The organism is Mycobacterium barrassiae (assembly GCF_025822765.1).
In the GTDB taxonomy this organism is placed as follows: domain Bacteria; phylum Actinomycetota; class Actinomycetes; order Mycobacteriales; family Mycobacteriaceae; genus Mycobacterium; species Mycobacterium barrassiae.
In genome coordinates, this window is record NZ_JACKUK010000026.1 from 57672 (window position 1) to 114983 (window position 57312).

At 64.2% G+C, this 57312-nt stretch carries 54 protein-coding genes and 3 pseudogenes (2 of these 57 running past the window's edge); 31 read left to right on the forward strand and 26 right to left on the reverse strand.

The features are described 5' to 3' along the window. The 3 genes from H7J93_RS16700 to H7J93_RS16710 all read right to left on the reverse strand — a co-directional run. Positions 1-225, reverse strand: the 5' portion of a protein-coding gene (locus H7J93_RS16700; protein WP_267307423.1) for an ABC transporter permease. The gene continues 630 nt to the left of window position 1, outside the view; only the first 225 of its 855 coding nucleotides appear in the window; its start codon is at positions 223-225; its stop codon lies off the left edge, out of view. 9 nt (positions 226-234) lie between these two features. Then, a complete protein-coding gene (locus tag H7J93_RS16705) occupies positions 235-1005 on the reverse strand; it encodes an MlaE family ABC transporter permease (protein WP_267307486.1) in 771 nt (256 codons plus the stop codon). Between the two features lie 408 nt (positions 1006-1413). Next, positions 1414-3093 (reverse strand): AMP-binding protein, encoded by a 1680-nt coding sequence (locus tag H7J93_RS16710; protein WP_267307424.1) that lies wholly within the window; start codon positions 3091-3093, stop codon positions 1414-1416. An 86-nt stretch (positions 3094-3179) separates the two neighbouring features. On the opposite strand from H7J93_RS16710, the gene H7J93_RS16715 reads away from it, so the two are divergent. Beyond that, complete coding sequence (locus tag H7J93_RS16715; protein ID WP_267307425.1) at positions 3180-3911, forward strand: FadR/GntR family transcriptional regulator; 732 nt, start codon at positions 3180-3182, stop codon at positions 3909-3911. 148 nt (positions 3912-4059) lie between these two features. On the opposite strand, the gene H7J93_RS16720 is transcribed toward H7J93_RS16715, so the two are convergent. Next, positions 4060-4278 carry a hypothetical protein gene (locus H7J93_RS16720; protein WP_267307426.1) on the reverse strand — a complete coding sequence of 73 codons (219 nt, stop codon included), beginning with the start codon at positions 4276-4278 and terminating at the stop codon, positions 4060-4062. On the opposite strand from H7J93_RS16720, the gene H7J93_RS16725 reads away from it, so the two are divergent. The 9 genes from H7J93_RS16725 to dmpG are packed head-to-tail and all read left to right on the forward strand — an operon-like array spanning position 4174 to position 12315. Then, positions 4174-5112, forward strand: a complete 939-nt coding sequence (locus H7J93_RS16725) for an amidohydrolase family protein (RefSeq protein ID WP_267307487.1) — start codon at positions 4174-4176, stop codon at positions 5110-5112. The genes H7J93_RS16720 and H7J93_RS16725 overlap by 105 nt on opposite strands. Next, a complete protein-coding gene (locus H7J93_RS16730; protein ID WP_267307427.1) occupies positions 5091-6167 on the forward strand; it encodes a DODA-type extradiol aromatic ring-opening family dioxygenase in 1077 nt (358 codons plus the stop codon). Before H7J93_RS16725 ends, H7J93_RS16730 begins: the two co-directional genes overlap by 22 nt. After that, positions 6164-6991, forward strand: coding sequence for an alpha/beta fold hydrolase (locus tag H7J93_RS16735; RefSeq protein WP_267307428.1), 828 nt, complete (start codon positions 6164-6166; stop codon positions 6989-6991). Before H7J93_RS16730 ends, H7J93_RS16735 begins: the two co-directional genes overlap by 4 nt. After that, a complete protein-coding gene (locus H7J93_RS16740; protein ID WP_267307429.1) occupies positions 6988-8292 on the forward strand; it encodes an aromatic ring-hydroxylating oxygenase subunit alpha in 1305 nt (434 codons plus the stop codon). Before H7J93_RS16735 ends, H7J93_RS16740 begins: the two co-directional genes overlap by 4 nt. Then, positions 8289-8783, forward strand: a complete 495-nt coding sequence (locus H7J93_RS16745) for an aromatic-ring-hydroxylating dioxygenase subunit beta (RefSeq protein WP_267307430.1) — start codon at positions 8289-8291, stop codon at positions 8781-8783. Before H7J93_RS16740 ends, H7J93_RS16745 begins: the two co-directional genes overlap by 4 nt. After that, complete coding sequence (locus H7J93_RS16750; protein ID WP_267307431.1) at positions 8780-9544, forward strand: SDR family NAD(P)-dependent oxidoreductase; 765 nt, start codon at positions 8780-8782, stop codon at positions 9542-9544. The genes H7J93_RS16745 and H7J93_RS16750 overlap by 4 nt, the downstream gene beginning before the upstream one ends. Before the next feature lie 28 nt (positions 9545-9572). Next, on the forward strand, positions 9573-10370 hold the full coding sequence (locus tag H7J93_RS16755) for a 2-keto-4-pentenoate hydratase (RefSeq protein WP_267307432.1): 798 nt from the start codon (positions 9573-9575) through the stop codon (positions 10368-10370). Next, entirely contained in the window at positions 10367-11308 is a 942-nt protein-coding gene (locus tag H7J93_RS16760) for an acetaldehyde dehydrogenase (acetylating) (RefSeq protein WP_267307433.1), read from the forward strand. Before H7J93_RS16755 ends, H7J93_RS16760 begins: the two co-directional genes overlap by 4 nt. Next, positions 11305-12315, forward strand: a complete 1011-nt coding sequence (gene dmpG, locus H7J93_RS16765; protein ID WP_267307434.1) for a 4-hydroxy-2-oxovalerate aldolase — start codon at positions 11305-11307, stop codon at positions 12313-12315. The genes H7J93_RS16760 and dmpG overlap by 4 nt, the downstream gene beginning before the upstream one ends. On the opposite strand, the gene H7J93_RS16770 is transcribed toward dmpG, so the two are convergent. The 8 genes from H7J93_RS16770 to H7J93_RS16805 form a co-directional block, all read right to left on the reverse strand. Next, complete coding sequence (locus H7J93_RS16770) at positions 12316-12588, reverse strand: cytochrome C oxidase subunit IV family protein (protein WP_267307435.1); 273 nt, start codon at positions 12586-12588, stop codon at positions 12316-12318. Further along, positions 12585-13187 carry a cytochrome c oxidase subunit 3 gene (locus H7J93_RS16775; RefSeq protein WP_267307436.1) on the reverse strand — a complete coding sequence of 201 codons (603 nt, stop codon included), beginning with the start codon at positions 13185-13187 and terminating at the stop codon, positions 12585-12587. Before H7J93_RS16775 ends, H7J93_RS16770 begins: the two co-directional genes overlap by 4 nt. After that, positions 13184-13912: a hypothetical protein gene (locus H7J93_RS16780; protein WP_267307437.1), complete on the reverse strand. Its 729-nt coding sequence runs from the start codon at positions 13910-13912 to the stop codon at positions 13184-13186. The genes H7J93_RS16775 and H7J93_RS16780 overlap by 4 nt, the downstream gene beginning before the upstream one ends. A 126-nt stretch (positions 13913-14038) precedes the next feature. Beyond that, on the reverse strand, positions 14039-14935 hold the full coding sequence (locus H7J93_RS29280) for a response regulator transcription factor (RefSeq protein WP_267307438.1): 897 nt from the start codon (positions 14933-14935) through the stop codon (positions 14039-14041). Continuing rightward, positions 14932-15873, reverse strand: coding sequence for a response regulator transcription factor (locus H7J93_RS29285; protein ID WP_267307439.1), 942 nt, complete (start codon positions 15871-15873; stop codon positions 14932-14934). Before H7J93_RS29285 ends, H7J93_RS29280 begins: the two co-directional genes overlap by 4 nt. 193 nt (positions 15874-16066) lie before the next feature. Next, entirely contained in the window at positions 16067-17314 is a 1248-nt protein-coding gene (locus H7J93_RS16795) for an acyl-CoA dehydrogenase family protein (protein WP_267307440.1), read from the reverse strand. A gap of 5 nt (positions 17315-17319) precedes the next feature. After that, on the reverse strand, positions 17320-18636 hold the full coding sequence (locus tag H7J93_RS16800; protein ID WP_267307441.1) for a cytochrome P450: 1317 nt from the start codon (positions 18634-18636) through the stop codon (positions 17320-17322). A gap of 30 nt (positions 18637-18666) precedes the next feature. Then, complete coding sequence (locus H7J93_RS16805) at positions 18667-21123, reverse strand: glycogen/starch/alpha-glucan phosphorylase (RefSeq protein ID WP_267307442.1); 2457 nt, start codon at positions 21121-21123, stop codon at positions 18667-18669. Between the two features lie 207 nt (positions 21124-21330). Here H7J93_RS16805 and H7J93_RS16810 point away from each other — a divergent pair. The 5 genes and pseudogenes from H7J93_RS16810 to H7J93_RS16830 all read left to right on the forward strand — a co-directional run. Beyond that, positions 21331-22395: pseudogene (locus tag H7J93_RS16810) on the forward strand (AMP-binding protein); the annotation flags it as partial. Between the two features lie 123 nt (positions 22396-22518). Continuing rightward, positions 22519-22821, forward strand: a complete 303-nt coding sequence (locus H7J93_RS16815) for an AMP-binding enzyme (RefSeq protein ID WP_267307488.1) — start codon at positions 22519-22521, stop codon at positions 22819-22821. Between the two features lie 26 nt (positions 22822-22847). Further along, positions 22848-23729, forward strand: a complete 882-nt coding sequence (locus H7J93_RS16820) for an SDR family oxidoreductase (protein ID WP_267307443.1) — start codon at positions 22848-22850, stop codon at positions 23727-23729. A gap of 12 nt (positions 23730-23741) precedes the next feature. Continuing rightward, the gene (locus H7J93_RS16825) at positions 23742-24554 is read left to right on the forward strand and encodes an enoyl-CoA hydratase/isomerase family protein (protein ID WP_267307444.1); all 813 of its coding nucleotides are present in this window, start codon (positions 23742-23744) and stop codon (positions 24552-24554) included. Between the two features lie 19 nt (positions 24555-24573). Continuing rightward, positions 24574-25735, forward strand: a pseudogene (locus H7J93_RS16830) (acyl-CoA dehydrogenase family protein). Between the two features lie 25 nt (positions 25736-25760). Here the strand turns inward: H7J93_RS16830 and H7J93_RS16835 are convergent. Together H7J93_RS16835 and H7J93_RS16840 are read right to left on the reverse strand one after the other, a co-directional pair. After that, positions 25761-26390, reverse strand: coding sequence for a TetR/AcrR family transcriptional regulator (locus H7J93_RS16835; RefSeq protein ID WP_267307445.1), 630 nt, complete (start codon positions 26388-26390; stop codon positions 25761-25763). A gap of 14 nt (positions 26391-26404) precedes the next feature. Further along, complete coding sequence (locus tag H7J93_RS16840; RefSeq protein ID WP_267307446.1) at positions 26405-27559, reverse strand: acyl-CoA dehydrogenase family protein; 1155 nt, start codon at positions 27557-27559, stop codon at positions 26405-26407. Positions 27560-27731: 172 nt separating this feature from the next. Here H7J93_RS16840 and H7J93_RS16845 point away from each other — a divergent pair, with 172 nt between their 5' ends. Together H7J93_RS16845 and H7J93_RS16850 are read left to right on the forward strand one after the other, a co-directional pair. Continuing rightward, positions 27732-28628: an alpha/beta fold hydrolase gene (locus H7J93_RS16845; protein WP_267307447.1), complete on the forward strand. Its 897-nt coding sequence runs from the start codon at positions 27732-27734 to the stop codon at positions 28626-28628. Then, entirely contained in the window at positions 28621-29421 is an 801-nt protein-coding gene (locus tag H7J93_RS16850; RefSeq protein ID WP_267307448.1) for an SDR family NAD(P)-dependent oxidoreductase, read from the forward strand. The genes H7J93_RS16845 and H7J93_RS16850 overlap by 8 nt, the downstream gene beginning before the upstream one ends. 43 nt (positions 29422-29464) lie before the next feature. On the opposite strand, the gene H7J93_RS16855 is transcribed toward H7J93_RS16850, so the two are convergent. Genes H7J93_RS16855 through H7J93_RS16870 form a run of 4 tightly spaced genes read right to left on the reverse strand, consistent with a single transcriptional unit; the run spans position 29465 to position 33595 of the window. Continuing rightward, positions 29465-30445, reverse strand: coding sequence for a zinc-binding alcohol dehydrogenase family protein (locus H7J93_RS16855; RefSeq protein ID WP_267307449.1), 981 nt, complete (start codon positions 30443-30445; stop codon positions 29465-29467). A 17-nt stretch (positions 30446-30462) separates the two neighbouring features. Beyond that, on the reverse strand, positions 30463-31377 hold the full coding sequence (locus tag H7J93_RS16860) for a 1,4-dihydroxy-2-naphthoyl-CoA synthase (protein ID WP_267307489.1): 915 nt from the start codon (positions 31375-31377) through the stop codon (positions 30463-30465). 2 nt (positions 31378-31379) lie between these two features. Beyond that, a complete protein-coding gene (locus H7J93_RS16865; RefSeq protein ID WP_267307450.1) occupies positions 31380-32456 on the reverse strand; it encodes a helix-turn-helix transcriptional regulator in 1077 nt (358 codons plus the stop codon). Next, complete coding sequence (locus H7J93_RS16870) at positions 32453-33595, reverse strand: LuxR C-terminal-related transcriptional regulator (protein ID WP_267307451.1); 1143 nt, start codon at positions 33593-33595, stop codon at positions 32453-32455. Before H7J93_RS16870 ends, H7J93_RS16865 begins: the two co-directional genes overlap by 4 nt. Positions 33596-33811: 216 nt before the next feature. On the opposite strand from H7J93_RS16870, the gene H7J93_RS16875 reads away from it, so the two are divergent. The 5 genes from H7J93_RS16875 to H7J93_RS16895 all read left to right on the forward strand — a co-directional run bounded on the left by H7J93_RS16875 (position 33812) and on the right by H7J93_RS16895 (position 40619). Continuing rightward, positions 33812-34792: a quinone oxidoreductase family protein gene (locus tag H7J93_RS16875; RefSeq protein ID WP_267307452.1), complete on the forward strand. Its 981-nt coding sequence runs from the start codon at positions 33812-33814 to the stop codon at positions 34790-34792. An 11-nt stretch (positions 34793-34803) separates the two neighbouring features. After that, entirely contained in the window at positions 34804-35613 is an 810-nt protein-coding gene (locus tag H7J93_RS16880) for an enoyl-CoA hydratase/isomerase family protein (protein ID WP_267307453.1), read from the forward strand. Between the two features lie 116 nt (positions 35614-35729). Next, entirely contained in the window at positions 35730-37433 is a 1704-nt protein-coding gene (locus H7J93_RS16885; protein ID WP_267307454.1) for an AMP-binding protein, read from the forward strand. Further along, on the forward strand, positions 37433-38626 hold the full coding sequence (locus H7J93_RS16890; protein ID WP_267307455.1) for an acyl-CoA dehydrogenase family protein: 1194 nt from the start codon (positions 37433-37435) through the stop codon (positions 38624-38626). Before H7J93_RS16885 ends, H7J93_RS16890 begins: the two co-directional genes overlap by 1 nt. Before the next feature lie 7 nt (positions 38627-38633). Next, positions 38634-40619: an AMP-binding protein gene (locus tag H7J93_RS16895; protein ID WP_267307456.1), complete on the forward strand. Its 1986-nt coding sequence runs from the start codon at positions 38634-38636 to the stop codon at positions 40617-40619. A 52-nt stretch (positions 40620-40671) separates the two neighbouring features. On the opposite strand, the gene H7J93_RS16900 is transcribed toward H7J93_RS16895, so the two are convergent. From H7J93_RS16900 to H7J93_RS16925, 7 genes and pseudogenes are all read right to left on the reverse strand, one after another. Beyond that, on the reverse strand, positions 40672-41442 hold the full coding sequence (locus tag H7J93_RS16900; RefSeq protein ID WP_267307457.1) for a FadR/GntR family transcriptional regulator: 771 nt from the start codon (positions 41440-41442) through the stop codon (positions 40672-40674). Positions 41443-41547: 105 nt separating this feature from the next. After that, complete coding sequence (locus H7J93_RS16905) at positions 41548-41847, reverse strand: hypothetical protein (RefSeq protein ID WP_267307458.1); 300 nt, start codon at positions 41845-41847, stop codon at positions 41548-41550. Positions 41848-41929: 82 nt separating this feature from the next. Continuing rightward, a complete protein-coding gene (locus H7J93_RS16910) occupies positions 41930-42388 on the reverse strand; it encodes a MaoC family dehydratase (RefSeq protein ID WP_267307459.1) in 459 nt (152 codons plus the stop codon). A 41-nt stretch (positions 42389-42429) separates the two neighbouring features. Continuing rightward, positions 42430-42636 (reverse strand): annotated as a pseudogene (locus H7J93_RS29445) (NAD(P)(+) transhydrogenase (Re/Si-specific) subunit beta); the annotation flags it as partial. A gap of 16 nt (positions 42637-42652) precedes the next feature. After that, a complete protein-coding gene (locus H7J93_RS16915) occupies positions 42653-43447 on the reverse strand; it encodes an enoyl-CoA hydratase-related protein (protein WP_267307460.1) in 795 nt (264 codons plus the stop codon). A gap of 109 nt (positions 43448-43556) precedes the next feature. Beyond that, positions 43557-45422: a 1-acyl-sn-glycerol-3-phosphate acyltransferase gene (locus H7J93_RS16920; protein WP_267307461.1), complete on the reverse strand. Its 1866-nt coding sequence runs from the start codon at positions 45420-45422 to the stop codon at positions 43557-43559. After that, entirely contained in the window at positions 45419-46933 is a 1515-nt protein-coding gene (locus H7J93_RS16925) for an HAD-IB family hydrolase (RefSeq protein ID WP_267307462.1), read from the reverse strand. Before H7J93_RS16925 ends, H7J93_RS16920 begins: the two co-directional genes overlap by 4 nt. Before the next feature lie 363 nt (positions 46934-47296). Between H7J93_RS16925 and H7J93_RS16930 the strand changes: the two genes are divergently transcribed. The 9 genes from H7J93_RS16930 (at position 47297) to H7J93_RS16970 (ending at position 57196) form a co-directional block, all read left to right on the forward strand. Next, positions 47297-48397 carry an NAD(P)-dependent alcohol dehydrogenase gene (locus H7J93_RS16930; RefSeq protein ID WP_267307463.1) on the forward strand — a complete coding sequence of 367 codons (1101 nt, stop codon included), beginning with the start codon at positions 47297-47299 and terminating at the stop codon, positions 48395-48397. A 53-nt stretch (positions 48398-48450) separates the two neighbouring features. Next, positions 48451-49383, forward strand: a complete 933-nt coding sequence (locus H7J93_RS16935) for an alpha/beta fold hydrolase (RefSeq protein WP_267307464.1) — start codon at positions 48451-48453, stop codon at positions 49381-49383. Further along, a complete protein-coding gene (locus H7J93_RS16940; RefSeq protein WP_267307465.1) occupies positions 49376-50791 on the forward strand; it encodes a wax ester/triacylglycerol synthase domain-containing protein in 1416 nt (471 codons plus the stop codon). The genes H7J93_RS16935 and H7J93_RS16940 overlap by 8 nt, the downstream gene beginning before the upstream one ends. A 52-nt stretch (positions 50792-50843) precedes the next feature. After that, positions 50844-51170 carry a hypothetical protein gene (locus H7J93_RS16945; protein WP_267307466.1) on the forward strand — a complete coding sequence of 109 codons (327 nt, stop codon included), beginning with the start codon at positions 50844-50846 and terminating at the stop codon, positions 51168-51170. Between the two features lie 323 nt (positions 51171-51493). Further along, entirely contained in the window at positions 51494-52825 is a 1332-nt protein-coding gene (locus H7J93_RS16950) for a cytochrome P450 (protein WP_267307467.1), read from the forward strand. A 15-nt stretch (positions 52826-52840) separates the two neighbouring features. Beyond that, positions 52841-54319 (forward strand): aldehyde dehydrogenase, encoded by a 1479-nt coding sequence (locus H7J93_RS16955; RefSeq protein ID WP_267307468.1) that lies wholly within the window; start codon positions 52841-52843, stop codon positions 54317-54319. A 47-nt stretch (positions 54320-54366) separates the two neighbouring features. Beyond that, positions 54367-55362 carry a PDR/VanB family oxidoreductase gene (locus H7J93_RS16960; RefSeq protein WP_267307469.1) on the forward strand — a complete coding sequence of 332 codons (996 nt, stop codon included), beginning with the start codon at positions 54367-54369 and terminating at the stop codon, positions 55360-55362. Beyond that, positions 55359-56450, forward strand: coding sequence for a Rieske 2Fe-2S domain-containing protein (locus H7J93_RS16965; RefSeq protein WP_267307470.1), 1092 nt, complete (start codon positions 55359-55361; stop codon positions 56448-56450). The genes H7J93_RS16960 and H7J93_RS16965 overlap by 4 nt, the downstream gene beginning before the upstream one ends. Before the next feature lie 2 nt (positions 56451-56452). After that, positions 56453-57196 (forward strand): hypothetical protein, encoded by a 744-nt coding sequence (locus H7J93_RS16970; RefSeq protein ID WP_267307471.1) that lies wholly within the window; start codon positions 56453-56455, stop codon positions 57194-57196. 41 nt (positions 57197-57237) lie between these two features. Here the strand turns inward: H7J93_RS16970 and mmsB are convergent, their stop codons facing one another. Beyond that, positions 57238-57312 carry the 3' end of a 3-hydroxyisobutyrate dehydrogenase gene (gene mmsB, locus H7J93_RS16975; RefSeq protein WP_499892777.1) on the reverse strand. It continues 1008 nt past the right edge of the window, so the window shows 75 of its 1083 coding nt (coding positions 1009-1083); its start codon lies beyond the right edge, outside the window; the stop codon is at positions 57238-57240.

The window sequence follows — 57312 nt, forward strand, 5'->3', positions numbered from 1 at the left end:
GATCGCTACGGTTCCCCCGACCACTGCGAGTGCCCCGGAACCCAATCCCATCTGAGCGATAAGCCGCCACAGTTCTGTCCGGTAGTTGATGACAGCATCCGGAATCGACATGAGTGTCTTGGCATAGAACTGCGCCTGCGATCCGATCCGCCGCCACCCTTCGACCGCGCCTTCGGACGCGCGGCGCAGACGCATGTAGGGCTTGCTCGGAACGGCCTGTGTCATCGGTTCACCTCATTGCACCGTGAACTGGATACCGACGGCGGTCACGATCATGTTGATCGCGAACAACACCATGAAGGTGAACACGACCGTCTCGTTGACCGCGTTGCCGACACCGGCTGGGCCGCCGCCGACCGAGATGCCCTTGTAGCAGGCGATCAGACCTGCCGACATGCCGAAGAGCATCGCCTTTACCAGCGAGACGATGACGTCGGCAGGGCCGGTGAGGAGCGTCAGACCTGCCACGAACGCACCGGGCGAGACATGCTGGACGAACACGGTGAACAAGAACGCGCCGGTCAGGCCCACGAGGATTACCGAGGCAGATAGCGCCAAAGCCACCGTGGTCGCCGCCAGTACCCGGGGAACCACCAACGCCTGGATGGGATTGACGCCCATCACCCGCAGCGCGTCGATTTCGTCGCGAATGGTCCGCGCCCCGAGATCGGCGCACATGGCGGTGGCGCCCGCTCCGGAGACCACGAGCACCGTCACGATGGGCCCGATCTGGTTCACCGTGCCGATCGCGGCGCCGGTGCCGGAAAAATCCGAAGCTCCGAATTCGGTGAGCAGGACGTTGAAGGTGAATACCAGAAGCACCGAGTAGGGCATCGTCAGCATGAGCGCCGGCAAGACAGAAACCCTTGCTACGAACCAGCTCTGGAGTATGTACTCCTTCCAGGCGAACGGCGGTTTGACCATCTGCACGAACGTGTCGAGCGTCATGGCAAAGAAGCCGCCGAGTGCACGAACCGGCTTGCCACCCAGATACGTCGACACCATCAGCAGCACCCCCGCGGCGCGGACATGCACCAGGTGCACGGCCCGTGCGAGCCGCTGCCGGACCAGCCCGCGCGCACAGCCGCGGCGAGGACGCCCCGGGTCGCCCGCAGCGCTACACAGTCACGATCAGCCGGCAACATGGCCGGAACGCTACGAGGCCATCAGCACGGTGACTGCTCCATCAAGAGGGATTATGAGTCCCTCGTCAGAGTCATTCCCCGGCCATCCGGCCAGCCAGACATGGATTTGCTGTGCAGATCCCTAACGAGCGCCGAATGCCCAGCTGTCGCTGACCGCAACGCGTCTGGCGCTGGCGCGGAGCGCTTTTGACGACCGCGTCACCAATCATCCTGTGAAGTCGAGGCGTCCGTTGGGTTGCGCCGGCAGGCGCCCCGCATCAACACCGGCTCACCCATCTCGGTATTCACCCACCAAATCGTTTGTCTGACTTGCATTTTCGCGAGCCCGCAGGTCGACGCGCCGAATCTTGCCGGAGATCGTCCTGGGTAGCTCCATGAATTCGATCCGGCGGATCCGTTGGTAAGGCGCGAGGTTTAGCCGCGCATGGGCGAAGATGGCGTCGGCCGTAGCGCGATCGGGGACCCACCCCGCCGCCAAACTGACATATGCCTTGGGCACCGCCAACCGCGTTGGATCGGGGGCCGGCACCACCGCCGCCTCGGCCACCGCCGGATGCTCGATGAGCACGCTTTCCAATTCGAACGGGGAGATCTTGTAGTCGGACGCTTTGAACACATCGTCGGTGCGCCCGATGTACGTGATGTAACCGTCGGCGTCGCGGCTCGCGACGTCCCCGGTGTGGTAGTAGCCGGCTTCGGTGACCGCGTCGTTGCGGTCTTCGTCGCCGAGATACCCGGTCATGAGGTTCACAGGTCGCGGGTCCATTCGCAGGCAGATCTCCCCCTCATCGGCCGGTTTCCCGGTGACGGAGTCGACGATCTCCACGGCAACGCCCGGCAGCGGCCGGCCCATCGATCCGGGTTTGACCGGTGAGCCCGGGGTGTTGCCGATCAACGCCGTGGTCTCGGTCTGCCCGAACCCGTCCCGGATCGTCAGCCCCCATCGCTTTTGGACATTCGCGATGACTTCCGGGTTGAGCGGCTCCCCCGCGCCGACCGCCTCCCGCAGCGCGGCCGGCGTGGGACCCAGATCGGCTTGAATAAGCATGCGCCACACCGTCGGTGGCGCGCACAACGAAGTGACGTCAGCCTGCCGCAGCATCGTGAGGAATCGCTCTGCATCGAAGCGCGCGTAGTTGTACACCACGATGGTCGACTCGGCGATCCACGGCGCGAAGAACGAACTCCAGGCGTGTTTGGCCCATCCCGGAGAGCTGATGTTGAGGTGGACGTCGCCTGGGCGGAGCCCAAGGAAGTACATCGTCGACAAATGCCCGACCGGATAGGACCGGTGCGTGTGCTCGACGAGTTTGGGCCGACTGGTGGTGCCGGACGTGAAGTAGACCAGCATCGGATCGTCCGCGCCGGTCTGGACGCCGGGCCATGACGACTCGACTACCGTGTCGGCCAGGCGGTAGCGGCGCCACGGAGCTGGGGCGTCGCCAATCGCGAAGCGCCCGAAATCCCCGGGAATCTCGGCGAATTTGTCCACCTGGTCGGCGTTGGTGATGACGTGGCGTACCGCGCCCCGCCCGACTCGGTCGGCTAGGTCCTTGGGCCCCAGCGCCGTCGTGGCCGGCATGATCACGGCGCCCAGTTTCATCACCGCGAGCACCGACTCCCACAACTCGACCTGGTTGCCGAGCATTACCATGACGCGATCGCCGGGCGCGACGCCTTCTTCGGCGAGCGAGGTGGCGAGCCGGCCGGATCGCTCGGACATCTCGGCGAACGAATACGAGCGGTCGGACCCGTCCTCATCGATGATGCGCAGCGCCGTTCGGGGGTTGTTGGCAGCAACGGGGTCGAACCAGTCGAGTGCCCAGTTGAACCGGTCCCCGACGTCGGGCCAGCGGAAGGCGGTGACCGCCGAGTCGTAGTCGTCGCGGTGCTGCACGAGAATGTCGCGGGCAGCGCGGTAGGCCTCTCGGCCGGTTGCACGATCCATGGGTCGGGGCTCCTCACATCGGTTCATCTGGGAAACTGGCGGTGACGGCGCCACTGCGGGGCCGAAGGGGATTTCAAGGAGGCTGCGTGCAACGTCGCGAACCTGCGCTGCGGTCCTCCCGGGCTGAACGAGTCGCGGCTGATCTGGAGCACGAGATCCTCAGCGCCCGCCTGCCGGTCGGTGCTCACCTCGGGCGCCGCTCGGAGATCATGGACCGGTTCGGGATCAGCCCGACGGTGATGAACGAGACGCTGCGCATTCTGCGCGATCGCGACCTGGTGTCGGTGCGGCCTGGGCCAGGGGGTGGAATCACTGTTGCCAGTGCACACCCACAGGTTCGTCTGGGGGCACTGGATCTGTCGTTTCAGCCATCCACCCCCCACCCCCTCGACCTGTTCGAAGCGCGGTTGTACCTCGAGTTCGGGCTGACCAAGGCGGCGTTCGAGCGGGCAACCGACACCGATGTCGCGGCGATGCGATCGGCGATGGTCGCGATGCGGGCGTGCACCGACGCCGCGCAGTTCTTCGACGCCGTGCTGGCGTTTCACGGCGTCGTCGCGGCGGCGGCCCACATTCCCGTCCTTGAGGGAATGCACCAGCTCATCGTGACCAGCATCAAGGCCGTGCTGAACAGGGTGGTGTTCGTCGACGACCACGGACCGCTGCTGAAAGGCAGTCTCGACGTCCACGACGACATCGTGGCCGCCATCGCACTGCACGATCAGGCGTCGTTCGTCGACGCGATCAATCGCCATGATCAAGATCTGATCCGCGCCGACGATCCCGATCGCACACCGATCACCCCGCAGCACCCCTGACCGAACGTCGCTGGTAGCGCATAGACGCTCGCTTCCACCACTGGACCCGTCCTCGTTGCATACCGGCTACTTCTACCACCATCGAGGTGTGATCTACAACATTGTGCATGCATATCTTGAATTGTGAATCTATAATAGCTAAATTGGATCAGACCAGCCGCCCAACGTCAGGCACGGAGTCACGACCATCGACGCTCACCGATCCGCAGGCACGGCGCTCGTCGATGTCCACACCCACGCCATCGACCAGGACCTGCCGGACCTGACGCAGCGCTATCCAGACGACGGGTGGCCCAGCGTCGAACGCATCAGCGAAATAGAAGCCAGCTTGATGTTTGACGGGGTTCCCTACCGCCGCATCGACCACCGGTGTTGGTCAGCGGATGCCCGACTTGCCGACATGGATCGTGAAGGCGTTGCCGTACAGGTGCTTTCGCCGATTCCCGTGACCTTCTGTTATCAGGCGTCTGCGGCTGGCACGGCCGAGCTGGCCTCGGCACAAAACGAGTTCTTCGCCCGGATCGTGCGCGCGCACCCGAACCGCTTCGCCGCATTGGCCGCCGTTGCCATGCAGGACCCCGACCGGGCTGTCGACGAGATGCGCCGGTGTATGGGCCGGCCGGGCTTCCTGGGCGTCGAGATCGGCACACGGGTCGGCGGAATCGAGCTGGCTGACCCGCGCCTGGACCGGTTCTTCGCCGTCGCGCATGAACTCGGCGCGCTGATCCTGGTCCACCCCAGCGACCAGGACCTGCCGCCCCGGGTGACCGGGCTGGGAATCGGCTTCGGAGCTGGGATGCTCATCGAGACGGCAGTGGCTGCGGCCGCGCTGCTCACCAGCGGCGCGCTAGCCAGCCGACCCGGCGTGCGAATCTGCCTGGCGCACGGCGGTGGCGCCCTGCCGGCACTGATCGGTCGACTCGACAAGGGGGCGTTGATCGCCGGCATGTCCACAGACTCCCCTACCCTGCCAAGCCGACTGGCCCGCCGAATGTGGTGCGACTCACTGACATACGACCGCCGGAGCCTAGACGCCGCGGTTGAGGTCTTCGGCAGCGACCACGTGGTTTTCGGATCCGACTACCCCTTCCCCGCGATGCCCCACCCCATCGACGACATCGTGGCCGATCTGCCCGCCGACCTGCGACGCAGGATCTACCGCACCAATCTGGAGGAATCATGGCGCAGTTCCTTGGTCTAGGCCTGACCCACTATCCGCTGCTGGCCGGCACGGACGAACACATGGCCTCCCTGTTGCGTTGGACGCTGGCCGATCCCGACATCCCCGCCGCGGCCAAGGATCCCGCCAACTGGCCCGCGCCGATGCGTGCCGAGTGGGGCAACGACAAGGGTGTCGCCACGGCCGCCCATCATCGGAAGCTCTTGGTGGAGAGCCTCGCCCGGTGCCGTGATGCGCTGGACGAATTCGCACCCGACGTCATGGTGGTGTGGGGCGACGACCAATATGAGAACTTCCGCGAAGAGGTCATTCCGCCGTTCTGCGTGCTGGCCTACGGCGACGTCGAGGTCGACCCGTTCGAGGTGATGACCAACCGGGGCAGTCCCAACGCATGGGGTCTGCCCGACGACACCACCATGACGTTGCACGGGGACGCCGAGGGTGCCCGCGCGCTCGCCGACCGGCTGCTCGCACGCGGCTTCGACGTGGCGTACTCGTATCAGAAGCGGGCCAATTCGCCGTTCCCGCACGCGATCGCCAATACCCAGCTCTTCCTGGACTATCCGCACGCCGGGCGTCAGTTCCCCTATCGGATGATTCCGATCACCGTCAACTGTTATGGCCAGCATGCAATCGCGCGGCGCGGCGGGCTGGCGCGGTTCGCCGAGATCGCCACGGAGAGACTTGATCCAGTCGGTCCGTCCCCCGCGCGATGCTTTGCGTTGGGCCGGGCCGTGGCACAGTCGTTCGCCGACACCGATCTTCGCGTCGCATTGGTCGCCTCGTCGAGTTGGTCGCACGCGTTCCTCACCGACAAAACGTGGCACATCACCCCGGACACCGAGGCGGATCTGCGACTCTACGACTTGTTCGCCGCGGGTGAATATGCCAAGTGGAAAGAGACCACCACCGCAGAGATCGTCGACGCCGGACAGCACGAAATGCTGAATTGGTTTTGCCTGACCGGCGCCGCCGACGAACTCGGCCTCGACCTTGCGTGGTCGGATCTCGTCACCACCGATGTCTTCAACTCCAACAAGTGTTTTGCAGTGTTCAAGGAAGGAAGTCCCCGATGACGACGTCGACTGCGGTGGCGCAGTGCACCATCGATGCGGGAGGCATCGAAACCCGCTACCTCGAGGCGGGATCCGGCGAACCGGTCCTCATGCTGCATGGCTCTGGCCCGGGTGTATCGGGAACAGCCAACTGGCAGTACAACATTCCTGCACTTGCCGAGAAGTTCCACGTTCTGGCTCCCGACATCGTCGGGTTCGGCGGCACCGAGCGTCCCGATGACATCGTCTATTCGCTTCGTGCCTGGACCGACCACGTCTGGGCGTTCCTCGACGCCCATGGCATCGAGAAGACGGCGATCGTCGGCAACTCCCTCGGCGGCCGCATCGCGCTGCAGATGGCCACCGATCAGCCGGAGCGCATCTCCCGGATGGTGCTGATGGGCTCGCCGGGCGTGGGGATGACCCTCACCGACGGACTCAAGGCGCTGCGGGCATACGAGCCGTCACACGACGCGATGCGCGCCCTGCTGCGCGACTACTTCGCGGTCAACCCCGCACTGATCACTGACGAGTTGGTGGCGATCCGGTACGAAGCCAGCGTTGCCGACGGCGCCTTCGAGGCGTACCGCGCGATGTTCTTCGATCCTCGCCACAAGGGCTCGGAACTCGGCATCACCGAGGACGAGGTCAGCGCGATCACCACGCCAGCGCTGCTTGTCCACGGCCGCGAGGACAGGGTGGTGCCGTTGTCGGTGTCGGTCACGATGCTCGGCCTGCTGCCCAACGCCGACCTGCACGTGTTCAGCCGCTGCGGGCACTGGACCCAGATCGAGCGGGCCGACGAGTTCTCCGCGTTGGTCTCCGACTTCCTGGGCCGATCATGAGTACCGGCGTCGAGAATCGTTCCAGCGCAACCGGTGTCGTGATCGCTCCACTTGTGGTCGACGACCAGGTCAACCAGACCTTTCGCGTGCACCGGTCGGCGATGACCTCGCCGGACGTGCATCGCGCCGAAATAGAGCGGATCTTCACCAAATCATGGCTGTACGTCGGCCACGAGTCGGAGATCCCGAACCCGGGCGACTTCGTCCGGCGTCCGCTGGCGGGCCGCCCGATCTTCATGGTCCGCGGCGTGGACACCGGACACGTCAACGTCTTTCACAACTCGTGCACGCATCGCGGCGCGCTGGTGTGCCGGCAGGACACGGGCACCGCCAAGGTGTTCTCCTGCTTCTACCACGCCTGGTCGTTCGACACCGAGGGCAGGCTCAAAGGCGTCCCGGATCGCGACGCGTACGCGGGCGGGTTGAACTTCGACGAGCTGGGCCTGAAGCCGGTGGCGCGCGTCGAGTCCTACCGCGGCTTCGTCTTCGCCAGCTTCGATCCCGAAATCGTCGACCTGCCGACGTATCTCGCCGGCGCCAAAGACTACCTCGACCTAGTGATCGACGGGTGTGGCGGAGACGTCGAGCTGGCAAGGGGCACCAACGAATATAGCTTCACCGCGAACTGGAAACTGCTGGTGGAGAACAGCATCGACGGCTACCACGCCCAGTCCACTCACGACACCTACTTCAAGTACCTGGTGTCGATCGGCACCGATCTGCAGGGCGGCGTCAAAGGCCGGGCCATCGCATTGGGCAACGGGCACGCGGTGATCGAGTACTCCGCCCCGTGGGGTCGTCCGATCGCCAAATGGGAACCGCTGTTCGGGGAGGACGCTCGTGACGAAATCGATCGGCTGCGTGCCGATCTGGTGAGCCGTTACGGCGAGGAGCGGGCCCACACCATGTCCGAGGTGAACCGCAACATGCTGATCTATCCCAACCTAATCATCAACGACATCATGGCGGTCACGGTGCGCACGATCTTCCCGTCGGCACCGGATCGGGTGGATGTGACCGCGTGGCAGCTGGCGCCGCGCGACGAATTGCCGGGCCTGCGGCAGCGCCGGCTCGACAGCTTCCTCACGTTCCTGGGCCCGGGCGGATTCGCCACACCCGACGATGTCGAGGCGCTGGAGTCCTGCCAACAGGGCTACGCCGGTGGTGGCGTCGAGTGGAACGACATCTCCCGCGGAATGGGCCGCGGGCCGCTGGCCAACGACGAGGAACAGATGCGAGAGTTCTGGCGGCGCTGGCAACAACAGATGGGCTCCGCGGCAGACCGGGCAGGTGCACGATGAGCACCGTGCTGGCCGTATCACGGCAACAGGTCGAGGATTTCCTGTACACCGAAGCCGCGCTGCTGGATTCGTGGTCGCTGGACGAATGGCTCGCACTGTTCGATGCCGACGCCAAATACGAGGTGCCCTGCAACGACGCGCCCGACGGCAACCCGGAAACCGACTTGTTGCTCATCGACGACGACTACACACGCCTGCGGGCGCGCGTGACTCGCCTCAACAGTCGGCGCGCCCATCGCGAGTACCCACACTCCCGCACCAACCACCAGATCTTCAATGTCAGGGTGGCCGACCCGGATCTCCAAGGCGAGATCGATGTGACGGCGTCGTTCACGGTGTGGCGGTTCCGCGGCGGTAAGACAAGCTGCTACGTCGGGCGCTACCGGTACCGACTTCGATTGGCCGACAACGGTTTCCGGATCGCGTTCAAGCGCGCCGAGCTCGACATGTCAGATCTGCGCGCCGTTTCCGATGTGGCGATCATCCTGTGAGCGCCACGCTGGCGGGGCGGACGGCTATCGTCACCGGGGCCTCGTCCGGTATCGGGTTGGGCATCGCACGGCGGCTCGCCGCCGACGGGGCCCTCGTCTTCGCCGCGACGCGGTCGAAGGAGGACCTGGAGAAGGTCTTCGATCAGGTCGACGTCGCCGGTGGCTTCGTCGGCGAGCTCCAGCAGGCCGGCGTGGCTGCCGACCTGGTGAGCACCGCCATCGGCGAGTTGGGGGACGTCGACATCCTGGTGAACAACGCCGGGGGCGGCGTGATCCGGCCGACGCTGGAACACACCGAGGAGTCGCTGCACGCGACCATCGACAACAACCTGTGGACAACGATCCGGTGTGTGCTGGCGGTGCTTCCGCACATGGTGGCCCGAAAGCACGGTCGCATCATCAATGTCGGCGCCGATTCGGTGCGCACCGGTTTGATGGACCACGCGATGTACAACGCCGCAAAGGGCGGCGTGCATGCGATGGTCAGTGGCCTGGCGCGCGAGTTCGCCAAGGACGACGTAACGGCCAACACGGTGGCCCCGTGCTACATCGAGACTCCCGAACTGGCCCGGCTGTTCGAAACCGGTGGTGCGCCACCGCGTCTCCTCGAAGTCGTCGAGCGGGCCACGGCCATCGTTCCGCTCGGCCGGCCGGGCACGCCGGACGAGGTCGCCGCGGCCGTCGCCTTCCTCGCCGGCGAGGACAGCCGATTCGTCACTGGACAAACCATTTACGTCAACGGCGGCAGCAGCATGGGCTGATGCCCGTGCGTCACATGCGAAGGAACCCATGACTACTACGACAACGCCTCTGCGAGAGGCAGCGGACCGGTTGATCGCAGCCGCCGCGGCGCCGAGACAATGCGACCCCGTACGCGACATCCTGGACGATCGTGACGTCGAAGCGGCCTACGCGGTGCAGCGCCTGCTCACCGAGGACTCGCTGGCTCGGGGACGCCGAATCGTCGGCCACAAGATCGGCCTGACCTCCTCGGCGGTGCAGTCGCAACTCGGCGTCGACCAACCCGATTCGGGCGTGCTGTTCGCCGACATGCGGGTGGCGACCGGGGCCACGGTTGCTTCCGAAAACCTGCTGCAGCCCAAGGTCGAGGCCGAGATCGCCTTCATTCTCGCCGAGGACCTCGACGGCGCCCTTTCGGAGTCGCGGATCAGGGCTGCGGCCGGCGTCGCGGTGCCGGCCATCGAGATCGTCGATTCGCGGGTGCGCGACTGGTCGATCAGCATCGTCGACACCATCGCCGACAACGGTTCGTCCGCCCTGTTCGTGTTGGGTTCGGAGAAGGTGGCCGCCGCCGACCTCGACTTTGTTTCGCGCACAATGCGGCTCACCCAGGACGGCGTGGTGGTTTCTACCGGGCGGGGTTCGGATTGTCTTGGCAGCCCGCTCAACGCGCTGGGGTGGCTTGCCCGCACCGCTGCGGAGAACGGCTCCCCGCTGCGCGCCGGCCACATCGTGCTCTCTGGTGCGCTGGGTCCCATGGTGCCGGTGCGGCCGGGCAGCACATACGTGGCTGAGATCGACGGAATCGGTTCGGTCGAAGTTTCTTTCGCCGAGGTGACCCGATGACGCGGACCAAGGTTGCGGTCATCGGCTCCGGCAATATCGGCACCGATCTGATGATCAAGGTGCTGCGGCTGTCGCAGCACCTCGAGATGGGTGCGATGGTCGGCATCGATCCGGACTCCGACGGGCTACGACGGGCGCAGCGTCTCGGCGTGTCGACGACCGCTCTCGGCGTGAAGGGCTTGCTCGACATTCCCGAGTTCGACGACATCGCTGTGGTTTTCGATGCGACGTCGGCAAGCGCACACATCGACAATGCGAAGCTGCTCGCGCCGTACGGCAAGACGCTGGTCGACCTCACGCCGGCGGCGATCGGCCCGTTCGTGGTTCCTGCCGTGAATCTGCATGAACATCTCGACAGCCGCAACGTGAACATGGTGACCTGCGGTGGACAGGCCACTATTCCCGTCGTCGCCGCGGTCGCCGCAACTACACCGGTGCTGTACGCGGAGATCGTCGCCTCGATCGCGTCGAAGTCGGCGGGCCCCGGCACGAGGGCCAACATCGACGAGTTCACCGAGACCACCGCCAAGGCGCTGGAGGTCGTCGGCGGCGCGAACCGGGCGAGGGCAATCATCGTCCTCAATCCCGCCGATCCCCCACTGATCATGCGCGACACCGTGCACTGCCTGATCGGCGACGCTGATCTCGATGCCGTCGAGGGAGGCGTCGTCGCAATGGTCGACGCCGTTGCCGCCTACGTACCCGGCTACCGGCTCAAGCGACGGGTGCAGTTCCGCCGGCTCGACACGCACGACCCTGCACACGATTTGGTCGACGCAGGGCACGGCCGTCCCTGCTGGCAGGTGACGGCGTATCTGGAGGTCGAGGGCGCCGCCCACTACCTGCCCGCGTACGCCGGGAACCTCGACATCATGACCTCGGCCGCACTACGGGTGGGTGAGAGTCTCGCCGCGCGAACGGAAGAGCGGGTGCCATGACCGAGCTCTACATCCAGGACGTCACTCTTCGCGACGGTATGCACGCCGTTCGTCACCGGCTGCCGGTCGATCGACTGCGAGGGATCGCCGCCGCCCTGGACGCCGCCGGGGTCGCCGCTATCGAGGTGGCCCACGGCGACGGCCTCGCCGGCTCAAGCCTCACGTACGGACCGGGCAGCTCGACTGACGGGCAGTGGATCGCCGCCGCGGCCGAGGTCGTCAAGAACGCTCGGCTGACCACACTGCTGCTGCCCGGCATCGGCACTGTTCACGACCTGGTGGCCGCCCACGATCTCGGTGTCGTATCGGTGCGGGTAGCCACCCACGCCACTGAGGCCGACATCGCCGAGCAGCACATCGCCAAGGCTCGCGATCTGGGCATGGACGTCTCGGGCTTCTTGATGATGTCGCATATGGCCACCCCGGATCTGCTTGCGCGCCAGGCGAAGCTGATGGCCGACGCCGGAGCGCACTGCGTGTACGTAACCGACTCCGGTGGACGCCTGACCATGCGCGACGTGCGAGACCGGGTGCGCGCCTATCGCGACGTCCTCGACGAGCGCACCCAGATCGGTGTCCATGCGCACGAGAATCTGTCACTGTCGGTGGCCAACTCGGTGGTCGCGGTCGAAGAGGGCGTCTTTCGCGTCGACGCATCGCTGTGCGGGCACGGCGCCGGCGCGGGCAACACCCCGATCGAATCGTTCGTCGCTGTCGCGGAATTGCATGGCTGGCAACATGGTTGCGATCTGTTCGCCCTGCAGGACGCCGCCGAAGATCTGGTACGCCCGCTGCAGGATCGACCGGTGCGCGTCGACCGGGAAACCCTGACACTCGGCTTCGCCGGGGTCTACTCCAGCTTTCTGCGCCACGCTGAACGCGCCGCCGCCGACAACGACCTCGACGTGCGCGACATCCTGATCGAGGTCGGCCGCCGCGGCCTGGTCGGCGGCCAGGAAGACATGATCGGCGACGTCGCACTGGATCTGGCGGTCAGCCGGGGTTAATCACACCTGGATCAAGATTCGGGCGATCAACAGCGTGGCGATCAACACGATCCAGCCTTCGCCGACCTGCCGCATCCATTTCGGTGCGCCGCGAATCTCCATGAATTCGAAGACGACGAAGCGCACTTTCACGAAGGCTACGACGATGATCGCAACGCCGGCGATCCGCATATCGGAGATTCCTACGTCGTGCCCCATTCCCCAGGACAACGCCGTCGCCGCCACCAGCAGCAGCCATACCAGAGTGGCGCGAGACCGAAGTAGCACGTTCATGACCGGCCCACGAGGTACAGCAGCGCGAAAAGGACGATCCACAGCAGATCGACGAGGTGCCAGAAGCTGGCACCGGACTCGAGATTCTCGACCTTGGTGGCGGTGAATCCACCAGAGTGTGAATAGACCATCAACGTCGCCAGTACACCCATGCCGATGACGACATGGATCAGATGTATACCGGTGTAGACGTAGTAGAACATGAAGAAGTCATTGGTGTTCAGCGTGAAGCTGGCCCTGATCCCTTTGCTGTACTCGAAATACTTGACGACGATGAACCCGGCGCCGCAGGCGAATGCCGCCGCGAAGCACCGTGAGGCAATCGGGGGCTGCTGCCTGCGCGCCGCCTGCACAGCGGAGGCAACCAGCCACGAGCTGGACAGCATAAGCAGCGTATTGACCAGTCCCAGCGCCTGATTCAGATGACGCTGCGACTCGGTGAACAGCGTCTCCTCTCCGGCCCGGTACTGCAGAAAGAGGAAGAACAACAGCGAGAAAAGGACCAGATCACCACCGATGAACACCCAGATGCCGACCTCACCCGGGACATGCGGTGCCCGCGGGGTCGAGGCCCGGGTCCGGATGGGCGCAACGGTCATGAGGCACGCCGATCGTGCGGAATGCGGACTTCGTCACCATGCTCCTGCTCGGCCAACTGGCCACGCTTCTCTGCGGCGCAGGCCCGCAGGACGACAGCGCACATGCCGATGATCCAGCCGAAGAAGACGATCCACACGAACCAGAACGAGATGACGCCGTCATAGGCGAACGGTCCGGTCGTGAAGAACTCGACGAGGCCCGCCGGAATGATCAACACCGCGGTCCACAAGTTGAGGTAGCCAACCCAGCGAGGAAAGATCGGCGTCGGATTTCGGTCACGCAACACCGCGACGGCGATCAAAACCATGAACATCGCAAACGGCGGCCAGCTAAGGATGAACACGAACCACACGTAATCGTTGGCGACCTGCAAGATGGCGGGGTCCAGCGTTTCCGGCCGGAAAGCCAGCGCGGCCCAGGTTATCGGCATCAGCATGAAGAACACATAGCCGCCGCCGGCGAGAGCGATCGCGGTGTAGCTCAGGACCGGCATTCCACGTTCCATCTTGCGCATGAAGAACACGATGGACATGGACCAGGTCAGGTAGAACGTGAATCCGACACACTCGATCAGCGTGCCGAGGCGGATGGCGAGCTTGCGGTCGATATAGAGTTGCGCAATCTCGGAGGCACTGTGCGCCGGCGACGGCGGTGGGATGAAGCCCATCAGAATGCCCTGCGCGACCACCAGCGAAATCACCAGCGCCACGCCGGACCAGGCCATCACTCTCGCTGTGGGGGTATGGATTCGCAGATCTTGCATCGTTGCAGTCCTCTCACGTTCTCCGCAGCCCAATCCGGTGTCGCAGGCTGCCCATGCCCACTTTCACAGAGAAGATCGCTCTGTTCTTCATCCCGATGAGCGGTCTTCCTCGCTGAGGAGGATGACAAAAGGCAACCAACGGCCCACGCCGTTGTCACAGTGCCGAGGGGAAATGCGCGCGAAACGGGCTACCGCATCGGAGCGGTTGACGGCGCCACTCACTCGTAGCAACGCACGGACGTGGCTCTTGACCGTCGGCACCGCCACCACGAGACGCTCCGCGATCTCGGCGTTCGACAGACCGGCCATCATCAGATCGAGGACTTCGCGCTGCCGAGCCGTCAACCGCGAACGCACGGCGGCTGAGTTCGGCTGCGGGTTGATGGCAGCCGTCAGGCCGCCGCGTAGATCGAGTCCGGCGTCGACCAGCTCGATCGGGCGCTCAGCAGATTCAGCGAGGGCGCTGCTGAGCCGGGTCAGTACGAACCGTTGGTCCTCTGCTCGCTGCCGCGCGCCCAGCAGTCCCCACACGGAGCCGAGCACGTTCGCGTATGTCTCGACGATTTCGACATCGAGAGCCCGGCCAATGACGTGCAGCAGGCCGAGAACCGTGCCCGCGGACGGAACCGCGGCGACGACCATCTGCCGTCGCTCAGACGAGGCCGTTGGCTGATGAATATCAGCCCGCCCCAGACGAATCACCTGCTGTTCGAGCGCTGGGGCGTCGTGTACCCGCACCGGGTTGGAGGGCACCGTCTCGTCGGGTTCGAGGAGCGAAGCTTCCCCTGCCCTTAGCCATGGCATCCACACCCCGCCGGTTACCCGACCGAGGGCGGCCGCTTCGGCTCGGCATCCCGTGAGGGCCAGTTCGCCGGCGCAGTCGGTGAATTCTCCGACCGAGCGGCACAGCCGCAGCGTCGCGAGCGTGGCGTCCAAGGTGTCCCAGTGCAACCTGTCGACAGGTTGAGCTTCGGATCCGCTCACCTGAGACTCTTGCTGATCTCCAGGTACCGCGCCACCGCGGCCGCGCGCGTCGTGACCCGCAGCTTGCGCAGCACGCTGCGCACGTGTGTTTTCACGGTGTCCTCCGATACCGACAGCCGCTGAGCGATCACCCGGTTGGTGGCCCCGTCGGCGACGTGATCGAGGACTTCCCATTCCCGTGCGGTCAGGAACGCGTAGTTCTTGCGGTCAGCATCGTCGGCGTCGGGAGCGACGGGCGGCATGTGTAGAACGACCGGGAGGTCGACCGCCGCCGAGTCGATCAGTTTGAGCGATTCGGTGGCCCGCTCCAGCTCGCGCATCGCTCGCCGGGACCGCTCGGCGATCCTCTCGCCCCAGATCGCGCACTGATACACGATAGCCAGCTCGCCGCAGAAGGCCTGGATATATCGCCGGTCGTCATCGTCGACCAGGCGCTCCTGCCCAACCCGATCCGCGTGCATGAACCCGATGGCGCGGCCCTCGACGACAATGGGCGCGGCGACATATGCCGGACTCTGCGAGAGTTCGACGATCGGTTTGAACGCCCGCGTGCCGATGAGAGTTTCGTCGACCAACACGGCAGTGCGCCGCCGGACCATGTCCGTCTCCGCGAGCAGGTTCGCCAGCGGGATCTCCGTATTGCTCTCGATGTAGGCACGGAACGTGCTGGATTCGCGATGCAGCTCGTCGCGGGTGTACAGCTGCAGCGGCACCCAGCGGGACCCCCGCACCGCCGACAGCATCGCCCGGGTGAACCCGCATGCCTCGGCCAGCTCCCGCGGTGCGGTCGCCCGAATGATCTCGCTCGAGGGTGCTGAGGCGAGCCGGGCCATTACGGCCCGGAGCCTCGCTCGGCATTGGCCGAACGGATCGGCAACCGGCGCCTGCGCCGTCGCGGCGTGCGTCGTTGCGGTCAGATCCGGCACAGCTTCCTGCACGAGTCAATCGTGCACCTTCAGCCTGGCGGTGCACAGCGGGCCACCCGCGTACGAGAATCTGTCACTGGCGGTCGCCAACTCGGTGCTCTCAGCCGACGAAGGCGCCTTTCGCGTGGACGCGTCGCTGTTTGCGGTCACCGAGCCGGGGCAGGCAACTGTCCGATCGAGACATTCTGCGACGTCGCACTGTCGGTCAGCCGGTGATGTCGCGCCCGAGCGCGACGCGTGCAATGCTCCACAGCTGCACCTCGTTGGCGCCCTCGTAGATCTCGCCGACCTTGCTGTCGCGCCAGATCGATTCCAGGTGGTTGGTCTTGCCGTCGGCGCTCAGTTGACGAACGAAGCCGTACCCGCCGTGCACCTGGATGGCGTCACGGGCGACCTCGACGGCGACGCGGCTACCGGTCACCTTCGCCATCGCGGCCTCGGGTTCACCCGACCCGCGGGCGTCGGACTTGCGCGCCGCCTTCTGGTACAGCGAGCGGGCCGCCTCCAGGGCGATCGCGTGCTCGGCCATCCGGAACTGCCAATGCTGAAATCCGCCGAGCTTGGAGCCGAAGGCGCTCCGGCTGCGCAAGTGCGCGGCGGCGTGGTCAAACGCGCACTGCCCCATGCCGACACCCATCGCGCCGACGCCCATCCGACCATACGAGAGGCTCTTCAGCGCGGCGGCCAGCCCTCGGCCCGGCTCGGCGATGACGTGGTCGTCTGGGACGAACACGTCGGAGAACTCGACGTCGGAGGTCAGCTGCAGCCGGTTGCCCATCTTCTTGTCGGGTTCGCCGACAACGACTGCGTCGTCGTGCATATCGACCAGCAGCATCGCGTGTTCGCCGTCGACGACGCACAGCGTGGTCATAATGTCGGCCGCGCACGAGTTGGTGATCCACCGCTTGCAGCCGTTGAGACGGTAGCCGCCGCTGACCCGCGTCGCCGTGGTCCGCATCGCGTCCGCCGACAGGTCGGTGCTGGCATCGGGCTCGCTGGTGGCGAAGGAACCGACGATCTCACCGCGCACGAGCCGAGGCAGATACTCGCCGCGAATGTGCGCCGGAGCCGCGTCAAGCGTGCGCCCCACGAGCAGCGCCTGCCCGTCGTACAGCGCCGACGCCACCCCCGGGGTGTAGTACGCCAACTCTTCGAGCACCGTCGCGGCCGCCAACATCGGGAACTGAAGCCCGCGGCCGCCGACGTCGGAGGCGAACGGGACGGTGTACAAGCCCGCGGCCGCCATTGCGTCGAGGATGTCCCGTGGGAAGGCGGCCTTGGACTCCTCGGCGGAATTCAGCTCTGCGGCGCGGGGTGCCAATACGGTCATCGCGAAGTCTCGGGCCTCGGCGCGGATCTTGACGGCCTCGTCCGGGAGTAGCAGATCGTCACTGAGCCGATCGGACGTGCGGGAAAGATGGTCAAGGGTGGAATCTGACGGCGTCGTGGACATGAGACTCATACCATATTCGGCTCGAACGGAAGCTCGACGACGCCGCGCATGAAGTTGGTTTTCATCAGTATCGGCTCACCGGCGACGAAGTCGGGCATCTGTTCGTGCAGTTCCCGGAATAGTGACCGCAGCATCGATTTGGCGAGCTGGTTGCCCAGGCAGAAGTGCAGGCCTCCGCCGCCGAACGCGATGTGGAGGTTGGGCTGGCGCGTCACATCGAATGTGTCCGGGTTGACGAACACCTCGGCGTCGCGATTGCCGGAGGCATACATCATGACGACCTTGTCGCCCGGCAGGATTTGTTGCCCGTTGAGCTCGTATTCGGCGACGGCGGTGCGCCGGAAGTTCAGCACCACCGATCCCCAGCGCAGGAACTCTTCGATCGCCGTGTTGATGCGGCTCTCGAAGTCCTCCCACAACCACTGGCGCTGATCCGGGAAATCGGTGAGCGCCTTGACCGCGAAGCTGGCCGTGTGGCGGGTGGTGTCTGTGGCTGCGACGGCGAAAAGCACCATCACGGCGCTGATTTCGGGGTCGGTCAGTTGCTCACCGTCGATCTCGGCCTGAACGAGATTGGTCAACAAGTCGTCGGCCGGTTCCTTCCGCCGGTCCGCGATCAGCTGCGCAGCGATTTGGTGGATCTGCACCGTCGCCTCGAGTTGCACCTGCGCGCCGTCGCGTCCGGCCAGCAAGACGGGATCGGCCCACGCCACGATCTCGTCGGCGGCGTGCGCGACGGTGGGCCGCAGCTCCTCGGGGACACCGAACATGTCGCCGAACATCTCGATCGGCAGGTGCCGGGAGATGTCGGCGACGAAGTCGATGGGCTCGCCTGCGGCGGCCTTGTCGCGCGCGGCGGCCACGATCCGGCGGGCGCGCGAGGCGATGTCGTCGTCGATGCGCTTGATCTGGGGCCGGGTGAACGCCTTGCCTACCAGCCCGCGGACCTTGTCGTGCTGCGGATTGTCCATAGCCAGAAACGACATCGCCATCTGCAGAAACACCGGCGGAAGCACGTCAAACATGACGCCGTAGCCCGACACGAATACATCGGAGTTCTTACTGACCTCGACGATGTCGGCGTGACGCACCACGGCCCAAAAGCCCGGATCGTTCTGTTGCGGGTGCAACGCCGTTTCGATCGGCGGCTGCCAGCTGACCGGCCGCTGCTCTCGCAACTGCTTGAAAGTCAGGTCCCGCTCCTCGACGTCCTTCTCCCAGAACGCGTCTGAGGAGACGTTGAGGTCGTCATGAGACCGGGTTGCGGCGACGTCGTTGGTCGGGGCGACCTCCGTGTCGTCGAACTGTGGTGGTGTGGTCATGGAAATCTCCTTATCGAAGACCGCGAGACGCTACGCGCTGACGGTCACGGGTCTGACGTTCCAGATATCGTCGCAGTATTCGCCGATGGCGCGGTCCGACGAAAACTTGCCGCTGCGTGCGCTATTCAGGATCGACATCCGCGTCCACGCCTCCGCGTCCCGCCAGGCGGCGCTCACCCGGCCCTGGCAGTCCAGGTAGGCGCCATAGTCGGCCAGCACCAGGAACGGGTCGTGGTGGGTCAAAGATTCCACCAGTGGACGGAAGACTTCGGGGTCACCGCGCGAGAATTGCCCGCCCGCAATCAGTTCCAGCACCGCCTTGAGTTCGTCGTTGCGCCCGATGTAGTCAGCAGGCCGGTAACCCTCGCGCTGGATGCGCTCGACTTCGGGCACCGTCAGCCCGAACAGGAAGAAGTTCTCCGCGCCGACCTCGTCGCGTATCTCGACGTTGGCACCGTCGAGTGTGCCGATGGTCAGCGCGCCGTTGATCATGAACTTCATGTTGCCGGTGCCCGAGGCCTCCTTGCCTGCGGTCGAGATCTGCTCGGAGAGATCGGCGGCCGGGTAGATCAGGTGGGCGTTCTGCACGTTGAAGTTGGGCACGAACACCACCTTCAGGTGTTGGTTCACGTCCGGGTCGGCGTTCACCGTTTCGGCGGCCCCGTTGATCAACTTGATGATGCGCTTGGCGATGAAATAGCCGGGTGCCGCTTTCCCGCCGAAGATGAAGGCCCGCGGCGGAATCTCGAGGTTCGGGTTCTGCTTCAGCCGGTGGTACATCGTGATGATGTGCAGGACGTTGAGATGCTGGCGCTTGTACTCGTGGATGCGCTTGACCTGAATATCGAACAGCCAGTCGGGATTCAGCTCGACACCGGTCGTCGAGCGAACGTAATCGGCAAGGCGCGCCTTGTTGGCATGTTTGACCGCACGCCATTGGCCACGGAACGCGGCGTCGTCGGCATACGGCTCGAGGTCGCGCAGCTTCTCCAGGTCCACCAGCCACCCGTCCCCGATGGTGTCGTCGAGCAGCTCGCGAAGCCCCGGGTTGGCCAGCGCCAGGAAACGCCGCGGGGTGACGCCGTTGGTCTTGTTGGAAAACCGCTCTGGCCACAACTCGTAGAAGTCCTTGAGCACACTGGCCGTCAGGAGCTCGGAGTGCAGGGCGGCGACGCCGTTGACGGCATGGCTGCCCACTGTGGCCAGATGCGCCATGCGCACACACTTTTCGCCGTCCTCGCCGATCAGGGACATGCGCCGCACCCGGTCCTCGTCCCCCGGGAAACGCGCCCGCACTTCATCGAGGAACCGGCGATTGATCTCGTAGATGATTTCGAGATGCCGCGGCAGGAATTCGGCGAACATCGCCAACGGCCAGGTCTCCAGGGCCTCGGGCAGCAGGGTGTGGTTGGTGTAGCCGAACGACGCCACCGTGATCGCCCACGCCGCGTCCCAATCGAGATGCTTCTCGTCCAGCAGGATACGCATCAACTCCGCGACGCCGATCGACGGATGCGTGTCATTGAGCTGTATCGCGAACTTCTCCGGGAGCGCTTGGACGGAAAGATGCGCGAGGTTCTCCAGGATGTGGAAAATATCCTGCAGCGAGCACGAGACGAAGAAGTACTGCTGCAGCAGGCGCAGCCGCTTGCCGATCTCCGGTTCGTCGTTCGGATAGAGCACCTTGGTGATGGTCTCGGAGGTGACTTCGTCCTCGACTGCTTTCCAATAGTCGCCGGCGTTGAAGACGTCGAACTCGAACGACTCGACCGCTCTGGCGCTCCACAACCTCAGCGTGTTGCAGGTGTTCACGCCGTAGCCCTGAAGGGGCGTCAGGTAAGGAACGCCCTTGAACACCCGCCGCGGCACCCAGCGCGCGCGGTCGTAGCCTGCTTCGTCGACGTAGTTCTCGGTGTGGCCGCCCCAGTTGACCTGATAGCTGAGATCGGGCGTGGCGATCTCCCACGGATTGCCGTTGGCCAGCCAGTTGTCGGGCTTTTCGACCTGCCAACCGTCGTGGATTTCCTGGTCGAAGATGCCGAATTCATACCGGATGCCGTAGCCGATCGCCGGACGCTCCAGGGTGGCCAGCGAGTCGAGATAGCAGGCCGCAAGCCGGCCCAGGCCGCCGTTGCCCAGCCCCGGCTCCTCCTCGGACGCCAGGACTGTGTCGAGGTCCTGGCCCAGCGCCGCGAGCGCCGCCCGCGCCTCCTCCTCGATCTGGAGATTCAGCAGGTTGTTCCCCAGCTGCGGCCCCATCAGGAACTCGGCGGACAGGTAACAGACCACTTTCCGACGGCGATCGAGGAAGGTCTGCGTGGAAGCGAACCACCGCTGCTGCACGCGGTCACGCACGGCCAGTGCCAGCGCTCGATAGTAGTGCGCCGGCGTCAAGACGGATGCTGGGCGACCAATCGAGTAACGCAGATGATCCGTAATGGCCTGTTGCAAAGCATCGGCCTGCAATCCGGTCCGAACGTCCACCACATCATCGAATCACCGCAACTCAGCGACGGTCAGACCCCGGAGGGGCGGTCTTCGTGACCCGAAAGGGGTATCGGCCACGTCCACTCGAAGTTGGCTCTTGGATTGCCGGGATATCATTGATAAATTATGGTCTGCCCAATTTAATCATCAGTAAATTTTAGGACTAGCGCAATGACGGTCGCGTCTGGCATCTCCTGCATCCCCGACATGGCACGGGCTTGGTCGAGCAAAACACCCGACAAGGCCGCGTTGATCGACCAGGATTGCGTGGTCACCTATGCCCAGCTCAACGACCGATCGAACCGAATCGCCAACGCGCTGATCGCGGCCGGCATACGGCCCGGCTCCCACGTCGGCTACCTGGGCAAGAACTCCGCGGCGTTCTTCGAGATCTGAGTAGGCGCCAATAAGGCGGGCTGTGGGTTGGCGCCGCTGAACTGGCGGAGTGCTGCACCGGAAATCGTCGAGGTCGTCGACGACGCAAGCGTGTCGCTGATCTTCGCAGGACGTGACTTCACCGAACTCGCTGAGCGGGTGCGCCAGGCGACGGAAAAGACCGTCCAAGTCGTTCCCGAATGCGAGCTGGGCCAGTGGCTTTCGCGTGGCGGATTCGAAGACCCTGCCATTGCGGTACCGCCGAATGCCACCGCGTTGCTTGGCTACACATCGGGCACCACGGCTGCCCCTAAAGGTGTGCCGATTACGCATGGCGCTTTGATGAGCTGGTTCCGTGCCGCGGTGACGGAACAGTCAGTGAATTGGGACACCGACGACGTCGGCCTGATGGTCATGCCGAACTTCCATCTGGCAGGAACATTGGTGTCGCTGCCGGCGCTCTATCACGGTGCGTCTTTGGCGACCTTGCCCGCGTTTGATCCTGCAGCTTTCATCTTCGCCGTCGCCGAACACCGGCCCACCGTGACGTGCCTGGTCCCCACCGCGCTGCAGATGCTGTTGGACCATGAGTCGGAGCAGCCGACCGACTTCTCATCACTGCGCCGGATTCTCTACGCCGGCTCACCCATCGGACAGCACACCCTGCAACGAGCACTCGATGTATTCGGTTGCGATTTCGTGCAGTTCTATGGAACCACCGAGACGTTCATCATCACACTGCTACGCCCCGAACAGCACCGCCTTGACGAGCCGGACCTGCTGAAATCCTGCGGACAACCGATGCCCGGGGTGGAGTTGCGAATCGTGGACCCGAACGGGCGCGACCTATCCGCGGGCGAGGCCGGCGAGGTCCTGGTGCGCTCACCGTGGATGTTCAGTGGCTACTGGAACAAACCCGACGCGACCGCAAGCGCGATCATCGACGGCTGGTACCACACCGGCGATGGAGCCATCCGCGACCAGAACGGCAACCTCTTCCTGGTTGACCGACTCAAGGACATGATCGTCAGCGGCGGGGAGAACATCTATTCAGCCGAGGTCGAACGCGCGTTGGCGGCACACCCGTCGGTGCAATTGGTTGCAGTGGTCGGTGCCCCCGACGAAAAGTGGGGAGAGCGCGTGGTCGCATTCGTTGTGACCTATCCGGACAAGTCGGCTGACGTGTCTGATCTTGTGTCGCACTGCCGAGAGCTCATCGCGGGATACAAGGTTCCCAAGGAAATCCACCTGGTGAAGTCCCTGCCGCAAACGGCGAGCGGAAAGGTGCAGAAAGCCAACCTACGCCAACAACTTCAGGGCTAATCGCAGCCACCCAAAGGAGAACATTCGTGGGCTATCAGTCAGTTTTCAAGGATGACCTGTTCGCCGGGCAGACCGTGGTCATCACCGGTGGAGGCAGCGGCATCGGGCGGTGCACCGCTCACGAACTTGCCGCGCTGGGCGCCGAAGTGGCGCTTGTCGGCCGCAATGTCGACAAGCTTCGCGCCGTGCAAGACGAGATCCGCTCAGACGGCGGACGCGTTTCGATCCATGCCACCGACATCAGAGATGAGGTGACCGTCATTGACGTCGTCGACGCGATCATCAGCGACCACGGCCGTATCGACGGACTCTTCAACAACGCCGGCGGCCAGTACCGGGCACCACTGGAATCGATCAGCACCAAGGGTTTTGAAGCGGTAGTGCGCAACAACTTGACCGGTGGGTTCATCGTGATGCGCGAGGTCTACAACAAATGGATGAAGACTCATGGCGGAGCGATCGTGAACATGATCGCTGACATCTGGAACGGATGGCCGAACTTTGCGCATTCGGCTGCCGCCCGTGGTGGAATGCTGACGCTCAGCGAATCCGCCGCCACGGAATGGGCCGCCGCCGGGGTACGTGTGAACACCATCGCGCCAGGCGCCATCGCATCGAGTGGACTTGACACATATGACGACAAGGACACCGACTTCCTCCGTAACCAAGTCGCACGCGAAATCCCGCTGCAGCGCTACGGAACCGAGGCCGAAGTCTCGGCTGCTGTGGTGTTTCTGCTGTCACGCGGCGCTAGCTTCATCACCGGAACGTGCGTCCGCGTAGACGGTGGGGCACCGAACGCCAAGCCCGGATGGTGGGACCTGCAACCAGCGGAACACAACACCCCGTTCAACGGGTTCCACCGATCGGCGCTGCCCGTGATCCTCGACGTCAATCAAACGATATAGAAGGGTTTCCCAATGGCAGACAAGTTGATTTACGAAAAGCGGGATGAGGTCGCGTACCTCACCATTAATCGCCCGGAAGTCAAGAACGCCATCGACATCGAGACCCATGAGTTGATTTGTGAGGCATGGACGGACTTCCGCGACGACGCAAAGATGCGCGTCGCCGTCATTACCGGCAACGGTGACGCGTTCACAGCCGGAGCTGACCTGAAAACTCATGCGCCCGAGTGGCAGACCGTCGGACCGATGGTCGGACGTGAACGTATCGAGGACGGCCTGTGCGGAATCACCCGGGGCCCGCTGTCGCGCATCACCAAGCCCATCGTCGCCGCGATCAACGGCTGGTGCGTCGGCCACGGCGTCGAGCTGGCGATGGCGTGTGACATCCGGATCGCGTCCGAGCGTGCGCAGTTCGGCACCTTCGAGGTGCGTCGCGGAATGCATCCGGCCGACGGCGGCATCCCCCGCCTGGTCAACGTCTGCGGTGTCGGGGTGGCGTTGGAGATGCTGCTGACCGGCGAGCCGATCTCTGCCGAGCGGGCACTTACCACCAACATGGTTGCACGAGTGGTTCCACACGAGAAGCTGATGGAGGAGACCGACGCCGTGGTGCAGCGAATCCTGCGCTGCGATCAGGCCGCGATCGAGTCGGCCAAGGAGACGGTGCTCGAGATCATCGGCCGCCCACTGTACGACCAACTGCGCGTCGAGGCGATGTGGGGCTACGCGTTGTGCGGCGGCAACACCAACGTGATGGAGCGATCGCAGCAGTTCTTCGACAAAGCCGACCGCGGACGAGCCGGCGCCACCGCCAGTCCCCTGTGACCGCGGAGTCGCGAAAGATATGTCTGAACTGTTTCCGGACTACCACTCTCCGTGGGAAACCGATGACCAGCGGCTCCTTCGCAAACGCGCGGCGGCGTTCTTCCGTATAGAAGTCACGCCCAATCAGGAACGCTGGGCCGAACAGCATCAGGTTGATCGCGAGTTCTGGAATAAGGCAGGCGCCGCAGGCCCGCTCTGTCCGGAGCTACCGGATGAATACGGCGGCGCTGACGGCAATTTCGGTCACGAGGCGGTAATTCAGCACGAACTCAGTTTCTCCGGAGAACTCGGCGTTCGGCTTCAACGCACATTCCACGATCTGCACACATTACATCTACGCGTTCGGCAAGGAGGAGCAGAAGTCGCGCTGGCTGCCGCAGGTGACGACGGGCGAGGGGGTGCTCGCTATCGCGATGACCGAGCCCGGCACCGGCTCGGATCTACAGGCGGTGCGCACCACCGCCGTTCGTGACGGCGACGATTACGTGATCAACGGGTCGAAGACGTTCATCATTAACGGATCCCATTGCGATCTGTTGATTGTCGTGGCGAAGACCGACCCCAACCAGGGCGCCAAGGGGATCTCGTTGTTCGTCGTCGAGACCAACGGTCAGACCGGGTTCGAACGTGGCCGGCTACTGCACAAGATCGGCCAGCATGGGCAGGACACCCGCGAGCTGGCATTCACCGATATGCGCGTGCCGGCCCGAAATCTCCTGGGTGGGGTGGAGGGCCAGGGTTTCTACCAGCTGATGAAGCAACTCCCTCGGGAGCGGCTGAGCATCGCGGTCGGCGGCGTCGCTACGGCTGAGGCCGCCCTGCTGGAAGCGGTCAAGTACGCCAAGGAGCGCAGGGCGTTTGGCAGGCCCATCCTCGACTACCAGAACACCAAATTCGTTCTGGCCGAATGCAAGGCCGATGTCCTGGCCGGCAAGACCCTGATCGATCACTGCATCGGGCGATACTTGAACGGCACTCTCGACGCGTCAACCGCGTCGATGGCCAAGATCTGGGTGAGCGACATGCAATGCAAGGTCATCGACAAATGCCTGCAGATCTTCGGCGGCTACGGCTACATCATGGAATACCCCATCGCGCGGATGTACGCCGACGCACGAGTGCAAAAGATCTACGGCGGCACCAATGAGATCTTGAAAGAACTCGTTGGCCGCGAGCTCTGATCACCGCCACACGGCGTACGCGAAACTATCCGCGGGTCGGCGCGTAAAGCGTGTTCCACACGATGCCGGCATATGCCTCCGCCAGCCGATCCTGGCTTGAGCCGGCCTCTGCGCGCAGCATCCGGTGCAGGCCGCGTTCGGCCATCCATTGCAGCCAGTACGCGGTTTCGGCTGCGGGCAAGGACGGGTCGATGAACCCGCCGGACTGCCCGGTCTCGATGTGTGTCCGCAGCCCGTCGATGTAGCGGCGCATGGCGTCATCGACGGCCTCGCGCACGCCGTGGTCGGTGCCGATGGCTTCGTGGGTGGCGGCCATCAGCTCAGGATGTGCACGGTAGGCCTCCACGATCCGTTCCAGCGCGACGTGCACGTCCTTCTTGGTAGCTGTGCCGTCCAGCGACCACCACCCCTGCGCCGCATCGAGGATGACCTGAGTGAATTCTGCGTACCAGGTGCGCAGCAGGTTGGTCTTGTCCACGAAGTAGGCGTAGAACGTGGAGCGCGATATCCCGGCCTCGGCAACGACGCCGGCGACGCCGATGTCCGCGTATGTCGCTCCCGACCGCAGCTGCCGTTCGATAACCGACAGCACGCGTGCGCGCAGCTCGTCGCGACGCGCCTGACCGGTTTTTTGAGCGGTGTCCGCGGCTGTCATGCCCTCACGCTAAATCAGAAGGAGATGCTCTGGCGCGAGAGAACGTCCTTGGCGATCACGCGCTTCTGGATCTCGGCTGTTCCGTCGGCAACGAGGTAGGCCATCACGTCGCGGAAGCGTTGCTGCAGTGGAAATTCGGTGGCGTAGCCGAGGTTGCCGTGGATTCTCATCGCGGCTTCGATCGCGTCTTTGGCGACCGTGGGGGGCCACCACTTGCTCATCGAGGCCAGTGAGGTGTGCGGCTTGCCCTGTTCACGCAGCCACAGTGCGCGATAGCACAGCCACCGCGCCGCTTCCAGATAGGTGGCATGCTCGGCGAGGGGGAACGAGACGCCTTGGTAGTCCGCGATTGGTTTGCCGAAGGCCTGCCGCTGTGTCGCATAGACAGCGGCTTCGTCGAGGCTGGCCTGAGCGGCTCCGAGGCACATCAGGCCGAGCGCGGCGCGGCTGAAGTCGAAGTGACTCATCACGGCACGGAACCCTCGGCCGGGTTCGCCGATCAGGTGTGACGTGGGGACGAAAACCTCGTCGAGATGGATCGACCCCCATCCCAGCGGCAGACAGCCCATCCCGGGCATGTGGTGCACGCTGACCTTCTCCTGATCGAGGGGGACCAGGAAGCAGCTGACGCCTTTCGCCCCAACGGTTCCGGGCTCCCGCGCATAGATCAGCGCCGCAGACGAATGCATGGCCCACGAGATCGCGGTCTTCTCTCCCGTCAGCTGCCATCCGCCGTCGACCGGCCGCGCGACCGTTTTCAGGCCGCCCGCATCAGAGCCCGAGCCCGGTTCGGTCAGGGCGATTGCGACGTTTTCCCGACCTTCGATCATCGCGGGTAGATAGCGCTGTCGCACTTCGTCCGTCCCGTGCATCAGCTGTGAGCCGATGAGTCCGATCTGCACGGGCGCAGACGCGACGTTGACGTCGCCATAGGCGAGTGTTTCGGTCGCAAGCCCGAGCATGACCGGATCCTCTTCGCCGGTCCCGCCGTATTCCTCCGGCAACCCGATTCCCAGCACGCCGAGCTCGCCGAGCTGCCGCAAGATGTCGAAGGGAAATTCTGTCGACGCCGCACGGTCGCGATAACCCGGCAGCAAAACCTTGCGCGAGAACTCCCCGAGGGTCTGCTGGAACGCTGCCTGATCAGGCGTGAACTCGAAGGAAATCATTCGGGTGCCTCCAATGCGGGCGACAAGGACCCCGCTCGCGGTCACTGTACACATGAGTCTGGATGTACGTCCAGACTCATGTGTAGCACGGTCGAGGCCTTGACTACTTCGGTCTGACCATTTTAATGTTGCCTATGTTTCCAAATCCGGCGTCTGTAGCTGGACGGCTCTGATGGCGCCCGAAACGCTCTCCTACCGTTCTGCGGACGGTAGGAAACTCGCCGGCTACCGTTGGAACCCGCCCGCGGACCATGCAGTTGAGGGCGCCGTCGTACTCGTTCATGGCATGGGCGAGCACCTTCGCCGATACGACCACGTCGCCGAGGCGCTCACCGCGGCAGGGTTTGCGGTTTACGGACACGATCACCGCGGACACGGCGCCTCGCTGACCGGGAACAGCGAACCCGGCCACCTCGGACCCAACGGGTGGCAGGCACTTGTCGACGAACTGGGCTTGGCGGTGACGCGGGCGCGGTCAGCCTATCCGGACTTGCCCCTGACGATTGTTGCCCACAGCATGGGCTCGTTTGCCACCCAACAGTTCTTGCTGGACCATGGTTCGGAAGTCGACGCAGTCGCCCTGACCGGGACAGCGGCGCTCGACCTCTTGGAACCGGCGTTAGATCTATCCAAAGACCTGGATCTGTCCGACTTCAATGCATCGTTCCAACCCGCGCGCACTGATTTCGACTGGTTGTCCCGCGACGATGCCGTCGTGGAGGCATACCTCGCAGATCCATTGTGCGGATTCGGTATTGACGCCGTGTCGGCCAAAGACATGTTCGCAGGGGCTCGACGACTCGCCGGCCCCGATCAGATGTCGGGCGTCCCCTCCGACCTTCCCCTGTATATCGCAGTGGGTAGCAGGGACCCCGTCAATGGCGGACTGACCCTGCTCTGGCCGCTCGTAGACCGTTATCGCGCTGCCGGACTTGACGATGTGACCGTCCGCGTTTATGACGACGGTAGGCACGAGATCCTCAACGAGACCAATCGCTCCGAAGTGATCGACGACCTCGTGCAATGGCTGCACCGTGTATCAACTACCGGGAGGACCGATCATGGTTGACGAGACCGGGGCCGGACTGCCCGCCCCCAAGGATCTCGACGCCTCCTCCGCACTGATCGTGGGCGGCACCGCGGGCATCGGGTTCGCCTCAGCCCGGGCCCTGGTGCAGGCGGGTGTGCCGCGGATAGTCGTCTCCGGTCGCAATGCAGAACGCGGCGAGCTCGCCGCGAAGTCGCTCGCCGAACTGGGCGCAGCCGCATCCTTCGTCGGCGGTGACGCCACTGATCCCGCGTCCGCGGCGGCCGTGGCTGCACAAGCCGACGAAATCCTCGGGGGTGTCGACATCCTCATGTGCAGCACCGCCGCCGACGTCCGGCCCGAACTGTTCATCAACATTCCGACTACCGACATCAGCAGGTGGCTCACCCAGCTCGCGCTTCCGTCGATGCATATGGCGAGCTCGGTGCTTCCCGGGATGCGGAGCCGGCGCGGCGGCGTCATCGTGAATGTGGCGTCGGACGCCGGGAAAATCGCGACACCGGGAGAGGCCGTCATCGGCGCATCCAAAGCCGCCATCATGATGTTCACGCGAACGATCGCGATCGAGGAGAAGCGTTACGGCATTCGCGCAAACGTGTTGACGCCGTCGCTCGTGCACGGAACCGCTTCAACCGAACGCATCACGACCGAAGGATTCAGCGCCAAGCTGTTCGCAGCCGCGGCCCGTCAGGCCGCCCTTGGGGTACCGACAGCCGACGACGTCGCCGCACTGGCGGTGTTCCTCTGCGGTGCAGGGGCTGCCAAACTGACCGGCCAGGCAATCAGCGTCAACGGCGGCATCTCCGCGGCGTAGGGTGGCCGACGTGGTGGATGGCCGGGTCGCGGGCACGCCTTCGTCACATCCGGACGACGAGCTTTCCCGTGGAGCTGCCCGACTCCATCGCGGTGTGGGCCTGCGTAATTTCGTCGAAGCTGTAGACACGGTGGATAGGCACGGTCGCGTCGCCGGCGGCCACTTCATCCAGAAATCTCTGCAGTACGGATTTCGGTAGGTCGCCCGCGTCTCCGGAGTAGGTGCTGAGCCGGACGCCACGCGGGATGTAGTCGACCGGATAAAACTCTTTCACAATCCATTCATTTGACAGCATTCCGGCGAAGCACACGACTCCGTGGACACGCGTCGACCGCAAGGTGTCCCGCAGGGTCGGGGCGCCGACGAGTTCTAGAGCCGTGTCGACGCCGTCGGGAATGATGTCGCGGACGTCGAGGGCCACCTCGCCGCGGTCGATGAGTACGTGGTCGACGCCAATGCCGGTGAGGGCTGCCGTCTTGTCTGGGTTACGCGTGGTCGACAGCACCGTCATGTTGCGTTGCTTCGCAAGGATTGCCGTGGTCATGCCGACTGACGAGGTACCGCCGCGAATGAGGATGGAATGGCGCGGTTGCGCTGCCAAGCCGACGGTCAGGCAGCCGTAGGACGTTTGCAGCATTTCGGGGACCGCGCCGAGAACGGCCCATTCCAAAGCACTTTCGAAGGCGATCACCTGCGCGGCCGGCACGCAGGTGTATTCGGCGTAGCCACCATCGAATGAACGGCCCATGCCCCCCATCATGGCGGCTACCTGCTGGCCGGCCCTGAATTCGCCGCCGGGGCACTGATCGACAACGCCCGTGGCCTCGATTCCGGGTACGCGGGGGAACGTGACTCCCTCGGCGAGGCCGAGGCGGGTATGCAACTCGGACCGGTTGAGTCCGAACGCTTCTACCCTGATGCGAACCCACCCCGGCGGCGGAGTAGGTATCGGGATTTCCCGTATGCGCATCGCCTCCGGTGGCCCGGGTGCGTCGAGGACGACCGCACGCATGGTGCGCCTCATGTCTTCATCACCTCGAGCTAAAAGTAACGAGGGAACGGCGACCAGTCCGGGTTGCGCTTTTCCAGGAATGCGTCGCGGCCCTCGACCGCTTCGTCAGTCATGTACGCCAATCGTGTTGCCTCACCGGCGAATAGCTGCTGGCCGACCAGTCCGTCATCGATCATGTTGAACGAGTACTTCAGCATACGGATCGCCTGGGGGGACTTGCCGTTGATTGCCGCCGCCCACTGCAAGCCAACGGATTCCAGGTCGGCGTGGTCGATCACCGCGTTGACCGCGCCCATTTGATGCATTTCTTCGGCGGTGTACGTGCGGCCGAGGAAGAAGATCTCGCGCGCAAACTTCTGGCCGACCTGCCTGGCCAGATAGGCGCTGCCGTAGCCGCCGTCGAAACTGCCGACGTCGGCGTCGGTCTGCTTGAATCGCGCGTGCTCGCGGCTCGCCAACGTCAGGTCGCAGGTCGCGTGCAGGCTGTGTCCCCCGCCCGCGGCCCAGCCATTGATCAGACAAATCACGATCTTGGGCATAAACCGGATCAGCCGCTGCACCTCGAGGATGTGCAGCCGCCCCGCCCTCGCCGTATCAACCGTGTCGGCACTCTCTCCGGATGCATACTGATAGCCGCTACGGCCCCGGATACGTTGGTCTCCACCGGAACAGAACGCCCAGACGCCGTCTTTCGGAGACGGTCCGTTGCCGGTCAGCAGCACCACTCCGACGTCGTGCGAGGTGCGGGCGTGGTCGACGACGCGGTAGAGCTCGTCAACGCCGTGTGGGCGGAATGCGTTACGCACCTCGGGCCGGTTGAACGCGACGCGCACCGTTGGCTGCGGCTTCCCGTCGACAACATGGCGGTGGTACGTGATGTCGGTCAGGCCGGCGAACCCGTCAACAGACTCCCAATCCGAGGCATTAAAAGGGTTGTTGTTCAACGTCATCCGCTATGCCGTAGCGATCCGGTCCTGGCTTCCATGTAGAGGGCGATCGCCTCCGACCGGTTGATCGCACCTATCTTCCGAAGGATTCGTTTCACGTGTGTCTTCACCGTTTCGACGGTGATCACAAGTTCGTCGGCGATCGCGGCGTTGGATGCGCCCAGCACGAGCCGTTCGAACACCTGACGTTCGCGGTTCGACAGCGCCGCCGCCAACGTCGAATCCGGCGCGATGGTCGGCGGCTCGCCACGGTTGTCGTACTCGACATCAAGACTGATCGCGGCCGCGGCGATGCGGTCGGCTTCCTCTGTCAGCCGCGCCGCCGCACGGGCGATCGAGGTGCGCTGTCGTTGCACGCGTTCGGTGTTCAGCATTCGCTCATGAAGCAGCGAATAGGCAGCGGCGAACGTACCCAAAAGATCGATATCCCGGGCGGAAACGCCGCCTTCGTGACGGCTGACGTGGAGTAGGCCGACCACCATCGAATCGGCGACCACCGGGGCGACGAGATAGTCGGCGGAGCCGAGCAATTCGCGGTAGCCCGGCGCCGGCGGCGCGTCGTCGACATTCGTGCGAATGGCGTCGCGCATTCGCACACACTGTCGCTCGGCCACGCATCCACGACGCTTGATCACAGTTGGACCACGGAGACTGGCGTCGGATTCCTCGACGAGGAATACGTCGTCCTCGACCAGCGACAGTAACGCCTTGTCGAAAGCGAGCCCGTCACACAGCTCTATGCAGGCTTGCCGGCCAAGCCCTTGCAGCGAGCCGGCCTTCTTCATCCTGCGGATGCCTGCGGTCAACGCTCGCACCACGTTGCTCGTGTGGCTGCCGAGCAAAACGCGCGCGTCCACCTGGGCCTTGAGAAATTCGGTGAAAGAGCCGTGCCCGGTCCGCGGTGTGGCCTCGACGCCAACGTTGCGGTCGCCAGACAACAGCCGACGGGTCGTGGTGGCGGCCATCTCAATGGCTTCGTCCAACGTCATCGCAACCTCAGACCGGGAGATGCCGAAGGCGGTGCACAGCTTCTCGTCGAGCTCGTTGAGCCTGGCCACGATCTCGCGGGCGTTCATGGCGTTGCTCCGGCGTCGACGGCGGCGATGCCGGCGTAGACCGCGACCGCCGCTGCCCTGCTGGGCGTATGAAGCTTCCTGGCAATGTGTTTCAGATGTGACTTCACTGTGCCTTCGGAGATCACCAGGCACCGGGCGATCTGCGCGTTGGTGGCCCCCGTCGCCACATATGACATGATCTCTCGTTCGCGGGCAGTCAACGACGGCACAGCCGGTCGATCGTGTCGGTCATGATCGTCGTGTCGTTGTCCCGGCACCGGCCACACCGCCGAACGGGTGGGTCGTCTGAGCAGCTCGTCGACCTCCGAGCGCAGATTGTCGACCTCGGTGCGTTGTTGGGCGGCCTTTTCCTCGAGCGCAGCGCTCTCGAATGCCACCGCCAGGCACTCGGCAAAGGCCTCCAACTGGTCGAGGTGGTCCGTGGTCACCGCTGCCTCATGGTCGGGCCGGTCCGCATGCAGCATCCCAATTGCCCTGCCCTGCAATGTGATCGGCGCCGCGACATACCCGCGGCAGCCAGAGACGTCGACGATCTCCTTGAACGTGCGCTTGTCCTCCTTCGGTGACGACACCAGGGCTCCGCATCGTTTGCGGATCAGTTCCGTCTCGAGCGGAGCGTCCGCCAGCTGGATGTGGGCACCGTGGACCCAATCGAGGAACGGTCGCGAGTAGGAGTCGACCTTCTTGTCATCGATATACAGATGCTGGGGCCGCCACACCGACCCTCGCACGGTGGAGATCATTGTCCGTGCGAAGCCGAATTCACGGCTGAGCACCAGCGGTGCGGCGTAGATCATCTCCCGCGGAGACAAGCCCTGAAGGCCCGCAAGGGCGCGACGGATCTCCGACATGCACCTCATCCGTCGAGTCAGATCCTCGTCAAGCAGGTCACATCGCACCTTCAGGACCGAGATCAGCAGTTCTGCGGTCGCCGCCAGATCGTCGGCGGGCTCCTCCGCCAGGGCGATACGCTGCTCCAGGCGCCGGCTCAACTCGTCCAACGTGCATGCCAGCGCGGCCATCTGAACCTCGGAAGGTGGTAACCCGAGTTGTTCATTCACAGCCGCCACGACGTGGTACGCGCGCTCCACCGCGGTCGAAGCCGGGGTATTTGGGACCACCGTCATCTGCGTAGTCATCGCCACCCCTCCCCTCTGAAGAGTTCCGCCAACCAATCAAACGGTCATACCATTGGACCAAAGTATAGCGTCGTGTTACTCGCCTCACAAGAATTCCGCAAAAGCGACGGGAATCACGACCGCGTCAATATCCGAGATCCGGGGCAGGTTTTGCAGCACCTTGTGCGGCCCGAACAGCCAATGGTCTAATGGTCAGGCCATATAGAGAGGGGTGCTATGCACGCGGTGATCATTTATGAATTCGGATCGGCCGACGTCCTCCGACCTGGGGAGTTTCCCGAGCCGGCCCCGCGGCCGGGCTGGGTGCCCGTCAAGCTCCACGCGAGTGCGCTGAACTGGCATGACATCTTGGTACGGCAAGGCCGCTACGCAACGCCGTTGCCACACATCATCGGCGCCGACGGCGCAGGGGTGCGCGTCGACACCGGCGAGCCCGTCGTGGTGTTGCCCTCACTGAACTGGGGCGAACACGACGACGCCCCCGGCGCCGACTGGGAGATACTCGGTGATCGCACGCCCGGGACCTACGCCGAACTGGTCAGCGTGCCCGCCGACTGCGTGGCCCCGAAACCCGTCGGCCTCAGTTGGGCCGAGGCCGCCGCACTGCCGCTGGTGGGCCTGACGACCTACCGGGCGCTGTTCGTCCGCGGGCGGCTGCGTTCGGGCGAGTCGATGCTGGTGATCGGAGCCGGCGGAGGGATCGCCACTATGGCGATCGCCCTCGCCGTCGCGGCCGGAACCGCCATTACTGTCACGTCCTCCTCGCAGGACACCATCGAGCACGCGGTATCCGCGGGCGCACAGGGCGGCGTGTTGCACAGCCACGCCGACTGGCCCGATCAGGCTCGCGCCATGTCTCCCGACAATGCCGGATTCGATCTGGTCCTCGACCCCGTCGGCCGGTGGAGCGAGTCCGTGCGCGCCCTGCGCCCCGGCGGTCGACTTGTGGTTCTCGGCGCCAACGCCGCACAGACCGCGGCGATGGACATCCGCGGCTTCTACTTTGGTCAATTCGACCTTCTCGGAACGACCATGGGCAGTAGCCGCGACTTCGCCGGCCTGCTCGACATGATGGACCGGTGTGCAGTGCGCCCGCCTGTGATCGACCGCGAGTTCCCCCTGGACCAGGCCGCCCAGGCGCACGAATACCTCGAGAACGGACGGACTTTCGGCAAATGCGTACTGACGCACACCTAGGAGATGCACCCGTGACCGAGTCGACCACCCTCGTCAACTACCGAGTCGAGCCCGCCCAACCCGACGTTGACGGGTTGGTCGCCTATCTGACACTCAACGATCCCGACCGGCGCAACGCCTTGTCCGACGCCTTGCTGGATCAGTTGAATGCCCTATTGCATCGAGCAGCCGCCGATCCGGAGGTCCGGGTCGTCGTGCTCACATCCTCACACCCGCGGGTTTTCTCGTCCGGCGGCAATCTCGACGCGTTCGCGGACGACCGTCCGACGATCGCAAAGTACGCCGGAATCGCTCGCTTCCCCAACCTTTATCGCACCCTCACCGGGATCGGCAAACCGGTCGTGTGCGCCGCCAACGGGGACGTGCTGGCCGGTGCACTGGGCATCGCCTTGGCGTGCGACCTCGTCATCGCGAAGGAATCGATTCGGTTGGGCTGCCCCGAGATCAATGTCGGCGCCTTTCCGTTCATGATCTCGGCGCTGATCTTCCGCGCCACCGGACGGTTGGTCGCCAACGAACTGATGATGACCGGTCGACTCATCAGCGCAGCCGAGGCGGCCACGGCGGGACTGGTGAACAAGGTGGTGCCCGACGCCGATTTCGACGATGCGCTGCGCGAGTGGGTCGCCGACATCGCGGCCAAATCACCCTTGTTGATGGGCATGGGCAAGGCGGCAATGGCCGCGACCCGGGACCTGCCACTCGACGCTGCACTGGACTACCTGCAGTCCCAACTCGCCCTGGCCTTCACCACGCACGATCTGAGTGAAGGGGTGCGGGCCTTCAAGGAGAAGCGCGCCCCGGAATGGCGCAATGCGTGAGGCCGGCCTATCACCCTTTCGAGTGATTGCCGTTTCGGTCTGACCATTCTACGATTCGAGGATTGGCGCCTCCGTACGCGTCCCGGAGGGCGGACCCGAGAACGAGGAATTACGCGATGAAGCCGAGCCCGTACACCGACCGCTACAGCCCGCAGCAGATCGAGGAGTATTACCGCACAGGCATGTGGTCCACGGACACATTCCATGACCTGCTGCTCCGGCGAGTCAACGACAATCCCGACAAGGTATTCGCCACAGACGGGACGCGATCGCTGACATTTCGTGAGCTTTTCGAGGCCGGGCAGCGGCTGGCCGTCGGTCTGCACCGGCAGGGCCTGCGCCGCGGCGACACCGCCGCCGTCCAGTTGCCCAACTGGGTCGAGTTCATCCAGATACTGGCCGCATTGTCTCGACTCGGGGTGATCATGGTCCCGATCATGCCGATCTACCGGAGCGACGACGTCAGCTATGTGCTGTCCAACGCTGCAGTTCGAACGGTCTTCGCCCCGGCACACTTCAGCAAATTCGGCTATCTGGACATGTATCTCGATCTGCGTCAGGAGCATCCGGATCTGATGATTGTCGTCGCCCGTCCCGACGACGTCGCACAGGACGTGGTCGACGCGGACCCCGATGTGTTCACCCTGCAGGAACTCGAGGTCGAATCCGACGACGACAGCGCAGGTCGAGAGTTGAACGACCCACCCGGTTCTGACGATCCGTTCGTTATCGTCTACACCTCCGGGACCACATCCCGGCCGAAGGGCTGCGTGCACACGTTCAACACATACGGTGCGGGCTCTCGTGCGCTGATCGGCCCCTTCGGCTACACCGAATCCGACGTCCAGTTCGGTCCCTCACCAATAGCTCACACCACCGGGCTGGTCACCAGCGTGCTGCTGCCGATGCTGACCGGGGCGGCGACACATGTCATGGCCAAGTGGGATCCAGCTCGCGGCATCGAGGAGATTCAGCGCTTCGGCTGCACCGCTGCCGTGACGGCCCCGACGTTCCTGCACACGCTGTTGTCCGAGTACGACCCGCAGCGCCATGACCTGTCCTCGTTGCGATTGTGGACGTGTGCAGGCGCACCGATTCCCGCCGCGGTCGTCGAGCGAGCGGGCGCAACCTTGCCCAACATCAAAGTGCTCAGCCTGTACGGCCGCAGCGAAAACCTCGTCACGACCACATGTTCAGTGACTGACGATACTTCGCGTGCCCTGACCTCGGACGGCAAAGCGATGCCCGGCGCGGAGGTCAGGATCGTGGGCGAGGATGGGAACGAGGTGCCCCGCGGGGTTGAGGGCGACATCGCCTACCGAGGGCCCGCCCACATGGTCGAATACCTCTCCAACGCAGAGGAAACCGAGGGTCTGTTCACCGAGGACGGGTTCTCCAAGTCCGGTGATCTGGGCAAGATGACCGACGACGGATACGTGCGGGTGACCGGCCGGACCAAGGACATCGTCATTCGCGGCGGCATGAACATCAGCGTCCGCGAGATCGAGGACCATCTGGCCCATCATCCTGCGCTGAAAGCGTCCTCGGTGGTCGGCATGCCCGATGAGCGGCTCGGCGAGCGGGTGTGCTGCTATGTCGTCCCCGCGTCAGGACACGATGCTCCGACCGTCGACGTCCTCCGCGAGTTCCTCATCGACAAGGGCATGCCGATCCAAAAGACACCCGAGCGCGTAGTCGCGGTCGATGCCCTGCCGATGACCGCGACCGGAAAAGTTCTCAAACACGAGTTGCGCAAAGACATCGAACGGCGCATTCACGAGGAAGCTGCCGAGAGTCCGGAAGTTTCGGGTGCCCGCTGATGGACTTGAAAGACAGTCCCGCCGAGGCGGAGTTCCGCGCCAAGGCGCGTCGTTGGCTCGAAGAGTCGCTACCCACACTCGGGGGGGCTGAGCCGCCGGTCTTGGAGGACAAGCTCGACTATTGGCGGGTGTGGCAACGGCTACTGAAGAAGTCCGGCTACGCCGGACTGTCGTGGCCGACGGAGTACGGCGGCGGAGGCGCGGACGCCAAGATCCGTGCGGTGTTCAGCGAGGAACTCGATCGGGCCGGCGCACCCGAGCGGCTGAACATCGTCGGCGAGGATTTCGCCGGCCCGACGATCATCCAGTTCGGCACCCCAGCCCAGCGAGAGAGATACCTCGAACCGATCCTCACGGGAGACGAGATCTGGTGCCAGCTGTTCTCCGAACCGGAGGCGGGCTCCGACCTGGCGTCATTGCGCACGGCGGCCACCAAGGTGGACGGCGGCTGGCGCATTCAGGGACAGAAAATCTGGACGAGCCGGGCCCAGCTCGCGGCCCACGCGATCTTGCTCGCCCGCACGGGTGGCGGTCCCCGGCACAAGGGAATCACGTACTTCCTGCTGCCGATGGACAGCCCGGGCGTCGACGTTCGTCCACTTGAACACATGCTGGGCGAGGCCGAGTTCAACGAAGTGTTCCTCGACGACGTGTTCATCCCCGACGACGGTGTCCTCGGCGATGTCGACGGAGGCTGGCAGGTCGCGATGGCCACCCTGGCGTTCGAGCGGGTAGCCATCGCCACCGGACGAGTGAACACCACCGGCGCGGTCAACGACCTGATCCGTGACATCGCGAGCCGCACCACCGACGGCGGCACCCCGTTGGGCGCCGATCCGCTGGTGCGGCAACGGATCGCGGACCTTTACGGCCGCGCCCTTGTGCACTACCTGATCGGCCAGCGGGTCATCACCGGGGCGGCCGGAGACGGACCGCCGGGACCGGTGACCTCTATCGGCAAGCTGTACTTCTGTCCGTTGGTGGAAGATATCGCCGACTTCGGATTGGAGCTCGACGAGATGGCAGGGCAGTTCCCACTCGCCGAGAAGGACTCGGCCGACGCACCATCGGCCAGCCACCAGAGGTGGCTGCGGCTGGCGTACCAGGCCCGCGGGACCGCCATCGCCGGTGGGTCGACGTTCATCCAGCGCAACATCGTGGCCGAGCGCATTCTCGGCATGCCCAGGAGCTGAGGCCATCGTGACCGGATACCAATGGAATCCGACCGACGACTACATCGAAGGTGCCAACGTCACGCGGCTGGCCCGCGCGCACGGGTTGGCCGGCATCGACGAGCTGCGGGCGCGCTCTGTCGCGGATACGGAGTGGTACTGGGCCGCAGCCGCCAATGATCTGGGCCTGCGCTTCCGGACTCCGTACAGCCGAGTGTTGGATCTGCACAACGGAATTGAGCACCCTGACTGGTTCGTCGGCGCCACGATGAACATCGTCGATTCATGCCTTCTGCGATGGCAAGAGGCGCAGCCTAGTACCGTCGCGGTCTCCCATGAGGACGAAGCCGGTCGGGTCCGAGAGATTTCCTTCGACGAACTGGCCACCCAAGTCGCCTGTGCCGCAAATGGTCTGCGCCAGTTGGGAATTGGTCGCGGCGATGCGGTTGCAATGTATCTCCCGATGATCCCCGAGGCCGTCGTCGCGTGTTACGCGGTCGCAGCTCTCGGAGCCATCTTGGTGCCGCTGTTTTCTGGCTTTGCTTCCTCGGCGATCGCGTCCAGGCTGGCCGACGCCGAAGCCAAAGCAGTCATCGTCGCCGACGTGACCACCCGTCGTGGACGCTCGGTGCCACTGCTGCCACAGATCAGTGAGGCGCTGCCGCACTGCCCGACCGTGCAGCACGTGATTTCGGTGCCCAACGGATCCGAAGATGGGCGAGTCGGTCCTCCCCAATACGTAGGCGCGCGTATGGTTTTGTGGTCACAGCTGATCAACCGCTATGCCCCGCTGGAGCCGGTCGAAGTGAAGGCCATGCATCCGCTGCTGTTGGCCTACACATCGGGCACCACCGGTAAACCCAAGGGGGCGGTGCACACTCACGCCGGCTTTCTAGTGAAGACGGCCAGTGAAGTCGCCTACTCATTCGATGTCAAACCCGGCGGGGTGTTCTGTTGGGTCACCGACATGGGCTGGATCATGGGCCCGTTATCGGTATTCGGCACGCACGCCAACGGTGCCACACTGTTGCTCTACGAAGGCTCACCTGACCGACCCGACATCCATCGCCTGTGGCAGCTGGTCGAGCGCCACCGGGTCACGATGCTCGGCGTGTCACCCACCCTGGTACGCGCTTTGCGGACCGCTGAACTCGATCAACTGCCCGATGTGTCGTCAGTGCACGTGGTGGGCTCTACGGGCGAACCGTGGGACCCCGAGTCTTACAAATGGCTGGCCCAAGACGTGTTCGGCGGGCGGGTCCCGGTCATCAACTTCTCCGGCGGCACCGAAGTCGGCGGATCGTTTCTGGCGCCGTACCCGGTCGAACCAATCCGCAGTTGCTCGCTGGGCGGTCCATCGCTCGGGATGGACGTCGACGTGGTCGACGACAACGGTCACTCCGTCCGGGGGCAGGTCGGCGAACTGGTTTGCCGCCAGCCGTGGCCATCAATGACGCGCGGGGTCTGGAAGGACGACGAACGCTACCTGCAAGCCTATTGGTCACGTTTCCCGGGTATCTGGACGCACGGCGACTTCGCGATGGTCGACGACGACGGACAATGGTTCATCCGCGGGCGATCCGACGATGTGATGAACGTGGCCGGCAAGCGGTTGGCGCCCGCCGAAGTGGAATCGGTGATGATCACCCACCCACAGGTTGCGGAGGCAGCCGCTGTTGGAGTACCCGATACCGTCAAAGGTGAGGCAGTGTGGGCCTTTTGGGTTCCGCGATCCGACGGAGGAGCCGAACTCGACCCGGCGGCTGCTGATCGGGTGAGCGGTGAGCTGGCGGCACTGGTCGGACACGAACTGGGTAAACCGTTCACCCCGTCGCGCGTGTGGCGGGTGACCGCACTACCCAAGACACGCTCGGCCAAGATCATGCGGCGGGCGATCAGGGCCGCGGCACTCGGCACTGACCCCGGGGACCTCTCCGGCGCCGAGAATCCCGACGCTCTCGGCGAAATCCGCCGCCTTGTCGCAGCTGAGGAGAAAACGTCCGTTGATGTCTAGCCGGCCGATGGCAAACCCGACGAGCGACCACCCGTCCTATCTCATGCCTGAATCAGTCGTCGACGCTGATCGCGTCACGCGCGTCCATGGCCAACGCAGCCTTGGCGTAGCTGTGCACATGATTGCGCATGCGGCGTGCAGCCGCCTCGGCATCGCCGCTGCGGATCGCGGTCGTGATCGACTTATGCGCGCGCTGGGTGACGGCTCGGACCTCGTCGCTGACGAAAGCGGCGTTGTCGGTTCCGGCATAAATGGCATGCGACAACGCGATCATGAACCCAATCAACAACTCGTTGTGCCCAGCCTTCGCCACGCCGACATGCCAGTCGAGGTTGGCCTGCAGGAATGCCGGCAGGTCGGCGTCGGGTTCGGCGATGTCCCTGTTCGCCTTGTCGAGCACCGCAAGATCGTCGTCGGTGCGGTTGCGCGCGGCAAGCTCGGCGCAGAACGGCTCAATGGCTTCGCGGGTCTCCATCAGATCAGCCAGCTTGATCCGCTGGCCGCGGATGAGCAGGCTCACCGAATTAGCCATCGCTTTCGTAGTAGGGCGCTGGACGAAGGCGCCGCCGGCTCGGCCCGCCCTGACACGGACCAGGTTCTGAACTTCAAGGATGCGTAGTGCCTCGCGCACCGTCGCGCGGCTCATTTGTGTCTGCTTGACGAGCTCTCGTTCCGCCGGAAGCGGCGTACCCTCGACCAACTCGCCGGACAGGATTCGTTCACGTAGTTCGCGGGCCAGTACGTCGGACGCCTTGGGCACATCGACCGGTTTGAGCAGGAGGTTCGACCTGGCCGGGGCCTTAGTCGACTCGACGGGTTCCATCGCTCCTCCGATACATAACGGCCTAAAGGTAAGACCCAATGTACCGGTTGAGGTTTACCGGCGCCTCGGTCGCCACACCCCGCCCGTGCTCGGACACGGAGAGCGTCAGGTGTCTCGCGCCAGGTCGCGTTCCACGTCGTGTTCACCGAACAGCTCGTCGCCTGCAGAGTGGACCTCTTCATCGGGCTGAGAAGGACGGCGACGCTCCCAGCGCGCATCAATAAACAGCAAGACCAGACCGATCGCACACATGCCGACGCACACCCATGCGATGAAAGCGCCATCTAGCCCGGAAATTCCAAAGACGCCGTGCCTCGGGGTACTTGCTGTGGGGCCACCGGTGAACAGCGCGATGATCAATCCCACGATGCTCAAGGCCAGCAGAACCACGGCAGCGAAGCGCATCATTCGCCTCCCTCGTCACGCGCCGGTCCTGGAACCGTCAGAGGCCGAGCTTACGCGCTCACGACTACTTCGGAAACGAACATCAGAAAACCATCCGCGCGATGACCTCGGCAACCGCTGCCGGCTTGTCTGACCCGTCAAGCTCAACCGTCTGGCGCACGGTCAGATCGACCGTGGAGTCGTCCACCTTCCGTGCATCGACGAGCTCGGACCGAAGTCGAACGCGACTGCCCGCCGGAACGGGCGCAAGGAACCTCACCTTGTTGAGCCCGTAGTTGATCCCCATCTTGGTGTTGTCGACGCGATAATTGTCCTTGCTCAATCCAGGGATCAGAGACAGCGTCAAGAACCCGTGAGCAATGGTTGTGCCGTAAGGACTTTCGCTTTCGGCCCGCTCGACGTCGACATGGATCCACTGATGGTCTCCAGTGGCGTCGGCAAACGCATCGATGCGATCCTGCTCAACCGCGATCCAGTCGGAAACGCCGAGCTCCTGGCCGACGGCGGCAACGGCCTCGGCAATGGATGCGATGACGCGCATTGCTCACCTTTCTCGTAGACATCGATCTGCGGCGCATATCGGTTCGTCACCCTTGTTGCCAGATTGGCCAGCATCGAAGCGGAGCCGACGAGTAGCCCGCCGGCAACGATCAACACAGCGGTATCGAGCACGAAACCGGTCAACGCCGTGGCTAATCCGACATACACGGCGACAAAACAAATGACGATCGGCGCGGGCGACATCTCGCGCCCGGCGCGCGCCAACCCACTCTGTTCTCCGTCGAACATCGCATTGCCATCCCTGCTAATTGCCTCGGTAGGCGGCGAACTCGGGCACGCGCTTTTCGTTGAACGCGCTGACGCCCTCTTGCGCTTCCGGAGTCTCGCCGAACATTTTCAAACTCGAGTAAGCCATCTGCCCTACCGACGCGAACTGTTCGGTATCGGTGTTGAACGACTGCTTCAGGATCTTCAACGCCGTTGGCGAAAGCATCAGGATCTCATCGGCCCACGCCCGCACCTCGGACTTGAGTTCGGCCGCGGGAACCACCTTGTTGACGAGCCCCCACTCGGCTGCCTGCTCCGCCGAGTAGCGGCGACACAGGAACCAGATCTCGCGGGCTCGCTTCTCACCGACCACCCGGGCCAGAAAGCCGGTGCCGAAGCCTGCGTCGAATGAACCGACCCGCGGGCCGTTCTGGCCGAACACCGCGGTGTCCGCGGCAATCGTCAGATCGCAAAGCACGTGAAGGACATGGCCGCCACCGATCGCGAAGCCGTTCACTGCGGCAATGACGGGCTTCGGCACGTCGCGGATGACCCGATGCAAGGTATCCACCTCGAACAGGCCGGTTTCCGACGGTCCGTAGTCGCCGGTCTCTGCGCGCTGCTTCTGATCGCCACCCGTACAGAACGCCTTCTCGCCGGCTCCGGTCAGGCAAATCACGCCGACGTCGGAACTCCCCCAGGCCAATTTGAACGCCCGGATCAGCTCGTCGAGCGTGCGCGCGCGAAAGGCGTTGTAACGCTCGGGCCTGTTGATCGTGATCCAGGCAAGGCCGTTGTCGACCTCGTAGGTGATGTCGGTGAACTCGGTCATCGGTTGCCTCTCTTCATTGAAAGCCAGTGATTCGCCCATCGGGCCATTATGGTCTTACCATATTACCAAAGCAATAAAGTGTCTGGATCGACGATCATCGTGGCCTGCCTCACACTTGCACGGAATTTCGACGCATACGGGCCAACTCATCGATCGACCGCTGCAGACCATCCAGCTCGGTTTCAAGGGCGGCCCGACGATCTGCGATCTCGGCTGCGGACGCGTCGGAGTCCAGCAGACCGCGGTGGCGCGCCATCTTCAGTGCAGTCGCGAACATTTCCCCTGACACCGACTCCTCGGTGATGCGGTGCTGCAGCGACCACTGGCGACCCAGCCGGAGACACCGCGTGAGCAGTTCCTGCTCGTCGATGCCGGGACCGGAACAACCCAGGTTCACCAGTTCCGCTGCCACCACCCGGTAGGCGTCGACAAACGGTCTGAGCACCAGATGTGCCACCATCAGTTCGCTTTCGCCCAGACTCCGGGTTGCCTCCTCGACATCGACCGGTGCGTTCGGATCCTGATCACGTCCGGTCATGATCGCGAACTCACGCCACAGCTCGTCGGCGAACTCGTCGCGGCCCGCGAAGAAGAAATCGAACTTGAGAAGTTCGCGGACCGCCAGCGCCTTCTCCCACCCTGTGCGCTTGGTGGCTCCCGGGGTTTGCACGATCGCCAGCAAGGCTATCTCGGCGATCGCCCTCATCACCAGCACATGGATTGCGCTGTTGCGGTAGACCGCGACGATCAGGTGCTGGTCGTCGCCGATCCCCCACACCGTGGTCGGCCCTTCGGAGTAGCAGGTCAACACTCCAGAGCCGACCAAGTCGTGCAGCGTTTGCGACACCGTGGCACGGTCGGTGAGGTCCGCGCCCCCGGCGACGGGCCAACCGCGGGCTTTCAAGTAGCGCGCCAGCGGCGCAACGGTGGCGCACACCTCGTCGAGGGTCAGGGCTCGGTCTTCGCCGAGCATCGCCACGCACACGGCGGCAGTGGCAGTCACCGGAGTGGTCTGGTTGAGGCGATGGCAGATGTCCAGCGCGAGGCGCTCGACCACCTGACGATCATTCAAGCCTTCGTCGCGCAGTGCGACCATCCGCTCATACAGCGGCACCGGCGCGCCGAAGTTGATGTAGATGCGCCCCAGGCGATGCCGCAGGCCACGCGCGTAACTGAACAGCCAGCGCGCGTTCTCTGGCCGCTTGGGAAGGCCGCGCGATTCCTCGACCATCAGCTTGACTTCATGAAGCGGCAGTTGGTCGAACAGGATCGACACCGGAACCGCGAGTGTCTTCTCCGACTGGACGGATTCGACCGCATCGGTGACGTACTTCAGCAGCCCGTAGCGCGGTGGCCGAAGTTTGCCGGTGCGTGTCCGGCCGCCCTCGATCGACCACACCAGGTTGCGTCCGGTGGACACCATCCTTCCTACGACTGCCCGCAGGGCCACCCGGTACGCGGGGATATCGCCCGTTGCCCGCCGCACCGGAATGAACCCGTTACGTCGCGCAAAGGTACCCAGCGGGAAGAAGTTCAGGTTGGCGCCGGCCAGTCCGAACGTCGGCGTGATGCCTCCCTGGACCAGTCGTGGTGGGAACGAGAACTGGTCCAGGTAGGAGCGGTGCGAGATCAAGAAGATCAGGGCGTGGTCGCGGTCGAGTGCCCGCAGGTTCGCCAGTTCGTCGTCATCGATGACCACCTGAAATCCGCGGACCATCCACGCAGACAACGCGTGCCATACGCGCACAACCGCAGGGACGTGGGAAACAGCCATCTCGCGCACGTAGAGAGCCGCCTCGGCCTGTACGTCTTTCACATCGCGGCCCAGCTGCGACGCCAATATCGCTGTGGCGTTCAGAAATTCATGGGATGTAAGGAGTTCAGCGACCTCTGCACTGTCCGCTGACCGCGAGATCGTGGCCGTTGCGCCGGTCGGGCGCAGCAGCCGGGCGAGCCGATCCTGCAGGACCGTCACTTCCGCACCGCAGACGCTGCCTCAGCGATCGCCTCGGACCACTTCTTTCCTGCGACTGTTCCCGGCCAGTCGTCGAGGGTGTCTACGTAGAGCTGACGCATCCGCGGCACCCACGCGTCGAGATCCGCCTTGGTCCAGTTCTCTGTCGGAAGCGGTTCGTGGACGACCACTTCGATCGTGCCTTCCTGGGCCACCTTGGCGTTGCGCCACATGATTTCGCCGGCGTTGCGGATGACGACTGGAACGATCGGGACCTGCGCGTCGCGGGCCATGTGGAAGCCGCCCTTCTTGAAGGCCCCGACTTTCGGACTGAACGACCGGGTTCCTTCGGGCGACATCACGATCGACACGCCGTTGCGCAGCCTGTCGACTGCGGGCTGCAACGCCGAGACGGCCTTCGATGTATTGCTGCGGTCCACGAAGGCGACGTCGGCCATGGAGAACAGCTGTCCAAGTACGGGCACCTGCTTCACTTCCGCCTTCGCCACGACGGTAAAACCGCGTTGCACGACGCGCGTGGTGACCAGCATGTCGATCAGGGTGCTCTGATGGTTGATGAAGAACACGGCGGGACGGCGCGTCGTGTTCTCCTCACCGCTGATCTTGAACCGGATATTGGCCAGTTGCCCACCGAGACGGCCGAACAACGACGTCGCGGTATCCACTCCGCCGCGACGATCTTGGGTCAGCACCCCGGCGACCGCACCCACACCCACGGCGGCGGCGAAGCCACCGAACAACCCAGTCGTTCGCGCGAGCGCCAAGGGATGGAATTGGCTTCGTTTGCTCCGGAACCGCACGACCGACCACGCCTGCTCGCCGGCGTGGCGGGCCAGTTCCGATCCGGGGTTAACCGGGTGCGGGTACCCGACCGCGTCCAGAAACGGCACATCCTCATGGCCATTGGCGTACGCGTGGCAGTTCTTCAGCGGAATGCGGTGTCGTCTGGCGAATTCCCGGACCGCCGCGGCCTTGCCCTCGTGCCACGGCGGGCGTCCTACAATCCCCCCGGTAACAACTCCGTTCTCAGTCTCGAGCTCTGTGCACAACACATGGTCGATACCCAATTCCTGGGCCATGGGCTGAACCTGCATCCGTGTCGCAGACGTCGCAATGACGACGGTGTGGCCCTTCTTTTGATGAGCGCGCACCAGACGCCATGTCCCGTAGAAGAGCGCTCCCGCGATTTCCTGGGCAAACAGTTGCTCACCCAGCTCCATCAGCTCGTCATCGGTGCGACCCACCCAGCCCCGGATCCCCTGCAGCATCAGATCCTGGAAGGCGGCCTCGTCGAGCGGGCCGCTGAGCACCGCAAGCATCGTGCGGACGAACTCGTCGGGTCCCAACTCGAGATTGCGGGCGCGATGCACAATGAGGGCATTGGCTGAGTACCCCTGGATGAGTGTTCCGTCAAAGTCGAAGAACGCCGCGACCTTCGGACCGTCTGGTCCGGCGTTGATCTCGGCGATGACGTCGTCGACCGCAATCACCGGCGGCGCAGCACGCGTCATCTCGATTCGCCTCCCGTAGTCGGATGGGGGCACTTCTTCTCCGGTCGATCCGACAGCCCTGACCCGGCGCCGCGCCGCTCGCCTGGCTTCTGACGAAGGCGCACGCGGTGCCGGGCGGGTAGCTTGCGTCCGTCACCTTGAGTTCTGACTCTCCCACTATGGAGAGGCGACCTGGCGTCGCCAAGAGTGTTCCGGACGAAATACCTCTGCTGCGGGGTGGATAACCGCCCGATGTGGTGACGCGAGTGGTGCGGTCGGTCAGCGACACTCGCAACGCGGGATCACTGCTGATCCCGAGACCGGATTGCCGCGTCCACACCGGAACCGCCGTGCGCCGACGCCGCAGCAAAGGAAGGGAAGCGGATGCAAATCTCAGCCGCGGTCGTGCAGGAAGTGGGCGCGCCGTTCACCGTCGTTGATGTCGACATCGACGACCCGGCACCCGACGAAGTGCTTGTGCAGATCGCCGGAGCCGGCCTCTGCCACACCGATATCGCAGTCCAGCACGGACACATGCCGTTCCCGCTTCCAGGCGTCCTGGGCCATGAAGGCAGTGGCACCGTGGTAGAGGTGGGCGCCGACGTAAAGTCCGTCGCTGTGGGTGATCAGGTTGCGATCAGCTTCAACAGCTGCGAGGCGTGCCCTCATTGCTTGAAGGGTGAACCGGCGTACTGCCACGGCTTTCTCGAATACAACTTCGGCGGTACACGCCCAGACGGATCGTCTGGGTTAGCCTCTGCCGGAACCAAATTGGGCAGCAACTTCTTCGGACAGTCATCGTTGGCGACGCACGCGCTGGCTCACGAGCGCAATGTGGTCAAGCTTCCGCCGGGCACCCCGGTCGAGCTCGCGGGACCGCTTGGCTGCGGCGTCCAGACGGGGGCCGGCGCGGTGATGAACTCACTCGCCGTCCAGCCAGGATCGACGGTGGTCGTCGCCGGCGCCGGTGGAGTCGGTTTGTCCGCTGTGATGGCCGCCGTAGTGCGTGAGGCATCGTCGATCATCGCGGTCGATCTGCTCGAGAGCAGGCGCAAGCTGGCCACCGAACTGGGCGCCACCCACGTCATCGACCCGAAGGCCGGCCCGCTGTCCGAACAGATCCGTGAGATCTTGCCCGCGGGCGCCGATTACGCGGTCGACACCACCGCGATCGTTCCCGTCGTGGAACAGCTACTGGCCGCGCTCGGGATGAGAGGCGCCCTCGGGTTGCTCGGCGTGCCCGCCGATCCGCAGGCCGCCTTCACGATCGGCTTGTTTCAACCGCCCATGCTTGGCCTGACCATCCGGGGCATCGTCGAAGGCGACTCCAACCCGCAGACGTTCATCCCCTATCTGCTCGATCTGCACAGCCAGGGGAAATTCCCGTTCGACAAGCTGATCACCACTATGCCGCTGGCTCAAATCAATGAGGCGGTGGAGGCCCAGCACCGCGGGGAGGTCCTCAAGGCCGTACTCACTCCTTGAACAACGTTCGGACAACATCGATGACCGATAAGCGAAGGGGACAGGCAACCGCCGTGGCCACGGCGCTCCTGGCCGGCAGCGCCGTCGCCACGGCGGCTCATTTCGCGCAGCGCCGCGCCCCCAATCCGCGCGCTGTAACCTCCGCGCTCGAGCTGACGCCGAGCCACCGGGGCGGAACAGGGACGCCGCTGCTGTTGCTGCACGGCATCGGCGCCATTTGGCGGGCCTGGTCGCCCGTCGTGCCCTATCTGGAGCCACACCACGACGTCATCGTGCCGACCCTTGCGGGCCATGGCGGCGGGCCATCATTGGACCCGGGGGTGATGCCGTCACTTCAGGCCCTAGTTGATGCCCTCGAAGACGAGCTCGACAAGCTGGGCCTGCAGAAGGTGCACATCGCCGGTAACTCCCTCGGCGGGTGGATCGGAATCGAGCTCGCCCGACGCGGTCGGGCCCAATCACTGGTGCTCCTCAGCCCGGCCGGGGCCTGGCGATCGCCTCGCCGCATCAAAGTGCAGACCGTCGGTGTCAGGTTTTCCCTCGGCGCGCTGGCTCGTTATTCGCATCGGGCCGAATCGATCGTCGAGCGTCGCCTGCTGCGCTGGGCGCTGCTGGCGGGCCAGGTGGCGCATCCTCACCACGTGACGCGGGAATCGTTGGTGACCTACATCCATGCCAGCGGTCAGTCACCGGTCGTGGAGCCGCTGCTGCAGGTACTTCACCTGAACCCGGTCGACCCCCTGCCCGTCGACAGGGACTACCCCGTCAGGTTGGTGTGGGCCGACCGCGATCGTGTGCTGCCGTTCAAGCATTTCGGCTCGCCGATGCTCGAGCGGCTACCCGGGGCCGAGTTGATCCGCCTTCGCGGCGTCGGGCACGTCCCGATGTCCGACGACCCAGCGCGGGTGGCCGAACTGATCCTGGAGGTGACCGCTGAAGTAGACCACGCGGCGATGTCGACCGAGAGTATTGACCGCGATGCCTAGCACCGACGACGACAAGCTTGCCTCATGGGGCGGAGGACAAGACCTCAGCGCCTGGGAGGCGCTGATGTGGCGCACCGGTGGTGACCACCGCACCCGGTCAACCGGAGTGATGATCGAGTTGCTCGACCAAGAGCCGGATTGGGACCGGCTGGTCGACGCCCACGACCGGTTCACCCAAAGGGTCCCGCGGCTGCGCGAACGCGTCGTCGAGCCACCGCTGCCGGTGGTTGCGCCGGCGTGGTCCCCAGACCCACATTTCGACCTGGACTATCACCTGCAGAGGGTTCGGCTGCCGGGTGACGGCTCGATGGCTGAGCTGCACGCCCTGGCAGCCCAGTTCGCCGTGCGTCCGCTGGATCCCGAGCGTCCCGCCTGGGAGGCCATGCTCGTGCTCGGCGTGACCGGCGGCCGGGCCGCCTACCTCTTCAAACCTCACCACAGCCTGAGTGACGGAATCGGTCTGCTGCAGCTGTTGGACCTGGCGCACGGGCACAGTCGGGAACCCGGTCCCTCCGACGCAAGGCCAATGCCCAAGCCGCGACCCCAGGAGTCGCCCGAGAGCCTGCTGGTGAACCGCCTCGCCGCCAAGGCCGTCAACACTCCCGCCGACGTTGTGCGCGAAGCGCTCTCGGTCGCCAGTCGCTTCGCGGGCGACCCTGTTGGAACGACAAGCGAGGCCGTCAAGTTCGCGATGTCGCTACGTCGAGTGCTCATGCCGCCGGACACGCCGCACTCCCCCGCGCTGACCGGGGGCGGATCCAGTTACCGGCTCGACACATTCGACGTACCGTTCGACGACCTGAAATCCGCCGGGAAGGCTGCTGGTGGTTCGGTGAATGACGCATTCCTGGCCGGAGTGCTCGGCGGGATTCGGCGCTACCACGAAACGCTCTCCCTCACAGTCGATTCCATACCGATGGCGATACCGGTCAGCCTTCGTACCGACGCCGACCCGATGGGTGCCAACAAGTTCGCCGGCGCACGGTTCGTGGCGCCGGTCGGCGAACCGGATCCCACGAAGCGGATCGGGATCATCCGCCGCTTCATCCTCGAAGCGCGCACAGAGCCGGCGCTCGGATTTCTCGACCTGCTCGCGCCGGTACTGAGCCGCCTGCCAGAGATCGCGCTCACCGCAATCGCCGGTGGGATGACCAGTCTATCCGACCTGCAGGCGTCGAACCTCGGGGCGATCGGTCGTCCGCTCTATCTGGCGGGTGCACGGGTCACTCGCATCTATCCGATGGGTCCCCGGCCCGGCATCCCAGCGATGGTGACGATGTTGTCCTACGACGGAACCTGTTGCATCGCTGTCAATTACGATCCGGAGGTAATCGCTGACGCAACGGTCTTCTCGACATGCCTCCGAGAAGGCTTTGAAGAAGTGCTTGCTATTGCGCGCGTCGGCTGAAGTGGACAACCGTTCAGAGCAGATCACCACAGAGGACGCAGGAGAAAGCATCATGAACTTCAAGGACGTCGTCGAAATCCTTGACAAGTCCGTCGGCGGACCAGACGCCCACGTGGCTTCCCACGGCGCCTTCTGGCGTGGCGTTACGCGGGACCGCTTCATCGAAATGAAAGTAGGTGGGCGCAAACTCGTGACTTTGGGCGATGGCGCGCAGTCAAATCTCGTGTTGTCGTTGAAGGGCGAAGCACCCTTTGGCTCGGACCTGGACGAGCCCCCAGTCGGCGCCGTGGTGCTGCTGATGCCCGCGTACCTCGATCCCGTACCGGCGGAGTCCATCAGCATCATCGAGCAATGGATAGACGCAGGCTGTCCGGAGTAGGGGTTCTGACCCTCCAATGGCTGCGAGCAGTCACCCGACCGGTGAGCGTCCTGTGCGACCGGCACTCGAGCCCGCGGGGACCGATCTTCTCTCGAACTCGGCTACTTCGTGTCCTCCTGATAACGTCGCTGACCCGTCTCATCACTGATGTGGGCTGCCCGACCCCGCCGTCGAACGATGATCTACCCCCAACGCGGGAGCGATGAACCCCCTTCAAGGTGACGCAGGATCAAGGCTCGCGCCATGAGACTTGACTCAGCCCACCTACGACGCCTAGTGGACCCGCGATATCGGTCATTCAATACAGCAGAAAGAAGAAATCCGTGACGACCACCCAGCCCACCGAGCCAGCGATCCTTCCCGACCACATCGCGCGCCGGATCGTGCTCCCTGAGGGCCACTCCGACCTCGTCGCGCTTTACGAGGCCTACAAGTGGCTGCGGAACAACATGCCCCTCGGCAAGGCCGTGGTGGAGGGCTACCCGCCGATCTGGCTGGTCAGCAAGCACGCCGACATCCAGGAGGTAGAGGGTCAGCCGGACGTCTTCAGCGCGGGCGGTGGCCCCGAAAACCCCGGCTCGCACAATCCGATCCTGCAGAACACCGCCGGTGACGAATTCACCAAGAGCCTCCTGGGTGGCAGCCTGCGCATACTTGACGCCTTGCCGTACATCGATCCGCCCGAGCACACGCAGGCCAAGAACATGGCGTTCAACTGGTTCAAGCCGCCGCAGCTCAAGAAATGGGAAGATCAGATCCGCGACCTCGCCGACGAGTCGATCGATCACCTCAAGAAGCTCTCCGAGCGCGGAGAGATCGACCTGCTCGATGACTGGGCCCTGGGTTTCCCGCTGCACGTGATGATGACGCTGGTGGGAGTTCCGCCGGAGGATGAGCCGAGGATGATGGTTCTCACCCAGGAGTTCTTCGGCGCCGGCGATCCGGAGCATCAGCGCGAGGACCTCGAGGCGATGACCCCGGAGGCAATGGCCCAACAGTTCGCGGCCACGATCCAAGACTTCTTCGCCTACTTCGACACGCTGGTCGAAGACCGTCGCGCCAACCCTCGCGAGGACCTCGCCAGTGTGGTCGCCTGCGCCAAGACGCCCGACGGGGAGTACTGGCCGAAGACCTTCGTGTACGGGTGGTACACGGCGATCTTCACCGCCGGTCACGACACCACATCGGCAACCCTGGCCGGCACGCTCAAAGCGCTGGCTGAAAACCCCGACGTGCTGGCCCGAGTCAAAGCGGATACAAGTTTGGTGCCCCACCTGATTCAGGAGGGTCTTCGGTACATCGCCCCGGTCAAGCACTTCATGCGCCGCGCGGAGCAGGACTACACGCTGCGCGATCAGACCATCAAGGCCGGCGACCGCTTGATGCCGCTGTTCCAGTCGGGCTGCCGCGACGAAGAGGTCTTCGACGATCCCGACAAGTTCGATATCGACCGCAATCCGAACCCCCACCTCGGTTTCGGCTTCGGGGCGCACACCTGTGTCGGTCAACACCTCGCCAAGCTCGAACTGAAGGTGATGTTCGAGCAACTGCTGCCCCGTCTGGAGTCCATCGAAATCACCGGTCCCGGCAGTGTGACGCAGACGAATTTCGTCGGCGGCCTCAAGCACTTGCCTGCAAAAGTTACCGTCTCCTGAACGGCTGATAATCCAATGACAACCATTGATTACCCTCAGCTCTACATCAACGGCACGTGGGCCGCGCCCACCGGCCACGACACCATCGAGGTCCACTCCCCGACCACCGAGGAGCGGATCGGATCGGTGCCCCGCGGCAGCGAGGCCGATATCGACGCCGCTGTCGCCGCAGCTAGAGCGGCGTTCGACGCCCCCGATGGATGGGCGAACTGGGATCCGAAGGAGCGCGCCGACGTTCTCGAACGGTTTGCGACGGAGCTGGAGGCCCGCGGCGCGGAAACGGCACGCCGGGTGTCGATGCAGAACGGGATGCCGATCTGGCTCGGCCACCAGTTCGAGGCCGTCTTTCCCGCGGTTCTCACCCGCTATTACAGCGACCTGATGACCAGTGCACCGGAAGAGGAATCGCGCCCCGGCATGTTCGGCGGCACAACGCTGGTGTCCAAGCATCCCGTTGGCGTCGTCGGTGCAATCGTGCCCTGGAACGTTCCGCAAGCGATTTCGTTCCTCAAGATCGCACCGGCGTTGGCCGCCGGATGTACGTTGGTCCTGAAACCGGCCGAGGAGACAGTACTCGACGCGTTCCTCATGGCAGAGGCCGCGGCCGCAGCCGGCATACCCGACGGTGTCGTCAACGTCGTTCCCGGCGGTCGTGAAGTCGGCGCCTACCTCGTCGAGCACTCGGGCGTCGACAAGGTGTCGTTCACCGGCTCCTCGGCCGCCGGCCGCTGGATCGCCGAGGCGTGCGGCCGGCTATTGCGGCCAGTCACCCTCGAACTCGGCGGCAAGTCTGCGGCGATCGTGCTCGACGACGCCGACCTGGCCGGCTCCATCGAGCAGTTCTTCGGAGTCACCCTGCTCAACAACGGCCAGATCTGTTGGCTGAACACCCGGGTGCTGGCCCCACGCAGCCGATATGCCGAAATCGTCGACACCATCACCGATTTGGCACGCTCCTTGAAGGTGGGCGATCCTCTCGATCCCGACACCAAGGTCGGCCCGCTGGTATCGAAGCGCCAGCGCGAGCGAGTCGAAGGCTACATCGAGAAGGGCAAGAGTGAAGGCGGTCGAATGACCACCGGCGGCAAGCGGCCATTTGACCGAGGCTGGTTCCTCGAACCCACCATTTTCGCGGACGTGGACAACGACGCGACGATTTCGCGGGAAGAGATCTTCGGTCCGGTACTTTCGCTGATTCCCTACTCCGACGAAGCCGAAGCTGTCGCGATCGCCAACGACAGTGTCTACGGCCTTGGGGGAAGCGTGTGGTCGTCGGATCCCGAACGAGCCACGGACGTCGCCCGCCGCGTTCGGTCGGGAACTGTCGGCGTCAATCACTACGTCAACGATCCCGTCGCCCCGTTCGGTGGTATCAAGCAAAGCGGCATGGGGCGAGAAATGGGTCCAGAGGGACTGCACGCTTTCCAAGAATTGAAGACCATCTACCTACCGCCCCCGCCGGATACTGCCCAACCACCGGCTACGCCGCTGTAGTGCGCCCCCCATTTTTGGGCCACCTCGCGGATTGGAGCATGTGATCAATGTCTGCGCCCGCCGTCACGACGCCCAACTCCAGCGTCCACGAGTTCACCACTGAGCTGATTGTGCGGCGTCGGAGCACACCGGCAGAAGGCGTGGCGGTGCTGGACCTGGCCCATCCGGAGTCGCAAGACCTGCCGGCGTGGGAGCCGGGCGCGCATATCGACCTGATGCTCAGTGATGGCCTGACGCGCCAATACTCGCTCTGCGGCGACCCTCGCGATGCGGGAGTTTGGCGCGTGGGCGTCTTGCTGGATCCCAACAGCCGTGGTGGCTCGCGGCACGTTCACGAGAACCTCGCAGAGGGAACCACTGTGCGAGTTCGAGGTCCCCGCAACCACTTTCCGCTCGTGGATGCGTCGACCTACCGCTTTATCGCGGGGGGCATCGGCATCACCCCCATTTTCGCGATGATCGAGGCCGTGCAGCGCGCGGGTAGCGAGTGGACGTTGCTGTACGGCGGACGGACCAAGGCGTCCATGGCCTTCGCCGACGAGCTCGCCGAGCGATACCCCGAGCGTGTGACGGTATGGCCGCAGGACGAACGGGGTCTGCTCGATCTCGAATCTCTTCTCAAGGATCCCGAGGATAATACGCTCGTCTACAGCTGTGGGCCCGAGGCACTGCTCTCTGCCGTCGAACAGCATTGTGCTGCATGGCCTGCCGGGGCACTTCATATCGAGCGGTTCGCCGCCAAGGCGCCCACTGCGGAGCAGGCCGCCGAAGTTCTCGAGCAATTCGAGGTGGTGTGCCACCGCACCGGGGTGACTTTGGAGGTGTCAGCGGACAAGTCAATCCTCGAGGTCCTCGAGGAGGCCGACATCCCGATCATGGCCAGCTGCTATGAAGGCGTCTGCGGGACTTGCGAGGCGCGAGTGCTGGAGGGTAGTCCGGATCATCGCGACTCGGTGCTCTCGGAGGCTGAAAAAGAAGCCAGCGAGGTCATGCTGCCCTGCGTGTCGCGCTCACGCACCGAAAGGCTGGTGCTGGACCTGTGATTAGCAACTACCCCAAGAAATGCTGGTACGTCGCAGCCACGTGTGACGAGATCACGGAGTCGCCGCTGGGGCGCCGACTACTCGGGAAGGATGTCGTCTTGTGGCGCGGCGTGAGCGGCGATGTCCATGCATTCGAAAACCGTTGTGCGCACCGCGCTTTCCCGCTGTCACACAGTCGTGTGGACGGAGATCGATTGGTGTGCGGCTACCACGGATGCACATATGATACTGCGGGCAAGTGTGTCTACACCCCGGCCCAACCTCGGGTCCCGACGGGGATGGAGGTGCGCGTATTTCCTGTCCTCGAGGAGCCCCCGTTTGTCTGGATCTGGCTGGGACAGCCGTTCGCTGCTGCCGGCAGCCAACCGCCACGCATGCCATGGGTAAATGACCCGGCGTGGTCCACATTCGCAAGTGCCTGGCACGTGAAAGCCAACTACTTGATGGTTCACGAGCACTATCTAGACTTCAGTTACGCCCCCGTCGTGCACGCGAGGGATCTGCCTCCGGGCCTTGAGAGCATGGGTTCATTCAACGACGTCGAGGTCAGCGAGACGACTGTCTCCTATACCCGAATCTTGCCGGAACTGCCCCTCGCTGGTTGGCAGGCCGATGCGACCGGACTCGACCCTGGCCCGCCGTACAAGCACCGCGAGGGCGGCACATTCGTCACACCGGCAATACACCGCCAGTACTGGGAAATCGAGGCTCCGAACGGCACGGTGTACACCACTACACGAACCCACGGCATCACACCCGAAACGGAAACCTCCACCCACGTGTTCATGCAGTCATCGCGCAACTACGCCATTGACAGCAATGAGGCGACCGGCCGCCTGAGGTCATTCCTGGACGGAGTTTCCCGACGCGATGCCTCAATTCTGGAGATGGCGTCCGAGCACTCGGGTTACGACGGATGGCGAGGCGGAGTGGAGTTTCAAGCGGACGCGGCCGCCCTGCGCGCTCGACGAATTGTCGGAGTGATGTTGGCCAAGGAAGCGGGTCGCGCCGAGATCCGTCCCGGTTTGGCGCCGAACAGCAGGGATTACTCACTCAGTCCTTCCGGTCCACTTGTCCTAGGAGGTTAACCATGGAGAGATCAATAAGGCCGATCTCCTTGAAGATCGGCTTGTGGTGCAACTGGATCTTCGTGGCGCTCACGGCCATTGGCTGGCTCGGCATCGCTCATTTCTGGATGCCGGCCCGTGCGGATCTCGGTCTCGAAGCCACCAAAGTGTGGTTCACCGAGACGCACCACTCGGGCGTGATCATCGGATGCACGCTGTTCTATATCGCCGCGGGGATACTCACGCCCGGGTCTATTGCGATGGGCATCATGCTGGCGAAGATCGAGGGCCGCTGGCCACTGTGGTCATTCACCATGGCGGTGTGCGGTGTCTTCATCTCGTTGATCGTCTTCTTGAATGCCTGCGCGTGGCTCGTAGCGGCATATCGACCCGAGACCGGAGCCGACGTGATCCAATCCTGGTACGACTGGGCGTGGTTCGCCTTTTTGCTCGGCTGGATCTACCTGGCACTCGAGATGTTCGCAACCGCCGCGGTTGAACTGTTGGACGACCGACCTGAACCGATGATCCCGCGCTGGCTGACGTGGCTGACGATTGCGGGAGCCTTCACGGTGTTCTTCGCGGCGGGGCCGGCCTTCTTCAAGAGTGGACCGTTCGCCTATCACGGATTGCTGGCCTTCTACCTGCCGGTCGTCATCTGGGGCGGCTACATCGCCTTGACCACCTGGTACATGCTCAAGGAGCTCAAGCGACCTTCGGACCGAGCCGAGAATCCTCCAGAGGTGGCTCCTGCCGAAACTGCTTGACCGCCAATCCACTACTGCCTGATGGACGCCGTGGCACAGTGTTAGTCCTTACGGATTAGCTCGATGACAGCGCTGAAGTCCTTGTCGGAATGGTCTTCGTTGAACTTCGCGTAGAT

What these genes read in the sequence shown, in the direction of transcription:
- H7J93_RS16705 (WP_267307486.1), bottom strand. Translation starts at nt 1,005, where the DNA reads ATGGTGTCGACGTATCTGGGTGGCAAGCCGGTTCGTGCACTCGGCGGC.
- H7J93_RS16710 (WP_267307424.1), bottom strand. Translation starts at nt 3,093, where the DNA reads ATGGATCGTGCAACCGGCCGAGAGGCCTACCGCGCTGCCCGCGACATT.
- H7J93_RS16730 (WP_267307427.1), top strand. Translation starts at nt 5,091, where the DNA reads ATGGCGCAGTTCCTTGGTCTAGGCCTGACCCACTATCCGCTGCTGGCC.
- H7J93_RS16735 (WP_267307428.1), top strand. Translation starts at nt 6,164, where the DNA reads ATGACGACGTCGACTGCGGTGGCGCAGTGCACCATCGATGCGGGAGGC.
- H7J93_RS16740 (WP_267307429.1), top strand. Translation starts at nt 6,988, where the DNA reads ATGAGTACCGGCGTCGAGAATCGTTCCAGCGCAACCGGTGTCGTGATC.
- H7J93_RS16745 (WP_267307430.1), top strand. Translation starts at nt 8,289, where the DNA reads ATGAGCACCGTGCTGGCCGTATCACGGCAACAGGTCGAGGATTTCCTG.
- H7J93_RS16755 (WP_267307432.1), top strand. Translation starts at nt 9,573, where the DNA reads ATGACTACTACGACAACGCCTCTGCGAGAGGCAGCGGACCGGTTGATC.
- H7J93_RS16760 (WP_267307433.1), top strand. Translation starts at nt 10,367, where the DNA reads ATGACGCGGACCAAGGTTGCGGTCATCGGCTCCGGCAATATCGGCACC.
- dmpG (WP_267307434.1), top strand. Translation starts at nt 11,305, where the DNA reads ATGACCGAGCTCTACATCCAGGACGTCACTCTTCGCGACGGTATGCAC.
- H7J93_RS16770 (WP_267307435.1), bottom strand. Translation starts at nt 12,588, where the DNA reads ATGAACGTGCTACTTCGGTCTCGCGCCACTCTGGTATGGCTGCTGCTG.
- H7J93_RS16775 (WP_267307436.1), bottom strand. Translation starts at nt 13,187, where the DNA reads ATGACCGTTGCGCCCATCCGGACCCGGGCCTCGACCCCGCGGGCACCG.
- H7J93_RS16780 (WP_267307437.1), bottom strand. Translation starts at nt 13,912, where the DNA reads ATGGCCTGGTCCGGCGTGGCGCTGGTGATTTCGCTGGTGGTCGCGCAG.
- H7J93_RS16795 (WP_267307440.1), bottom strand. Translation starts at nt 17,314, where the DNA reads ATGTCCACGACGCCGTCAGATTCCACCCTTGACCATCTTTCCCGCACG.
- H7J93_RS16800 (WP_267307441.1), bottom strand. Translation starts at nt 18,636, where the DNA reads ATGACCACACCACCACAGTTCGACGACACGGAGGTCGCCCCGACCAAC.
- H7J93_RS16815 (WP_267307488.1), top strand. Translation starts at nt 22,519, where the DNA reads ATGATCGTCAGCGGCGGGGAGAACATCTATTCAGCCGAGGTCGAACGC.
- H7J93_RS16825 (WP_267307444.1), top strand. Translation starts at nt 23,742, where the DNA reads ATGGCAGACAAGTTGATTTACGAAAAGCGGGATGAGGTCGCGTACCTC.
- H7J93_RS16835 (WP_267307445.1), bottom strand. Translation starts at nt 26,390, where the DNA reads ATGACAGCCGCGGACACCGCTCAAAAAACCGGTCAGGCGCGTCGCGAC.
- H7J93_RS16840 (WP_267307446.1), bottom strand. Translation starts at nt 27,559, where the DNA reads ATGATTTCCTTCGAGTTCACGCCTGATCAGGCAGCGTTCCAGCAGACC.
- H7J93_RS16845 (WP_267307447.1), top strand. Translation starts at nt 27,732, where the DNA reads ATGGCGCCCGAAACGCTCTCCTACCGTTCTGCGGACGGTAGGAAACTC.
- H7J93_RS16850 (WP_267307448.1), top strand. Translation starts at nt 28,621, where the DNA reads ATGGTTGACGAGACCGGGGCCGGACTGCCCGCCCCCAAGGATCTCGAC.
- H7J93_RS16855 (WP_267307449.1), bottom strand. Translation starts at nt 30,445, where the DNA reads ATGAGGCGCACCATGCGTGCGGTCGTCCTCGACGCACCCGGGCCACCG.
- H7J93_RS16865 (WP_267307450.1), bottom strand. Translation starts at nt 32,456, where the DNA reads ATGAACGCCCGCGAGATCGTGGCCAGGCTCAACGAGCTCGACGAGAAG.
- H7J93_RS16870 (WP_267307451.1), bottom strand. Translation starts at nt 33,595, where the DNA reads ATGACTACGCAGATGACGGTGGTCCCAAATACCCCGGCTTCGACCGCG.
- H7J93_RS16875 (WP_267307452.1), top strand. Translation starts at nt 33,812, where the DNA reads ATGCACGCGGTGATCATTTATGAATTCGGATCGGCCGACGTCCTCCGA.
- H7J93_RS16885 (WP_267307454.1), top strand. Translation starts at nt 35,730, where the DNA reads ATGAAGCCGAGCCCGTACACCGACCGCTACAGCCCGCAGCAGATCGAG.
- H7J93_RS16890 (WP_267307455.1), top strand. Translation starts at nt 37,433, where the DNA reads ATGGACTTGAAAGACAGTCCCGCCGAGGCGGAGTTCCGCGCCAAGGCG.
- H7J93_RS16900 (WP_267307457.1), bottom strand. Translation starts at nt 41,442, where the DNA reads ATGGAACCCGTCGAGTCGACTAAGGCCCCGGCCAGGTCGAACCTCCTG.
- H7J93_RS16905 (WP_267307458.1), bottom strand. Translation starts at nt 41,847, where the DNA reads ATGCGCTTCGCTGCCGTGGTTCTGCTGGCCTTGAGCATCGTGGGATTG.
- H7J93_RS16910 (WP_267307459.1), bottom strand. Translation starts at nt 42,388, where the DNA reads ATGCGCGTCATCGCATCCATTGCCGAGGCCGTTGCCGCCGTCGGCCAG.
- H7J93_RS16915 (WP_267307460.1), bottom strand. Translation starts at nt 43,447, where the DNA reads ATGACCGAGTTCACCGACATCACCTACGAGGTCGACAACGGCCTTGCC.
- H7J93_RS16925 (WP_267307462.1), bottom strand. Translation starts at nt 46,933, where the DNA reads ATGACGCGTGCTGCGCCGCCGGTGATTGCGGTCGACGACGTCATCGCC.
- H7J93_RS16930 (WP_267307463.1), top strand. Translation starts at nt 47,297, where the DNA reads ATGCAAATCTCAGCCGCGGTCGTGCAGGAAGTGGGCGCGCCGTTCACC.
- H7J93_RS16940 (WP_267307465.1), top strand. Translation starts at nt 49,376, where the DNA reads ATGCCTAGCACCGACGACGACAAGCTTGCCTCATGGGGCGGAGGACAA.
- H7J93_RS16945 (WP_267307466.1), top strand. Translation starts at nt 50,844, where the DNA reads ATGAACTTCAAGGACGTCGTCGAAATCCTTGACAAGTCCGTCGGCGGA.
- H7J93_RS16955 (WP_267307468.1), top strand. Translation starts at nt 52,841, where the DNA reads ATGACAACCATTGATTACCCTCAGCTCTACATCAACGGCACGTGGGCC.
- H7J93_RS16960 (WP_267307469.1), top strand. Translation starts at nt 54,367, where the DNA reads ATGTCTGCGCCCGCCGTCACGACGCCCAACTCCAGCGTCCACGAGTTC.
- H7J93_RS16970 (WP_267307471.1), top strand. Translation starts at nt 56,453, where the DNA reads ATGGAGAGATCAATAAGGCCGATCTCCTTGAAGATCGGCTTGTGGTGC.